This window comes from Clostridium sp. 1001275B_160808_H3, from assembly GCF_015550425.1.
GTDB lineage: Bacteria > Bacillota > Clostridia > Clostridiales > Clostridiaceae > Clostridium.
Genome location: NZ_JADNAT010000004.1, coordinates 115343 through 173013, shown reverse-complemented (window position 1 = coordinate 173013; position 57671 = coordinate 115343). Strand labels below are relative to the sequence as shown.

56 protein-coding genes, 1 riboswitch and 1 other annotated feature (2 of these 58 running past the window's edge) are annotated in these 57671 nt (G+C 27.8%); of the genes, 21 read left to right on the top strand and 35 right to left on the bottom strand.

From position 1 onward, the window contains the following. The 8 genes in view from fabZ to I2A75_RS04870 are tightly spaced (at most 22 nt apart) and all read right to left on the bottom strand, a layout consistent with a single transcriptional unit that may run on beyond the window. Positions 1–298, bottom strand: partial view of a 3-hydroxyacyl-ACP dehydratase FabZ gene (gene fabZ / locus I2A75_RS04905; RefSeq protein WP_195263353.1) — the 5' portion only. 119 nt of this gene lie to the left of the window's left edge; the window shows 298 of its 417 coding nt (coding positions 1–298); it begins with the start codon at positions 296–298; the stop codon falls past the left edge of the window. Between the two features lie 9 nt (positions 299–307). Beyond that, a complete protein-coding gene (gene accB / locus I2A75_RS04900; RefSeq protein WP_195263388.1) occupies positions 308–793 on the bottom strand; it encodes an acetyl-CoA carboxylase biotin carboxyl carrier protein in 486 nt (161 codons plus the stop codon). 2 nt (positions 794–795) lie between these two features. Next, a complete protein-coding gene (gene fabF / locus I2A75_RS04895) occupies positions 796–2037 on the bottom strand; it encodes a beta-ketoacyl-ACP synthase II (RefSeq protein WP_195263352.1) in 1242 nt (413 codons plus the stop codon). Between the two features lie 14 nt (positions 2038–2051). After that, positions 2052–2795, bottom strand: coding sequence for a 3-oxoacyl-[acyl-carrier-protein] reductase (gene fabG / locus I2A75_RS04890; protein WP_142691250.1), 744 nt, complete (start codon positions 2793–2795; stop codon positions 2052–2054). Next, positions 2788–3741, bottom strand: coding sequence for an ACP S-malonyltransferase (gene fabD / locus I2A75_RS04885; protein ID WP_195263351.1), 954 nt, complete (start codon positions 3739–3741; stop codon positions 2788–2790). Before fabD ends, fabG begins: the two co-directional genes overlap by 8 nt. A gap of 12 nt (positions 3742–3753) precedes the next feature. Beyond that, the gene (fabK, locus tag I2A75_RS04880; protein WP_195263350.1) at positions 3754–4680 is read right to left on the bottom strand and encodes an enoyl-[acyl-carrier-protein] reductase FabK; all 927 of its coding nucleotides are present in this window, start codon (positions 4678–4680) and stop codon (positions 3754–3756) included. A gap of 22 nt (positions 4681–4702) precedes the next feature. Further along, positions 4703–4930: an acyl carrier protein gene (gene acpP, locus I2A75_RS04875; protein WP_195263349.1), complete on the bottom strand. Its 228-nt coding sequence runs from the start codon at positions 4928–4930 to the stop codon at positions 4703–4705. A gap of 12 nt (positions 4931–4942) precedes the next feature. After that, the gene (locus tag I2A75_RS04870) at positions 4943–5920 is read right to left on the bottom strand and encodes a beta-ketoacyl-ACP synthase III (protein WP_195263348.1); all 978 of its coding nucleotides are present in this window, start codon (positions 5918–5920) and stop codon (positions 4943–4945) included. A gap of 563 nt (positions 5921–6483) precedes the next feature. On the opposite strand from I2A75_RS04870, the gene I2A75_RS04865 reads away from it, so the two are divergent. Both I2A75_RS04865 and I2A75_RS04860 read left to right on the top strand, forming a co-directional pair. After that, on the top strand, positions 6484–7542 hold the full coding sequence (locus tag I2A75_RS04865) for a nitronate monooxygenase family protein (protein ID WP_195263347.1): 1059 nt from the start codon (positions 6484–6486) through the stop codon (positions 7540–7542). A gap of 369 nt (positions 7543–7911) precedes the next feature. Further along, on the top strand, positions 7912–8748 hold the full coding sequence (locus I2A75_RS04860; protein ID WP_195263346.1) for a VanW family protein: 837 nt from the start codon (positions 7912–7914) through the stop codon (positions 8746–8748). Positions 8749–8947: 199 nt separating this feature from the next. Here I2A75_RS04860 and I2A75_RS04855 read toward each other — a convergent pair whose 3' ends face one another. From I2A75_RS04855 to I2A75_RS04835, 5 genes are all read right to left on the bottom strand, one after another. Beyond that, complete coding sequence (locus I2A75_RS04855) at positions 8948–10684, bottom strand: oleate hydratase (protein WP_195263345.1); 1737 nt, start codon at positions 10682–10684, stop codon at positions 8948–8950. A 236-nt stretch (positions 10685–10920) separates the two neighbouring features. Next, a complete protein-coding gene (locus tag I2A75_RS04850) occupies positions 10921–11787 on the bottom strand; it encodes an NAD(P)/FAD-dependent oxidoreductase (RefSeq protein ID WP_195263344.1) in 867 nt (288 codons plus the stop codon). A 17-nt stretch (positions 11788–11804) separates the two neighbouring features. After that, entirely contained in the window at positions 11805–12119 is a 315-nt protein-coding gene (gene trxA, locus I2A75_RS04845) for a thioredoxin (protein WP_195263343.1), read from the bottom strand. A gap of 131 nt (positions 12120–12250) precedes the next feature. Continuing rightward, positions 12251–13963 (bottom strand): ABC transporter ATP-binding protein, encoded by a 1713-nt coding sequence (locus tag I2A75_RS04840; protein ID WP_195263342.1) that lies wholly within the window; start codon positions 13961–13963, stop codon positions 12251–12253. Between the two features lie 162 nt (positions 13964–14125). Continuing rightward, entirely contained in the window at positions 14126–14548 is a 423-nt protein-coding gene (locus tag I2A75_RS04835; RefSeq protein WP_195263341.1) for a YaaR family protein, read from the bottom strand. 246 nt (positions 14549–14794) lie between these two features. Between I2A75_RS04835 and I2A75_RS04830 the strand changes: the two genes are divergently transcribed. Continuing rightward, positions 14795–17419, top strand: coding sequence for a calcium-translocating P-type ATPase, PMCA-type (locus I2A75_RS04830; RefSeq protein ID WP_195263340.1), 2625 nt, complete (start codon positions 14795–14797; stop codon positions 17417–17419). A gap of 197 nt (positions 17420–17616) precedes the next feature. Here I2A75_RS04830 and I2A75_RS04825 read toward each other — a convergent pair whose 3' ends face one another. From I2A75_RS04825 to I2A75_RS04800, 6 genes are all read right to left on the bottom strand, one after another. Further along, the gene (locus I2A75_RS04825) at positions 17617–18294 is read right to left on the bottom strand and encodes an amino acid ABC transporter ATP-binding protein (protein ID WP_195263339.1); all 678 of its coding nucleotides are present in this window, start codon (positions 18292–18294) and stop codon (positions 17617–17619) included. Between the two features lie 12 nt (positions 18295–18306). Continuing rightward, positions 18307–18948, bottom strand: coding sequence for an amino acid ABC transporter permease (locus tag I2A75_RS04820; protein WP_195263387.1), 642 nt, complete (start codon positions 18946–18948; stop codon positions 18307–18309). Between the two features lie 50 nt (positions 18949–18998). Next, the gene (locus tag I2A75_RS04815; protein ID WP_195263338.1) at positions 18999–19802 is read right to left on the bottom strand and encodes an amino acid ABC transporter substrate-binding protein; all 804 of its coding nucleotides are present in this window, start codon (positions 19800–19802) and stop codon (positions 18999–19001) included. Positions 19803–19917: 115 nt separating this feature from the next. Further along, the gene (locus I2A75_RS04810) at positions 19918–20256 is read right to left on the bottom strand and encodes a hypothetical protein (protein WP_195263337.1); all 339 of its coding nucleotides are present in this window, start codon (positions 20254–20256) and stop codon (positions 19918–19920) included. Positions 20257–20534: 278 nt separating this feature from the next. Then, positions 20535–21377 (bottom strand): S1-like domain-containing RNA-binding protein, encoded by an 843-nt coding sequence (locus tag I2A75_RS04805; protein ID WP_195263336.1) that lies wholly within the window; start codon positions 21375–21377, stop codon positions 20535–20537. Between the two features lie 14 nt (positions 21378–21391). Further along, positions 21392–21892 (bottom strand): gamma carbonic anhydrase family protein, encoded by a 501-nt coding sequence (locus I2A75_RS04800; protein WP_195263335.1) that lies wholly within the window; start codon positions 21890–21892, stop codon positions 21392–21394. Positions 21893–22017: 125 nt separating this feature from the next. Between I2A75_RS04800 and I2A75_RS04795 the strand changes: the two genes are divergently transcribed. Beyond that, positions 22018–23043 (top strand): PHP domain-containing protein, encoded by a 1026-nt coding sequence (locus I2A75_RS04795; protein WP_195263334.1) that lies wholly within the window; start codon positions 22018–22020, stop codon positions 23041–23043. Positions 23044–23126: 83 nt separating this feature from the next. On the opposite strand, the gene I2A75_RS04790 is transcribed toward I2A75_RS04795, so the two are convergent. After that, positions 23127–23462 (bottom strand): hypothetical protein, encoded by a 336-nt coding sequence (locus I2A75_RS04790; RefSeq protein ID WP_195263333.1) that lies wholly within the window; start codon positions 23460–23462, stop codon positions 23127–23129. 285 nt (positions 23463–23747) lie between these two features. Between I2A75_RS04790 and I2A75_RS04785 the strand changes: the two genes are divergently transcribed. After that, on the top strand, positions 23748–24215 hold the full coding sequence (locus I2A75_RS04785; RefSeq protein ID WP_195263332.1) for an Lrp/AsnC ligand binding domain-containing protein: 468 nt from the start codon (positions 23748–23750) through the stop codon (positions 24213–24215). A gap of 68 nt (positions 24216–24283) precedes the next feature. Continuing rightward, a complete protein-coding gene (locus tag I2A75_RS04780) occupies positions 24284–24490 on the top strand; it encodes a DUF378 domain-containing protein (protein WP_195263331.1) in 207 nt (68 codons plus the stop codon). 150 nt (positions 24491–24640) lie between these two features. Here the strand turns inward: I2A75_RS04780 and I2A75_RS04775 are convergent, their stop codons facing one another. Then, positions 24641–26389, bottom strand: a complete 1749-nt coding sequence (locus I2A75_RS04775) for a phosphoenolpyruvate carboxykinase (RefSeq protein ID WP_195263330.1) — start codon at positions 26387–26389, stop codon at positions 24641–24643. A 363-nt stretch (positions 26390–26752) separates the two neighbouring features. Next, a complete protein-coding gene (locus tag I2A75_RS04770) occupies positions 26753–27463 on the bottom strand; it encodes a lysophospholipid acyltransferase family protein (protein ID WP_195263329.1) in 711 nt (236 codons plus the stop codon). A 226-nt stretch (positions 27464–27689) separates the two neighbouring features. Between I2A75_RS04770 and I2A75_RS04765 the strand changes: the two genes are divergently transcribed. Further along, positions 27690–28532 carry an MBL fold metallo-hydrolase gene (locus tag I2A75_RS04765; protein WP_243242015.1) on the top strand — a complete coding sequence of 281 codons (843 nt, stop codon included), beginning with the start codon at positions 27690–27692 and terminating at the stop codon, positions 28530–28532. 95 nt (positions 28533–28627) lie between these two features. On the opposite strand, the gene I2A75_RS04760 is transcribed toward I2A75_RS04765, so the two are convergent. Continuing rightward, entirely contained in the window at positions 28628–29428 is an 801-nt protein-coding gene (locus I2A75_RS04760) for a ribonuclease H-like domain-containing protein (protein ID WP_195263328.1), read from the bottom strand. Between the two features lie 290 nt (positions 29429–29718). Between I2A75_RS04760 and I2A75_RS04755 the strand changes: the two genes are divergently transcribed. From I2A75_RS04755 to I2A75_RS04745, 3 genes are read left to right on the top strand one after another with little or no spacing between them, the layout of a single operon-like run. Further along, positions 29719–29940: a ferrous iron transport protein A gene (locus tag I2A75_RS04755; RefSeq protein ID WP_195263327.1), complete on the top strand. Its 222-nt coding sequence runs from the start codon at positions 29719–29721 to the stop codon at positions 29938–29940. A 12-nt stretch (positions 29941–29952) separates the two neighbouring features. Then, a complete protein-coding gene (gene feoB, locus I2A75_RS04750) occupies positions 29953–31713 on the top strand; it encodes a ferrous iron transport protein B (protein ID WP_195263326.1) in 1761 nt (586 codons plus the stop codon). A gap of 14 nt (positions 31714–31727) precedes the next feature. Further along, complete coding sequence (locus I2A75_RS04745; protein WP_195263325.1) at positions 31728–31892, top strand: FeoB-associated Cys-rich membrane protein; 165 nt, start codon at positions 31728–31730, stop codon at positions 31890–31892. Between the two features lie 56 nt (positions 31893–31948). Here the strand turns inward: I2A75_RS04745 and I2A75_RS04740 are convergent, their stop codons facing one another. Then, entirely contained in the window at positions 31949–33037 is a 1089-nt protein-coding gene (locus I2A75_RS04740; protein ID WP_195263324.1) for an AI-2E family transporter, read from the bottom strand. Positions 33038–33199: 162 nt separating this feature from the next. Next, positions 33200–34891 carry an arginine--tRNA ligase gene (gene argS / locus I2A75_RS04735; protein WP_195263323.1) on the bottom strand — a complete coding sequence of 564 codons (1692 nt, stop codon included), beginning with the start codon at positions 34889–34891 and terminating at the stop codon, positions 33200–33202. A gap of 61 nt (positions 34892–34952) precedes the next feature. Further along, positions 34953–35160: a binding site (T-box leader), on the bottom strand. A gap of 168 nt (positions 35161–35328) precedes the next feature. On the opposite strand from argS, the gene I2A75_RS04730 reads away from it, so the two are divergent. Continuing rightward, positions 35329–36837 carry a Ppx/GppA phosphatase family protein gene (locus tag I2A75_RS04730; RefSeq protein WP_195263322.1) on the top strand — a complete coding sequence of 503 codons (1509 nt, stop codon included), beginning with the start codon at positions 35329–35331 and terminating at the stop codon, positions 36835–36837. Positions 36838–36985: 148 nt separating this feature from the next. On the opposite strand, the gene I2A75_RS04725 is transcribed toward I2A75_RS04730, so the two are convergent. After that, entirely contained in the window at positions 36986–37636 is a 651-nt protein-coding gene (locus tag I2A75_RS04725; protein ID WP_195263321.1) for a site-2 protease family protein, read from the bottom strand. 113 nt (positions 37637–37749) lie between these two features. Next, positions 37750–39234, bottom strand: a complete 1485-nt coding sequence (locus I2A75_RS04720) for an LCP family protein (RefSeq protein ID WP_195263320.1) — start codon at positions 39232–39234, stop codon at positions 37750–37752. 343 nt (positions 39235–39577) lie between these two features. Here I2A75_RS04720 and I2A75_RS04715 point away from each other — a divergent pair, with 343 nt between their 5' ends. The 3 genes from I2A75_RS04715 to I2A75_RS04705 all read left to right on the top strand — a co-directional run bounded on the left by I2A75_RS04715 (position 39578) and on the right by I2A75_RS04705 (position 42457). Then, positions 39578–40222: a hypothetical protein gene (locus tag I2A75_RS04715; protein WP_195263319.1), complete on the top strand. Its 645-nt coding sequence runs from the start codon at positions 39578–39580 to the stop codon at positions 40220–40222. A 561-nt stretch (positions 40223–40783) separates the two neighbouring features. Next, a complete protein-coding gene (gene rocF, locus I2A75_RS04710) occupies positions 40784–41689 on the top strand; it encodes an arginase (protein WP_195263318.1) in 906 nt (301 codons plus the stop codon). 138 nt (positions 41690–41827) lie between these two features. After that, a complete protein-coding gene (locus I2A75_RS04705) occupies positions 41828–42457 on the top strand; it encodes a 3'-5' exonuclease (RefSeq protein WP_195263317.1) in 630 nt (209 codons plus the stop codon). 60 nt (positions 42458–42517) lie between these two features. Here the strand turns inward: I2A75_RS04705 and pflA are convergent, their stop codons facing one another. After that, complete coding sequence (gene pflA / locus I2A75_RS04700; protein ID WP_195263316.1) at positions 42518–43231, bottom strand: pyruvate formate-lyase-activating protein; 714 nt, start codon at positions 43229–43231, stop codon at positions 42518–42520. 268 nt (positions 43232–43499) lie between these two features. Beyond that, a complete protein-coding gene (locus tag I2A75_RS04695; protein WP_195263315.1) occupies positions 43500–44570 on the bottom strand; it encodes a GNAT family N-acetyltransferase in 1071 nt (356 codons plus the stop codon). Between the two features lie 467 nt (positions 44571–45037). Here I2A75_RS04695 and I2A75_RS04690 point away from each other — a divergent pair, with 467 nt between their 5' ends. The 5 genes from I2A75_RS04690 to I2A75_RS04670 are packed head-to-tail and all read left to right on the top strand — an operon-like array spanning position 45038 to position 49357. Beyond that, a complete protein-coding gene (locus I2A75_RS04690) occupies positions 45038–45577 on the top strand; it encodes an XRE family transcriptional regulator (RefSeq protein ID WP_195263314.1) in 540 nt (179 codons plus the stop codon). Positions 45578–45597: 20 nt separating this feature from the next. Beyond that, positions 45598–46650, top strand: a complete 1053-nt coding sequence (gene potA / locus I2A75_RS04685; RefSeq protein WP_347707754.1) for a spermidine/putrescine ABC transporter ATP-binding protein — start codon at positions 45598–45600, stop codon at positions 46648–46650. Then, positions 46643–47497, top strand: coding sequence for an ABC transporter permease (locus I2A75_RS04680; protein ID WP_195263312.1), 855 nt, complete (start codon positions 46643–46645; stop codon positions 47495–47497). The genes potA and I2A75_RS04680 overlap by 8 nt, the downstream gene beginning before the upstream one ends. Next, complete coding sequence (locus tag I2A75_RS04675) at positions 47491–48303, top strand: ABC transporter permease (RefSeq protein WP_195263311.1); 813 nt, start codon at positions 47491–47493, stop codon at positions 48301–48303. The genes I2A75_RS04680 and I2A75_RS04675 overlap by 7 nt, the downstream gene beginning before the upstream one ends. Next, a complete protein-coding gene (locus tag I2A75_RS04670; RefSeq protein ID WP_195263310.1) occupies positions 48290–49357 on the top strand; it encodes a spermidine/putrescine ABC transporter substrate-binding protein in 1068 nt (355 codons plus the stop codon). Before I2A75_RS04675 ends, I2A75_RS04670 begins: the two co-directional genes overlap by 14 nt. Before the next feature lie 122 nt (positions 49358–49479). On the opposite strand, the gene ndk is transcribed toward I2A75_RS04670, so the two are convergent. Continuing rightward, on the bottom strand, positions 49480–49890 hold the full coding sequence (gene ndk / locus I2A75_RS04665) for a nucleoside-diphosphate kinase (protein WP_195263309.1): 411 nt from the start codon (positions 49888–49890) through the stop codon (positions 49480–49482). Positions 49891–50022: 132 nt separating this feature from the next. On the opposite strand from ndk, the gene I2A75_RS04660 reads away from it, so the two are divergent. Continuing rightward, a complete protein-coding gene (locus I2A75_RS04660) occupies positions 50023–50292 on the top strand; it encodes an acylphosphatase (RefSeq protein WP_195263308.1) in 270 nt (89 codons plus the stop codon). 20 nt (positions 50293–50312) lie between these two features. Here the strand turns inward: I2A75_RS04660 and I2A75_RS04655 are convergent, their stop codons facing one another. Both I2A75_RS04655 and I2A75_RS04650 read right to left on the bottom strand, forming a co-directional pair. Then, positions 50313–51284: a glucosaminidase domain-containing protein gene (locus I2A75_RS04655; protein WP_195263307.1), complete on the bottom strand. Its 972-nt coding sequence runs from the start codon at positions 51282–51284 to the stop codon at positions 50313–50315. Positions 51285–51577: 293 nt separating this feature from the next. Beyond that, positions 51578–52972: a sodium:alanine symporter family protein gene (locus I2A75_RS04650; protein WP_195263306.1), complete on the bottom strand. Its 1395-nt coding sequence runs from the start codon at positions 52970–52972 to the stop codon at positions 51578–51580. Positions 52973–53056: 84 nt separating this feature from the next. Beyond that, positions 53057–53157, bottom strand: a riboswitch (glycine riboswitch). Between the two features lie 366 nt (positions 53158–53523). Here I2A75_RS04650 and aspD point away from each other — a divergent pair. Beyond that, entirely contained in the window at positions 53524–55176 is a 1653-nt protein-coding gene (gene aspD, locus I2A75_RS04645) for an aspartate 4-decarboxylase (RefSeq protein WP_195263305.1), read from the top strand. 103 nt (positions 55177–55279) lie between these two features. On the opposite strand, the gene I2A75_RS04640 is transcribed toward aspD, so the two are convergent. The 3 genes from I2A75_RS04640 to leuA all read right to left on the bottom strand — a co-directional run. Next, on the bottom strand, positions 55280–55948 hold the full coding sequence (locus I2A75_RS04640; RefSeq protein WP_195263304.1) for a VanZ family protein: 669 nt from the start codon (positions 55946–55948) through the stop codon (positions 55280–55282). Between the two features lie 15 nt (positions 55949–55963). Next, entirely contained in the window at positions 55964–56281 is a 318-nt protein-coding gene (locus I2A75_RS04635) for a PadR family transcriptional regulator (RefSeq protein ID WP_195263303.1), read from the bottom strand. A gap of 364 nt (positions 56282–56645) precedes the next feature. Then, positions 56646–57671, bottom strand: partial view of a 2-isopropylmalate synthase gene (leuA, locus tag I2A75_RS04630; protein ID WP_195263302.1) — the 3' portion only. It continues 645 nt past the right edge of the window; 1026 of the gene's 1671 nt are visible here — the last part of the coding sequence; the start codon falls outside the window, past its right edge; it ends in the stop codon at positions 56646–56648.

The following is a 57671-nucleotide window of genomic DNA, read 5'->3' as shown; positions in this document are numbered from 1 at the left end:
TATCTCCAGGAACAACCTTTTTTCTAAACTTTGCGTTATTTATCCCCCCGAAGTATGCTATTTTCCCTTTAAATTCATCTCTTTTTAAAAGTGCAACTGCTCCAGCTTGTGCAAGTGCTTCAACTATTAACACTCCTGGCATAACTGGCTCTACTGGAAAATGTCCTTGAAAAAAATACTCATTCATTGTTACATTTTTTATTGCAACTATTTTATTATCCTCTAAACTTTCAACTCTATCTAATAATAAAAATGGGTATCTATGAGGGATTATCTCCATAATTTCTTTTATATCCAAATATTTCACCTACTTTATCTTAAATAATTCCATTCCAAACTCTACAATATCTTCATCAGTTCTTAAAACTTCTACTATTTCGCAATCCTCTTCTGCTGTTATTTCATTCATTATTTTCATTGCTTCAACAATACAAAGAACTTCACCTTTTTTTACCTTAGAGCCTACTTCTACATATGGTTTTCCTCCAGGTGTTCCAGAAGAATAAAATGTTCCAACTAAAGGTGACTTAATTGCCTTAAACTCATCTTTATTTAAATCGTCTCTCTCAATAGATTCTTCTTTTATTTCTGCTTTATTATTTATAACTATTGCATTATTTTCAGCTGAACTTATTGCCACACCATTTCTATTACCATCTTTTGATACTTCTTTAAAACTTTCTTCATTTTTACTAAGCTTTAATTTAATACCTTCACTTTCTAATTCAAATACTCTAAGAGAAGATGAATCTATTGACTTTATTAATTCTTTTATTTGTTCATAAGTTAACACTTCTATCTTCCCCTCCATTTTTTGAATATAACTGTTCCATTATGTCCGCCAAATCCTAATGAATTAGATAATGCATAATCTATTTCTTTATTTTTTCCAACATTAGCAACTAAATTTAAATCACATTCTTCATCTGAATTTAAGTAATTAATATTGGCAGGTATAAACCCATCCTCTAAAGCCTTTATAGATATTATTGCTTCAGCAGCTCCAGCAGCTCCAAGTAAATGTCCTGTCATAGATTTAGTTGAACTTACACAAACATCTTTTACTGAATCTTTAAAAGCCTTTTTTATTGCTAAAGTTTCTACTTTATCATTTATTTCAGTAGATGTACCATGAGCATTTATATATCCAATTTCATTTGGCATTACACCTGCATCATTCATAGCATCTCTCATTGCTCTATAAGCTCCATCTCCATCAAGTGTTGGTGAAGTTATGTGATAAGCATCACAAGTTGTTCCATATCCAACAACTTCTCCATAAATCTTTGCTCCTCTTTGAATTGCACTTTCTAATTCTTCTAGAATTAATGCTCCTGCTCCTTCTCCCATGACAAATCCATTTCTATCTTTATCAAATGGTATAGATGCCCTGTTTGGATCCTCACTTTTACTAAGTGCTGTTAAAGCTTGAAATCCTGCAATACCAAACTCATTAATTGATGCTTCTGCACCACCAACTATTGCTCTATCTAAATATCCATCTTTTATACTTCTATAAGCTTCACCAATACAATGAGTTGAAGTTGCACATGCTGTAGTAACACTTAAACATGATCCTAAAAGTCCAAACTCTATTGCTATACTTCCAGCTGCAATATTAGATATTGATGTTGGAATAGTTAATGGTGAAACTCTATTTGGCCCCTTTTCTACTAAAGTTCTTATTTGATTTTCTATAGTGATAAGTCCACCAATTCCTGAACCAAATATTACACCAAATCTTTCTCTATCTACATTATCTAAATCTATGTTACTATCTTTCATACACTCTTTTGCCGCAACTAACGCTAATTGTGTATATCTATCTAATCTTTTAGCATCTTTCTTTCCTAAATAGTCCTCTGCCTTAAAGTCCTTTACTTCTGCTGCTACCTTAACTTTAAAATCTGTTGTATCAAAGAATGTTATTTTATCTATACCATTTTTTCCTTCTTTAACAGCATTCCAAAAACTATCTATTGAATTTCCAATTGGTGTTATAGCTCCTAATCCTGTAACTACTACTCTTCTCTTCATAAACTACTCTCCTTTTAAAGCATAACCATTCCACCATCTACATTTATTACTTGACCAGTAATATAATCTGATGAATTAGATGATAAGAATAAAACTAAATTAGCTATTTCCTTAGGCTCTCCTATTTTTCTCATAGGAATTGTCTTTATTACTTCTTCTTTTACTCTATCTGGTAAAACACTTGTCATATCTGTATTTATATATCCAGGAGCAATAACATTAACATTTATATTTCTAGCTGCAAGCTCTCTTGCTACTGATTTTGAAAATCCTATTACACCAGCTTTAGATGCAGCATAATTGCATTGACCTGCATTCCCAGCTACTCCAACAACAGAAGATATATTTATTATCTTTCCGTATCTTTGCTTAACCATAATAGATGAAACTGCTTTAGTTGTATTGAAAGTCCCTTTCAAATTTACATCTATAACATCATCAAAATCTTTTTCACTCATTCTTATAATTAATCCATCTTTAGTTATTCCTGCGTTGTTAACTAAGATATCTATACTTTCAAATTTATCTTTTACTTCCTTTATAAAGTTAATCACTTCTTCTTCATTACTTACATCACATTTGCATGCTACTACTTTAACGCCAAAGCTCTTTAATTCTTCTATTAAACTTTCTACTTCTTCATTATATTTTCTATAATTTATAGCAATATTAGCTCCATTTTGCGCTAATGTCCTTGCTATTTCTCTACCTATACCTCTAGTTCCACCTGTAACTATTGCATTTTTATCCTTAACCATTTAAAATTCCTATCCCTTCTAATGTTTTATTTAAAGATTTCATATCTTCAACATTATAAATATTTACTTTTAAGCCTTTTTCTCTACTTATTTCCTTGATAAAGCTACTTAATACTCTGCCAGGTCCAAATTCAATAAATGTATCAACACCCATATTAAGCATTTTTTCTATGCTTTCACTCCATTTAACAGATGATTTTATTTGACTACAAAGTAATTCTTCTATATCTGCTTTATTATCTATAAATTCAGCCGTAACATTAGATATAATTTTTGTGCTAGGATCATTAAATTCTATATTTTTAAGTTCTTCTTTAAGTTTTACTGATGCTTCTTCTAGTAAGGATGTATGAAAAGGTCCAGATACTTTTAATTCAATAGCTCTTTTTGCTCCAGCTTCTAAACATAATTCTTTAGCTTTTTCTACTGCCTCTTTTTCTCCACCAATTACAATTTGATTATTGGTATTATAATTAGCAATTTCTACTATGCCTTTATCTTTTGAATTTTCTATCGCTAACTTTATCTTCTCTAAAGGTAATCCAATTATAGCAGCCATAGATCCAATTCCAATAGGAACTGCTTCTTGCATATATCTTCCTCTCTTTTTCACTAAAACAACTGCTTCTTCAAAGCTTAAAGCATTTGCACATACTAAAGCTGAATATTCGCCAAGACTTAGTCCTGCAACAACATCTGCTTTAATTCCACTTTCTTCAAATGCTTTTTTTGCTGCAATTGAGGTTATCAAAATAGCTGGTTGCGTATTTTCTGTAATATCTAAATCTTCTTTATTCCCATTAAATATTAGTTCTTTTATATCAAAACTTAATATATCATTTGCTTTATCAAAAATCTCTTTACATCTTGGAACATTTTCATATAAATCTTTTCCCATTCCTATATATTGAGATCCCTGACCTGCAAAAACAAAAGCTGTTTTCATACTACCTCCTCTTTAAAGGCTCTTTCTTATATTTTCATATTCATTAAACATTTCTTCTATAATTTCCTTAGCACTTTGCTTTTTTGTAATCATCCCTGAAATTTGACCTGCCATAAGAGATCCATTTTCTATATCTCCATCTTTTACAGCTTTTCTCAGTGCCCCTCTGCCTAATTCCTCTAACTCTTCTATTGAAGTATTTTTACCTTCAAGATTTAAATACTCTCTTGCAAGTTTATTCTTTATAACTTGAACTGGATGGCCTGTAACTCTACCAGTTACAACAGTATCTATATCTTTTGCTTTTACTACAGCATCCTTATAGTTTTCATGAATACTACATTCATTGGCAACTAGAAACCTCGTTCCAACTTGAACTCCACTTGCACCTAATATGAAAGCTGCACCTACACCTCTTCCATCACCTATTCCACCTGCTGCTATGACTGGAATATTTACTGCATCTACAACTTGAGGAAGCAAAACCATAGTAGTTAATTTACCAATATGTCCCCCAGCTTCACATCCTTCTGCTATAACAGCATCTGCTCCAGCTCTTTCCATTCTTTTTGCTAATGCAACTGATGCAACCACCGGAATAACCTTTACTCCAGCTTCCTTCCATTTTGCAATGTACTTTCCTGGATTTCCAGCTCCAGTTGTAACAACTTTTACCCCTTCTTCAATTACAATTTGTGCTATCTCATCTGCATTTTCAGAAAGTAACATTATATTAATACCAAAAGGTTTATCAGTTAGTTCTTTTGTCTTTCTAATTTCTTCCCTTATAAAACTTGCAGGAGCATTTGCTCCTGCTATTATTCCAAGTCCACCTGCATTAGAAACTGCAGCTGCTAAAGAACTATCTGAAACCCATGCCATCCCCCCTTGAAAAATAGGGTATTTAATATTTAACAATTTGCAAATATTATTGTTCATGAGATTTCCTCCACTCTCTACTCTATTTTTCTATAACACTTTCTATATACTTCACTGCATCTCCTACAGTCTTAATACTTTCAACGTTATCAACCTTTACGTTAAATGCATCTTCAAGGTCCATTACAACTTGGAATAAATCAAGTGAATCTGCACCTAAATCTTCTATAAAATTAGTTTCTAATTTTACTTCATCTCCATTAACACCTAATTGTTCTACTACTATGTCCTTAATCTTTTCAAATACCATTTTAAAATCCTCCTAAAATTTAATTAATGCTCCTGCCCAGGTTAATCCTCCACCAAAGGCAGCTAAAATTATTTTATCTCCTCTTTTTATAAGGCCTTTTTCAAACATTTCACTTAAAGCTACTGGTACACTTGCTGATGAAGTGTTTCCATACTTATCTAAATTAGTATAAAATTTATCTTTATCTACTTTTAATCTTCTAGCAGCATCATCTATTATTCTTGAATTAGCTTGATGAGGAACTATATATTTTATGTTTTCTAAATCCTCATTTGCTTTTTCTAACAATTCATTAACTATTTGAGGTACTATTGATACTGCAAATTTATAAACTTCTGCACCTTTCATTTCTATATATCTTTTTTCTAATTTTTTTTCTTTTGCAAAAGGTGTATTTAACTCTAATTCACCAGCAACTAAGCTTTTTTCTCCACGATTTCCATCAGATGAAAAACAAGTACTTATAATTCCTTCTTCATCATTTGATATCTCAATTACTGCAGCTCCAGCTCCATCTCCAAATAATACACAAGTACTTCTATCACTCCAGTCTATTATTCTAGATAAGACTTCTGATCCAATTACTAATGCTCTTTTTTTATCAGTTCCTCTAATTAAACTAGATGCTACTATCAAAGAATAAACAAAACCAGAGCATGCTGCTGATATATCAAATGCAGCTGCATTATTACATCCTAAAAGTCCTTGAACACTGCAAGCTGTAGATGGCATAATTTTATCTGGTGAAGTGGTAGCTACAACAATTAAATCTATATCATCCTTATCACAATTACTATTTTTCAAAGCAGACAATGCTGCTTTATATGCTAGTTCAACTGTGCCTTCTCCACTAGATATTCTTCTTTCTTTTATTCCGGTTCTTTTTACTATCCATTCGTCTGTAGTCTCAACTATATTTTCTAAATCCTTATTGCTTACTATATTATCTGGACAGTAATGACCAAATCCAACTACCTTTACTCCTTTCATTTAACGCCTCTTTCTAAAAATTCAACTTTTAAGTTACATTTAACTCAAATATCAAATATTTTTATTATCAAAATATTATTTTATATTAAGTTGTTATTTTGAATTTTTTAGTAGATGTACCTTTGACTTCTACATACTCAATCAATTACTTCGATGTCATACTATTTTATCAATAGATACTATTAAATAAATAAAAATACAGAAATATTAATTAAATTCCTCTTTTCAAATATTTTGACTATCAAAGCAATGTCATTATGATAATACCATTTTTTTAATTTGTCAACATTCGTAATATTTTTTTAATTATAAATTCAATCTATAATGTTCTTTTCATATATTTAATTTTATATTTTCCTTATGTACTACATAGCAAAACATCCTCAATTCATTTATTTTACAGCTTTCCCGTTCTCTTATTTTATTTTCCACAGCACAATTAATATCTATTAATATAAATTATTAATTAAACTATCTATTGTTTTTTTCAAAATTCTGAACTATACTATTAATAATATTTTGATTATCAAAGTATTATTCTTAAAATTTAAAGGAGTAAAATTATGAATATTAAACCATTAAAAATTGGTGATATAATAGCTAAAGTCCCTATAATTCAAGGGGGAATGGGTGTTGGAGTATCTCTATCAAATCTTGCAGGTAATGTTGCAAAGAATGGTGCTATTGGTGTTATTTCTGCTGCTCATGCAGGTTATATGGAGGAAGATTTTGAAAGTAATACATTAAAAGCTAATCTAAGAGGATTAGCTAATCATATAAAGAAAGCTAAGGAAATAAGTTCAAATGGAATAATAGGTGTTAACGTGATGGTTGCAATGAACAATTATGTTGAGCATGTAAAAGCAGCCATTGAAGCTGGAGCTGATTTAATTATATCTGGCGCTGGACTTCCATTAAACTTACCTGAAATTGTAAAGGAAAGTTCAATAAAGATAGCTCCTATAGTATCATCTTCAAAAGCTGTAAAAGTGATTCTAGGCTATTGGAAAAAACATTTTAATAGAACTGCTGATGCCATAATTGTTGAAGGTCCAATGGCTGGTGGACATCTTGGATTTAAAGCTAATAACCTAACTGATGAAATTAAGAATTTCGATAATAATGTTATAAACATAATTAAAGAAGTTAAAAACTTTGAAAATGAATTCAATACCGAAATCCCTGTTGTCGTTGCTGGTGGTGTATTTACTCATGATGATATGATTAAATACCTAAATCTTGGAGCTAATGGCGTACAAGTTGCAACAAGATTTGTAGCAACTCATGAATGTGATGCACATATTAATTTTAAAAATGCTTATGTTAATTGCAAAAAAGAAGATATTGAATTAACTATAAGCCCAGTAGGAATGCCAGGTAGAGCTATAAAAAATAAATTAACAGAAACATTAAAAAATCAAAAAGTAAAAATAACTAAATGTTATAATTGCTTGATTCCTTGTACCCCAGCAACAACACCATATTGTATAAGCTCAGCTTTAATCAACGCTGTAAAAGGCGATGTTGAAAATGGATTGGTTTTCTGTGGTGCAAATGCTCATCGAATAAATAAGATAATTTCCGTAAAGGAACTTATAGATGAATTAATAGGAAAGCTTTAATTTAAAATTTATAATTTATAATTTATAATTAATGCAAAAACTCAGATAGTTTTATATTTAATTAAATAGTAAAAAAATTAAAAAGTGAAAGAATTATGGAATTAGGCTCCTTAGGAGTTTAGATAAATTGTTTTTTAATTTAGCTATGCTAAATTACTTCCTTAATTCTTTCATTTTACATTTAATGCTTTAGTATTGAATTAAATTTTAACTCTTTAATTTTTTCATTTCATAACCTTCATTTCTTTATTCTTCACTAAATATTACCTTAACCCCCAAAATAAAAATAAATTTAAATAATCTACCTACTTGTATATACTTCACTAATATTTTACAATTAAACCATATAATTTTTTAGGAGCTGAATTTATGCCTTATATTGAAAAAAAGCCTATTAAGCGCAGTCAATTAAGATTATTTTTAGGACAAACCTACTATAAGATGAGAAAATATTTTTACTGGTGGTTTTCTAAAAATATATATAGTAAAAATATTCTTAAAGAAGATTTAGAGCATGTAATTTTTACTCACAGTACACCTCTTTATAGAAAGTTAAAAGATGTTGATATGTATTTGCAACGTAATAAAGTTGATAATTTAAGGTTAGCAATAAAAAAGCTAGATGGTGTTACTATTATGCCTGGTGAATACTTTTCTTATTGGAAACTAATTGGTAAACCTACCTATAGAAAAGGTTATAAAGATGGGTTGGTTCTTTGCCCTAATGGTGATTTTAAACCTGGAGTTGGTGGGGGCTTATGCCAATTATCTAATTTAATTTATTGGATTACTTTACATACTCCTCTAATTGTTACTGAACGATATAGACATAGTCATGATGTTTTTCCTGATGTAAATAGGACTCAACCTTTCGGTTCTGGTGCTACATGTTTTTTTAACTATTTAGATTTAGAAATTAAAAATACTACAAATAAACCTTATCAACTTAAATTGTATCTTACAAATGAAAACCTTGTAGGTGAATGGCGTTCAATAGAACCATGTAATTATAGATATGAAGTTTATGAAAAAGAACACTCAATGACTCCTGGATTTTATGGTCATTATATTAGAAATAATATTATACATAGAAAGGTTTTTAATCTTGTTGGTGATAAAATTAATGATGAATATGTCGCTGAAAATCATGCATTTATGATGTATCAACCATACTTAGACAATGGAAAAGTGACAATTGATAATTGATAATTGATAATTGATGGTAATTGATAATTATCAATTGAAAAACATTAAAGAGTTAAAGAATGAAATAGTGAAAGAGTTAAGGAAAAAATCCTTAAAAGATTTTTTAATGATTCCTGCTTTACAAAAATCTAATATAAGTTTTGCAAAGCAAAACAGCCTTAACTCTTTCAGCATTAACTATTCACTTTTCATTTTCAATTTAGCTATATGATTTTTTTAATGCTTTTAATAATACTTTTGGATCTTTCTTATAAGGTGTTACTGGTATTATCTTTTTATTTTTTACATTTAATAATGTGTAAACTGCTATTCTTGCTGCACGTACTGAGTATTCTTCTGTAAATACCATGTCTTCTGGAATTTCAACAAATTGACTTATCATTGCAAAGTTAGTTGAACCTTCTGGTACTACATTAGGTCTATCACTCATTTTACGTGGTTGGAATTGTGCATCAATGTATGGCATCATACATGGAATTACATTTACTACAGTTTCCATAATTTCATCTATTTTATCTTCAAAATGTAAGTGATGTAAAAGTTCAATTAATAACTCTTCACCAGTACATTCTCTCATAGGTTTCTTCACATAGTCTCCAATTTTATCTGTGTAAAGTCCATATCCCCAGAATATTGTCGTATCCATTGGTTGATTCTTAAAATGTGGTTGAGCTGCAACAACTATGCTCATTAACCAATTAGAGTCTTTAAATGTCATTAATGCTCCACTACCAGCTACATTACCTGAGAACTGTTCAATCAATTTTAATAATTTATTCCCTTTACATGTTACTGTAAAGCTTTCCCAGTTAGTTTCATCTGGATGGTTAAAAAATGGTTCTGGATTTCCAAGCCCAAATTTCTTTTTAGCAATCTTTGCCCAAAGTTCTCCTGAAATTGGTTTATTAGGATTATACTCAGGAGCTGTTTTAAAATCTCCTAATGTTGCACTATCAGTCATGCAAGCATTAGTAATTATACAAATATCTCCATCATTTAATTCTATTATTTTTTCACCCTCTTCATCTTCTATGTGCATTGCTGTTACTGTTATACCTTCACCTGGTTTAAAATCTAAATCTGTAACTGTTGCATTTATGCTAAAATCAACACCAAAACCATCTAAATAAGATTTTAATGGAAGTATAACTGATTCATATTGATTATATGGGGTACGTGTTACACCTTCTAATGTTTCAATACGTGAAAATTCAAATATCATACGTTCCATATAACGCTTAAATTCAAATAAACTTGACCATTTTTGGAATGCAAAAGTTGTTTGCCACATGTACCAGAAGTTTGTTGTAAAGAAGTGTGGAGTATCTTTAAACCAATCTTCAATTGTTAAATCATCAAGCTTTTCTTCTGGAGTAATCATTAATTTTCCAAGAGCTGTACGGTCAGCATTATTAAATCCCATACTCTCTACATCTTGTATCACACCATATTTATCTACCAAACGTGCTTGTGCATGTGTTGGATGTAAGTGGTCAAAATTCAATATTTCTTCTGTAACACTCATACCTGGCATTTCTAATGATGGTACACTCCTTAAAAGCTCCCAAAAGTTTTCATATGTTTCTTCATTCAACATTCTTCCACCACGGCATACAAATCCATTTATAGCATCTCCAGCTCCATCATTACTTCCACCTAATATATGCATTCCTTCTATAATATGAATATTTTCACCTTTAAAATTACAATCCCTTACTAGGTATGCAGCGCCCGCTAAAGATGCTAAACCACCACCAACAAAATATACTTGTCGTTCATTATTTTCATTAAAATTTTGAGTGAATGTTTCGAATGATGATTCTTTTTCTTCATTCTTCTTCATCTTCTTCGCTGCCAAAGCAGCAACTGCTGCTGCTCCCGCAATTGCACCAACTGCTAATAATGGATTTATATTACTTTTTGATTTCTTACCCATAAATATCCCTCAACTTTCCTTATATTTGATTCATCTATATACTTAATATTATAGTTTACCCAAATAATAAAGTATTTAGACAATATTTAGTATGTGTCTAATTTTATTCAATCTTTATAATTTATACATCTTTCCTTAACATTTTGTTCATATTTTCAAATAATATTAGCCTTTTTCTTAAGATATTTTTACAAAAAAATATACAGTACTTAAAACTAAGTACTGTATACTTTAATTTATTTTTTTGAAATTGTATCTAAATATTGAACTGCGCTAAGGGCAGCTACATTACCTTCGCCTGCAGATTTTATATATTGATATGGCTTACCTACACAATCACCAGCTGCAAAACATCCTGGTATATTAGTTTTCATAAGTCTATCAACAAAGATATGATTTTCTTCTATTTTTAAACCTGGAACTAGTTGACCTGGTGAAATTGAATCTTTTAATATAAAGACAGCATCAGTTGATATTTCTGTATTCTTTAAAATTAATTTATTTACCTTTAATTCACCAACTATCTCCTGTGGTTTATCTTCAACTACTTTTATATTATCTCTTAAATTATATTTATCTTTATACATAGGAACATAATATACTTCTCCAGCTAGTTCTGAAACATAATTTGTTTCTTCCTCAGCTTCCTTATTATGACCTATTATAGTTACTACTTTGCCTTTATATAAAGGTGCATCACATGTTGCACAGTATCCTACACCCTTACCTAGGTACTCTTCTTCACCTTTTATAGGTCTTGTATATTCTATACCTGTTGCTAAAATAACAGATTTTGCTTCAAAGGTTTTATCATTTGCCATTAAAGCAAAGTACTCACCCATTGCATAAATACTATTAATTCTTTCCTCTGTTATTTCTATATCCATAGCCTGTAGATGTTCTTGAAATCTTTCCTTAACGCCTTCTCCCGTTATTCCATAAAAGCCTAAATAGTTATTGATCTTCGGCGCTTTAACAAGCTTATTAGTTAAGTTCTTATTTCCAAAGATAATAAATTTCTTATTTCTTATCTTTGCATTTAGAGCTGCTGATAAACCAGCTGGACCACTACCTACTATTGCAATATCATATCTTTCGCTCACTTTTCTACCTCTTTATTTTATAGATGCTTAACTACAGCTTCTTTTAAAGAATCTTTAGGCATAAAACCAACTAAAGTTTCTACTGGAGCACCATTCTTAAATATCATTAAAGTTGGAATACTTGCTATTTGATATTTATTAGCTAAATTTGGATTTGCATCTACATCAATTTTTACAAATCTTGCATTATTTATTTCATTAGATACTTCCTCTAATACAGGCGCTATCATTTTACAAGGACCACACCAAGTTGCCCAAAAGTCTACTAATACAACTCCTTCATGTTTTAGTACTACTTCATTAAAATCTGTTTCTGATACATGCTGAACCATATAAATTTACCTCCTAATATACCCCTAAGGGGTATCCTTTGTATTTATTTTACACAATTATTTGTTTATAGTCAATAGATTATAGGGTTATTTTCCCTATTTATTCTCCCCAATAAAAACTATTTTATTTGCTATTTTTTTAAATGTAAAAACTGAGATTCATATAATTCTTTATATAATCCCTCTTCTTTTAGTAAGACTTCATGACTTCCTTTTTCTTCAATTCCCTTATCTGTTAATACTATGATTTCATCTGCATTTTTTATTGTTGATAATCTATGTGCTACAACTATTGTAGTTCTTCCTGCACATAATTCTTCTAAAGACTTCTGTATCATGTATTCTGTTGTATTATCTAATGCTGATGTTGCTTCATCTAAAATTAATATAGGTGGATTTTTCAAGAAGACTCTTGCAATTGAAATTCTTTGCTTTTGTCCACCAGAAAGTTTAACGCCTCTTTCTCCTACATAAGTATCATAACCCTCTGGTAATGACATAATAAATTGATGTATATTAGCTCTTTTAGCTGCTATTACTACTTCTTCATCAGTAGCATCATGCCTTCCATATAATATATTATCTTTTATTGTTCCAGTGAATAGGAAGACATCTTGTTGAACTATTCCTATATTTCTTCTTAAAGATTCTAATTTAGCATCATATATACTTATATTATCAATAGTTATATTCCCTTCAGTTACATCGTAAAATCTAGGAATCAAATTACAGAAAGTTGTTTTACCACCACCTGATGGTCCTACTAATGCAAGCATTTTTCCTTGTTCTATATCTAAATCTATTCCCTCTAAAATGCTTTTTTCATCATAGCTGAAGTGAACATTTTCAAATTTAATATGACCCTCAACATTCTTTAGTTCTATACTTCCATCTTTCTCAATCTTTTCGTCTACTATAGATATAAATCTCTTAAATCCAGTCATTCCATTTTGATATTGTTCCATAAAGTTAACTAACTTTTTAATTGGTTGCGTAAATAGTTTTATATATAAAAGATATGCAAAGAAATCTCCTATATTTATTATATCAAAATATGTGAATATTCCACCTGCTATTAGTACAACATAATCTAAAATATCTATTCCAAAGCCAACACCTGCAAAATATTCTGCCATTACCTTATATGCTCTTGATCTAGCATTCTTAAATTTATTATTTCCATTTTCAAATTTATCTATTTCATGATCATGTGATACAAAGGCCTTTGTTATTCTTATGCCAGAAAGCGAGTTTTCCAAATTTGAATTTACAGCTGATGTTTCTACTCTAGTTTCCATAAAAGCATTCATCATTTTATTTTTTTGTTTCCAAGTAAATAACACAATGAAAGGTATAAATGCAAATATAATAAGAGTTAATGGTATATTAATTGTACATAATACAGTAAATGAACCAATTAACATAACAAGAGAAATAAATAAATCTTCCGGACCATGGTGAGCAAGCTCTGATACTTCCATAAGGTCATTTATCATTCTACTCATTAAATCACCAGTTTTATTATTATCAAAATATGAATTCGGTAGTTTTTGTAGATGTAAAAACATGTCCTTTCTCATATCTCCTTGCATATGTACACCCATAACATGTCCATAATATTGCATGAAATAGCCACAAGCTGCTTTTATTAAATATATAATTAATAAAGTAACTCCAAATACTACTAGCATTCTTAGATTTTTATTTGGAATGCTGTCATTTACTAATGTTCTTGTCATCATAGGATATACAAGATCACATGCTGCTGCTATAAATGCCGCAAACATATCTAAGAAAAATAATTTTTTGTATGGTTTATAGTAACTAATAAATCTTTTTACCATAACTAACCTCCTTTTATTAGTACATTTTATTTTGTTATTATTTAATAATAGACTTATTGATAATAATTTTCAAGGAATCTTTATTATTTCGAGATAATTTATCTATTTATTAAACAAATTAAATGCATATTAATTTATAAGTATAGTTATTTTTAATTATTTCTATCTATATATATCAACTATTAATCCTTGAATTTCATCAATTGAAGCAGCTATATTTAAATTATCTTCTTCCCCCACTAAAAGTGATTTAGTAAGCTCTTCAAGCTTTTGATCTATGGTATCTACTGTTATAAAATATTGTGTTTGCCAAAAGCTTATATCCTTTTTGGTATCATACATAAACTTTAAAATAGACTCTAAATATTCTTTTATTATTTTCTTATAAGCTATAACATCACCATATGTTTTAGTAATTACTAATCTATTACCTTTTTTATGTATTTCTTCAATCATTTGATTCAATTGCTCTTCAGACTTTCTTTCTCTAGCCTGATTAAAACTTTGTGAAAAATCTTTTTTTTCAGAGACAACTCTCTTATCTTGCTTAATTGGACTCTTCCTATTTATTCTACTAATTTCCATAATACCCACCTTTTTTTTATAATATATAGTTTAAGTTTTCTATTTAGATTAAATATATATATATTAGCCCTTTACTTCAAATTTAATATAATTACATAAATTATTAATTAAAACATATATATTATATCATTAAAAAATATCTTTTCTCACTTTTTTTTCCATGTATTAATATTAATAAAAGTAAATATGCTATACTTATATAAAAAGTTTAATTTTACAAATATTAGAAAGTTTGGAGGTATTTTAATGTGGTTTAATAAAAGTCCTGAGGAAATAGTTAAAGAGTTATCATCAAATGTAATTAATGGACTTTCCTCAAGTGAAGCAAAAGCAAGGTTAGAAAAAAATGGTCTAAATAAACTTCAAGGGAAAAAGAAAAAATCAACTTTTCAGCTTTTTTTATCTCAAATTAATGATGCTATGATTTATATTTTAATAGTTGCGGCAATAATATCAGCAATTGTAGGTGAAGTAAGCGATGCAATCATTATTTTAATAGTAATATTTGTTAATGCAATCATTGGAGTCATCCAAGAGTCTAAAGCTGAAAAAGCTCTAGAAGCACTGAAAAATATGTCAACTCCCAAAGCTCTTGTTAAAAGGGATGGATCAATTATTGAAATTCCATCCGAAGAAGTCGTTGTTGGTGATATAGTAATAATAGATGCAGGAAGATATATTCCAGCTGATTTAAGACTAATTGAATCTGCTAACTTAAAAATTGAAGAATCTGCTTTTACAGGTGAATCTGTTCCTGCTGAAAAAAACTCAAATATCATAGAAGAAGAAAAAGATGTTCCTATTGGAGATCAGCATAACATGGCATTCATGTCTACCCTAGCAACCTATGGTAGAGGAACAGGTATAGTAATAGCTACAGCAATGGATACTCAAATAGGTAAGATTGCTAAAATGCTAGATGAAGAAGACGAAAACACTACCCCTCTTCAAAAGAAATTAGCTCAATTAGGTAAGATTCTTGGATTTGCTGCTGTTGGAATTTCCATAATTATGTTTATAGTCTCCATGTTCCAAGGAAGAGATTTTTTAGAAATGTTTATGACTTCTATTAGTTTAGCTGTTGCAGCTATTCCTGAAGGCTTACCAGCTATAGTAGCAATAGTTCTAGCTCTTGGAGTTCAAAGAATGATAAAGGAAAATGCTATTATTAGAAAGCTTCCTTCAGTAGAAACCTTAGGCTCTGTTAATATAATTTGTTCAGATAAAACTGGTACTTTAACTATTAATAGAATGACAGTAAAAAAGTTCTATGTTAATGGAAATACTAAACCACTTGAAGAAATAGATATAAAAAATAATGAAAGTAAATTACTAATTGATGGTATGATTTTATGTAATGATGCCACCTCAAAAGATGGAGTTCAAACTGGTGATCCTACAGAAGTTGCATTAATTGATGTAGGTAATAAGATTAACATATTTAAGGAAGAACTTAATAATATCCATAGAAGAGTAAATGAAATTCCATTTGATTCTGACAGAAAACTTATGACCACTGTAAATGCTTATGATAAAAAATTTAATGTTTTTACTAAAGGTGCTATAGATAGTATTTTAAAAATATCAAATAAAATATTAATCAATGGAGAAATTAAAGAGTTTACCAAAGAAGAAAAGGAAAAAGTTCTAGATGCTTCAAATTTAATGTCTGATGATGCATTGAGAGTTTTAGCATTAGGATATAAAGTTATAGATAATGAACATGTTTCTATCGATGAACTTGAACAAGACTTAATTTTTGTTGGCCTTATGGGCATGATAGACCCTCCAAGAGAAGAAGTCAAAGGTTCAATTCAAAAGAGTAAAAATGCAGGAATTAGAACGATAATGATAACTGGTGACCATAAAAATACTGCTGTAGCTATTGCTAAAGAGCTTGGAATTGCAAGCGATATTTCAGAAGCTATGTCTGGTAGTGAAATAGATACTTATTCAGATGAAGAGTTTACTAAAATAGTTAATAATTATAGAGTTTTTGCCCGTGTATCACCTGAGCATAAAGTTAAAATTGTTAAAGCCTTTAAAGCTCATGGTAACATTGTGTCTATGACTGGTGATGGCGTTAATGATGCCCCATCATTAAAAGCAGCTGATATAGGAGTTGCTATGGGTATTACAGGAACAGATGTAGCAAAAGGAGCTGCAGATATGGTATTAACTGATGATAATTTTACAACTATAGTTAGTGCTGTAGAAGAAGGTAGGAATATCTTTAATAATATAAAGAAATCCATCTTATTCTTATTAAGTTGTAACTTAGGTGAAATTGTTGCCTTATTTGTAGCTATATTATTAAATTGGGCTGCACCACTACTACCAATACACATTCTTTGGGTGAATTTAATTACTGATAGCTTTCCTGCTCTTTCTCTTGGTGTTGATCCTGGAGATAAGGGAGTTATGGATCTTCCACCAAGAAATCCAAAAGAAAGCTTATTTGCAGGAAAAATGGGTAAATTATTAATATTAAATGGTATTTTAATAGGTGCAACTACACTATTTGCCTTTGTACTTGGAGAATATTTATATCCAGATTCACTAAGACATGCTCAAACTATGGCATTTGTTGTACTTAGTGTTTCACAATTATTCTATTCCTTAGCAATGAGAAATGAAACCAAATCCCTATTCCAAGTTGGAGTGTTTAAAAACAAATGGTTAATTGGATCAATAGTATTTGGTATCTTATTACAATTTGCTATAATAACTATACCATTTACTGCATCAGTCTTTAAGGTTTATAGATTAGCCTTTAAGGATTGGGGAATAGTAATATTAATATCTTTAATTCCATTTGTTATAAATGAAATAATAAAAATATTCTTTAGAATGAATGAAAGAAAAAAATAATTTAGAATTAAAAACTTAATATTTAATTTGATACTTTAGTATTAAATATAAAATGAAAGAATTAAGGAAATAATTTAGCATGCTAAATTAAGAAAATAAATTTTTCTAAACTTCTGAGAAGTTTATTCCACAATTCTTTCATTTTTTAATTCTTTCATTCTTTCATTAATTATCAATTATCCCTTGTCCATTATCCATTAAAATATGTTTCCTTCTTTAAGCTTTCCATTATCCATTGAATAAATTTTATCTGCTACTTTTTCTGCAAAAGCCATGTCATGTGTTATTATAAGCATACTCATCCCTTCTTTTGCAAGGCTTCTTATTAAGCTTGCTACTTCAACAGTTAGCCCTGGATCTAATGCAGAAGTAGGTTCATCAAAACACATTAACTTTGGATTGAGTGCCAATGCTCTTCCTATTGCAACTCTTTGCTTTTGTCCGCCTGATAATTCATATGGATAGCTGTCTAATTTGTCTTTTAGTCCTAAAAACCCTAAAACTTCTGCTGCATTTTTCCTTGCTAATTCATCTGATTCTCCTAAAACTCTTTTTGGTGCTTCAATTAAATTTTCTAATACACTCATATGTGGAAATAGATTAAAGTTTTGAAATACTAAACCAATTTCTCTTCGTGCTTCATTAAATTCTTGCTTTTCTTTATAGTCCCCTTCTTTACATAAAAATTTATTATCTATTTCTATAGTCCCTTCATCACAAAACTCTAATCCATTTACACACCTTAACAAAGTTGTTTTACCACCACCTGAAGGTCCAACTATAACTGCTATTTCTCCATTTTTTACTTCTAAATCTATTCCTTTTAAAACTTCTGATTTACCAAAGTTCTTCCTTAATCCTTGAATTTTTAGCATTAGCAATCCCTCCTACTGATAGTAACTAAATCTTTTTTCAATACTCTCTAACACTTTTGTTATTATCCCATTAAATACTAGATACACAACTGCTATTACTACAAATGGCATTATAGATGAAAGTCTATTTGAAGCTATCTTTGCTATTTTTAATAATTCATCTAACCCTACAACATAAACTAAAGCTGTATCTTTAACTAGAGTAACAATTTCATTTGCAACTGGTGGAAATATTCTTTTTAATGCTTGTGGCATTATAATTCTAAAGAAAGTATCTTTTTTGCTTAATCCTAATACCTCTGCCCCCTCAAATTGTCCTTTATCTATAGATATAATTCCTGCCCTAAATATCTCTCCAAAATATGCTCCATAATTTAATACCATTGCTAATATTGCTGCTGGAAATCTTGGAATGCTTATATTTATTAATGGTAATCCAAAAAATATAAATAGAATTTGTAATAAAAGAGGTGTTCCTCTTAAAATTAATACATATATTCCTGTTATTGATTTTAATATCTTTATTTTAGATATTCTTCCAAGTGCAATTATGGCACCTAATGGTATAGATAAAATCAAAGTAATTATAAATATTTCTATTGTAACTTTTAATCCTTCTAAAACTTGTGGAATAAAAGCTATTATTTCGTTCATTAATTCCAAAGAAAACACCTCGTCTTAAATTAATTTAGTTATTTATAAGTTTATTTAGCTATTATATCTTCTCCAAACCATTTTTCTGATATATCTCCAGCTTTACCTTCATTTACTAGTTCATCAAAAGCATTATTAAAGGCTTCAACTAATTCATTATCATCTTTTCTCATTCCTACTGCATATGATTCTTTACCAAAGTCTTCTTTTAAAACCTTATACTTTTCAGCACCTCTTTGATTTATATAATACTTAGCTAATATTTCATCGGCAACAACTGCATCTACTCTACCTGCCTCTAAGTCCATCAAAGCTTCATTATTAGTTTCAAATGTAACTATTTTTCCATCTTTAAAGCTATTAACTATATCCTCCCCATCAGATTCTATTGCATCTACTGCACTTGATTGATTTTGTGCAGCAACTACTGCATTTTTTAAGTCTTTCTTTGAATTAATTTTTGAATTAGCTAATGTTATAATAACTTGTCTATTATTTAAATATTCTTTTGAAAATGCAACCTTTTCTTTTCTTTCTTCAGTTACACTATATCCATTCCAAATAAAATCTATATTGCCATTGTTAAGTTCTGTTTCTTTCATACTCCAATCTATAGGTTGAAATATAATTTTTTTATTTAATTTTTTACTAATTTCTTTTGCAAGTTCTATATCAAATCCTGTATATTCACCATTATCGTCCTTAAATCCCATTGGAACAAAAGTATCATCAAACCCCAATACTAATTCTTCTTTATCCATAGAATTTTCAACTTTCTTTTCTCCGCAAGATACTAATGCTAATGCCATTACTCCTAATAATGAACTAATTAATAATCTTTTTAATATTTTCATGATTAAATCCCCCTTTATTTTGCTTATCTCTTTATTTATTTATTACTTTATCACAGTAAAGTAATAAAGTCAATAAAAAATACAATAATTTATTTCTATTACTGCATTTTTATTGCTAACTTTTAATTATTTTTCTTAAATTATATATAATAATAGTTGTAATTGGAATTATTAATATCCAATAAAAGGTACCTAATTGTAATTCTTCTAATTTTACTAAATGTCTGTATAAAATTATGCTTGAATAAATAAAATCTATGAAGATAATAAATATAATTGAACTTTCTATAGTTATAAAATAAGTTATTAAAGAAGTTAAATATATAACTCCAAGCATAATAAAATTTTCATATTTAAAATTAGTACTAATAATATTTGAAAAAATAGCTAAAAAGCAATTATATATTATAAATACCGAAATTATTATATCTATATTTTTATTTTTCTTAGTCATTAAAATCTAGCTCCTTTTTATATACATTACTAGTATTAACACTTTAAAAACTACCTATTCTTATTATTTTTAACTTTAGCATATATTTTATTTAGTTCTTATTTCTTTATTTTTATACTACTCACTATTATAGACGTTATAATAAACATAAGATAAATAATTATTCGTAGAAGGCGCAGTCTCAGAAATCCATTTAATATCTTTTTCATTTTGTATATATTTTTTCCTGATAAATCAGCCTATAAAAAAAAGACAGTACAAACTGTCTCTTTTAAAAATTATTTTAATCTTGTTCCTTCTTTTTCTTGAACTATTTTTCCACTCTTCATCAGACCACCTAAAGCCATCTTAAAGTAATTTTTACTTGTATTAAAAGTAGCCTTGATATCTTCTGGATTTGATTTATCATTAAATGGCATAAAACCACCATTTTTATTTAAATATTTAAGTATATCTTCTTGAATTTGTTCTCTTTCATTTAATCTTGTTTTTCTTGGAGTTAAACCTATAATTCCATCTTCATATATTCTTTTTATCCTTAACTTCATTTCAGTTCCCGGATAAATTTCAGTATAATATTCATTTGGTAATACTATACCTTTATACTTTGAATCTATAGCCACATGGACAGTTCCACCTTCACTCTTAGAGTATACTTGAGCTATAACCTCGTCTCCAACTTTAAATTCTTTTTCTTCTTCTTGTGCATTTAATAAGTAATTTTCTACATCTGTAGTTGCTGCAAGTCTTCCTGTTTTATCTACATATATGTAAAATAAATATTTGCTTCCTGTATGTAATTTGAATCTTTGTTCTTTTATTGGAACAAAAATATCTCTATCTAGCCCAAAATCAACAAATGCCCCAAATTCTGTTTGGAATACTACTTTTAAATAAGCAACTTCTCCAACAGTAACCAAAGGTTTTTTAAAAGTTGCTATTGGTCTATCTTTTGAATCTCTATATACAAATACCTCTATTTTATCTCCTACTTGTATTTGTTTATCCTCTGTCATAGATTTAGGAAGTAAAACATCTATCTTCCCTTCATCTCCTAAATAAAATCCAAATTCTTTTTCTCTCTTAACTTCTAAAACATTATATTTTCCTATATTAATCATTTTTCCTCCTGATTTTATAAGTATTTTTTACTTAACTCAACATAATTATTAGCAGATTTTTTTATATTTTCAATTTCATCTTCTGTAAGTTTTCTTATAACCTTTGCTGGACTTCCAAGAATAAGAACTCCATCTTCATATTCTTTACCTTGAGGTACTAAAGAGCCAGCTCCTATTATAGTATTCTTCCCTATTTTAGCTCCATTTAATATTATTGAACCCATTCCAACTAAAACATTTTCAGAAATTGTACATCCATGAATTATAGCACCATGACCTACAGTTACATTTTTACCTATAATAGTTTCATAATCAAAATCAACATGAACAACTGAATTTTCTTGAATATTGGTATTTTCACCTATATATATTTTGTTCATATCACCTCTTAATCGTGTTCCAAACCAAATATTAACATTCTTCTCAATAACGACTTCTCCTATTATATCAACACTCTCAGATATATAGCAAGTCTTATCTATTACAGGTTTTATTCCATTAAATTCTTTTATCATTTTTACTTCCTCCAATCTAGTAAGTAATCCTTAAAGTTATTTTATCATTACTGAATATTGTTGTCATTATTTATAGTTATTCAATACTATATATAGATAAGTAATAATTTATTGAGGAGCTTATTTTGGGAAGAAAAAAACATAAACAATCAAAAGAATTTGATCAAAGTAACATAAAATTTTATTATGGTATTCCGCATTGTCATACTGAATTTTCAACTGGTAAAGGTTCTCCCATCGAAGCTTATGAGTACGGTTATAGATCTGGTCTAGATTTCATGTTTATAACAGATCATAACTCTTATTTATCTAATGAAATAACTATTAAAGATGATAAATACTCTAAGTTCCAAGGAACTAAGGTTTATGCCTCTAAAATAAAAAAGAAATATGATAGTTTTTTACCCCTAGTTGGTTTTGAATGTAAGACCTATCTCTATGGAGATTTGAATATAATGAATTCTTCAAACTTTTTTACTGGAGCCGTAAGAGATTTAAAAGTCTTGGCATTATGGATGCTAAATAATCCTGATTCATTTATTTCTATAAATCATCCACATAAAAATATAAAAGCTCTACCTTATAATTCAGTATTAAATAAATTAATAACATCTATAGAAGTTGGAAATGGAAATCCTGCTAGTAAATATACAAGGCATGATCGCTACTACTTTAGCCTCCTAGATGATGGGTGGAAACTTGGTGCTATTAATGGTCAAGATAACCATAAAATTAATTTTGGTGATTCTGAAAACTTGACAGTTTGCATATGTAATAGTCTTTCCACTAATGATATTATATCTTCTTTTAGGGAAAGAAGGACATATTCTACTGAATCACGATATTTAAAATTATATTTTACTATAAATGATAGTTTTATGGGTGAAGAAATTACTATTTCTGATGATAAGCTTAGATTTATGATATTTACAGAAGATATCAAATATAAAATAAAAGAAATTCAAATAATAACTAATAAAGGTACTATAATAAGAACAATCGAAAATATTAATTTAAGTAGCATTAAGTATCTTTATGAGCATAAAAGAGAACCCCATGAAAATTGGTATATAATAAAAGTTATTGAGGAAAATAATAAAATTGCTTTTAGCTCTCCTATTTTCATAAATAATAATGATGATATAGTTTAATAAGTTTTAAAATAAATATAAAAATAAATATGGCATACATTATGTTTACTTCATAATTGTATGCCATATTTATATCCAAAATTTTAATTATCTTTTTGATTTTGCATATGTTTAACTCTATTAGGCTTAGCTTTAGGTCTTATTTCAATTTTCTTTTCTTTCTTCTTTGGTCCACCTGTACTTTGAATATCAAAGAACCATAAGAAGAACCAAACTATTACTAAAGTAAGCCCCATATTTATCCACATATTATTTGGTTTTATAAAAAATTGGGCTAAAAATAGAACTAGTGCTATGGCTAATGGAATCCATTTATTTATTCTTACCTTTGAAAATACATATTTTTTACCTAAAGTAAATAGCAGGATCATTAACCCGATAGTTACTGCAAAATATGCTATAGTAATTAATATCTGCATGGTATTATTCCTCCTTTAAAAAGCTTCTATATACTATATTAAAAGAAATAGTAGATATTTTCAAGATATATGCCTTTAAATATTTACAACATTATATATTTTTATACCATATTACAGCTAATAAAATCTTTGATACATTTTAAACACCTATGTTTTACTAATTATTACTAATATATTAATATTTTTAGTTAAATTTATTAAATTTATTATAATTCCCTTCTATTTTAATAAATTTTTTGATAGAATAAAGAAAGAAATTATAAAATGTTAATATGAGGTGATTCTATGAGTTTAAATTTGCCCTATCAATTAGATGAATTAGATCTACAAATACTAGATTTATTGATAAAAGATTGTAGAACTCCTTACTTAGAAATAGCAAGAATTTGCCATGTAAGTGGGGGAACGATACATGTTAGAATGAAAAAAATGGAGGAACTTGGAATAATAAAAGGAACTAGAATTCTTTTAAATTTACCTAAGTTAGGTTATGATGTATGTTGTTTCGTTGGAATATACGTTGATAAAACTTCTTCTTTTGATTCAGTTTTTGATGAATTATCTAGAATTAAAGAAGTTGTCGAGTTACACTTAACAACTGGAAATTATTCCATTTTTGCTAAGGTAGTTTGTAGAAATATTACTGACCTACAAGATATATTATTAAATAAAATTAATACTATCAATGGAATACAAAGAACAGATACAATAATTTCTTTAGACCAACCTATTGATAGAAATATATCTATATAAAAATACATAAAATAATTCCTTTTGGTTACACTATTTATTGTAAACCTATTTTAAAAGGAGTGTTTTTTATGAAAGTTTTAGATTCAATAGCACTTATTTTAGTTATAATTGGAGCTGTTAACTGGGGATTAATTGGATTCTTTCAATTTAACTTAGTTGATACACTATTTGGAACAATGACTGCATTTAGCAGAATAATTTATGCTTTAGTCGGAATAGCAGGTCTATATTCTCTATCATTCTTTGCTAAAGATAGATTTATGGGTTCTAACTAAGCAATTTAATTAAAGTTTATTTAATTAAATTAAGAGAGTGTGGTTTTTCACACTCTCTTAATTTTAACAGACATTTATATTCTTACAAATCTAATTTATATAATATATTATTATATATTTTTAATATCTTTTATTGAAAATTTGAATTCTTTATTTCAATTTTTTTATAATATTAAATAATTCTATTGCTGCTTTCCTTGGTCCTTCTTTTTCTTGGCCTTCTAAAGCTAAACAGGTTTTTATTTGCCCAACTTTTACAGTTCCGTTAAACATATCTTCAAAGTATTTTTCTATTAATATGTCCGTTTCTTGTTGCTTTTGGGCTGGTCCAAATGGATTTGCAAAATAGCTTTCAACTAACCCCTTTTCTGATGTTGTTCCTTTAGCCATTCTTGCGCCTGACTTAAATACCTTTATAGCCTCCTCTGGAGTTTTAAAGTATTCGATTGAATTTTCTCCTTCTTTAACTTCTGTATAATTATTTGCGTAAAGGAATAAATCAACTTCATATCCCTTTACTATTTCTTTATATGGTGCCACTGGCATTACCAGTCTAGCATTTATCTTATCTGGATTCATGAAAATACTTCTATCAATTTCTTTAAAAGCATATCCTTGATCCAAATCGTCTAATCTAACAAATGCTCCTATTTCTGTTCCATATCCAATTATTTTGCCATCTACTTCTTTAAATGTTCCCATATCATCAAATATAATAGTCATGTTGCTAATATAATCTTCACTTAAAGTTCTAAATGCCTCTAAACTTTCTGATTTTCCTGCTCCACTATCTCCCATTATAACAACATTTGCTGTATTCCCATCTTTAAGTTCGATATTAACCATTGCCCCATGTATAGGTAAATATCCTCTCTTTATCATTACTAGATTGTGTAATGTAAGTGTCATTTTCTTCATATATCCAAAGTAATCAATATCTACAGAATGGTTAACGTAACCAACCATAATATCATTTTCTTTATCATCATAGAATACTGTTTTCTTTTCATTTTCATCGTCTGTTGCTCCAAATACATAGACTAAATCTGGTTTTTTCCCTCTATATTCTTCGCACCTAGCCATTTCAAATAAATTACATAAAGTTATCCCGTGCTGCATGAAATCCCTATGGAAATATATAAATGCCATAAGCTCACCTACTTTAGCTGGATAACAGAACCAATGATCTTTATTTAAAGATGCATATTTTAATGGGTTACTATCAGTTTCGGTGAACATTCCACTTCTAGTATTTTTCTTTGGGTATGTTATAAATGGAGTCTCTAATAAAATACTATCAATAAATTCTATATCTTCTAAAGCTTCATATCCTTTTGGTAGTGGCCATAGAATTTTATTAATTATGATTGATGCATTTCCCCCAACAGGTATTTGTCTAAATACATTTGGCCTATATCCTAATACATTTTTTTCAACTTTTCTATATAATTTTAATATTAAATTAGATAATGCTGAATTAGCTTGCGTAAAGTTTACTACGGATAATCCTGCTTGACGTCTATTACTATGAATGATTGTATATCTTTCTAATCTTCTCCAAAATAAATATAAATCCTCCACAAAAGCTATGAATTTATCTTTATCTGAAAATAAATCGCAATAATTAGGATTAGCTTCTACAATTTCATTTACATTTAAAACTGTACAATATTTAAATATTTTAGATAAATCTTCTGATATTTGTGAAACATCTTCTGTTTTTAAGCCAGACTTTAAATATCTCCAACTTAATGTAACTTTCTTTTTAGCCTTTTTTAAATAAGTTTCAATTACCCTTCTAAATCCTTCACTTTCAACTAATTCCTCAAATGTACTACAATATTTAGCTGTAAAATTAATTAATACCTTATCATTACTTATTGAAAACTCTTTACGCATACAATTGCCCCCTTTTTGAAATATATATAAATTGAAAATTTCATTTTTGCACTATTTTTTTATATTATAACATATATTTTGCAAGTTTAGGAAGAAGTCTTTTTCAATTTTCAAAAATTATTACGACTTTTTTATATTTTTTAACAAGGAAAACGTAATCATATTAAGTTTCCTTAGATATTTTTATAAATTTATCAAATTCGCGAATACTTTTCTAATAATAATCATATATATTCATAACATATCCGAATTATTTTAGAGATATTTTTTTTATAATATGATTATTTCTTGAAAATAAAAAAATAAACTATACCTTTAATTTTCTTTTAACGGTATAGTTTATATATTATTCTTACTATGATTTTATTGTCCTAAATTTTTTGCAATTACTTCTCTGACCTTTTCCATTAACCCTTTTTCTTCTTCTCTAGTTAAATTTTCAGTATATATAGGCTTATCAAATGTAACAGTTATATCTATTGATTTAAATTTTCCATCTATTTCATAAGCTCTATATGCCCCATCAATAGAAACTGGCACTACAGGAGCCTTAGCCATTGTAGCTAATTTTAAGCTTCCCTTTTTAAATTCTTTTAACTTTCCATCCTTGCTTCTTGTTCCCTCAGGAAATATAGCCATACTGTAGCCTTTTTTTATATTCTCTGCACCTTCTCTTATAACTTTAATTGCTTCTCTTGCATTTTCTCTATCTAAAGGAACACAATTATACTTTTTCATCCAATATCCTAAGACAGGAGCCTTTATCATTTCCTTCTTAGCAACAAATCCCATACATTTTCCTACTGAGTTTATTAAAAGAGGAATATCTAGAATACTAGTATGATTTCCTATATAACAGCATGGAACATCTGGAATATTCTCTTTACCTTTTATAGTAACATTCATATTAAGAGTATTATGTATTGTATATCTTGCCCAATCTTCTCCAACCTTCCCACTATAATCTACTGCAGCTTTTTCTCCCTTTGTAATTTCTAAAAACCAACGTTTTATAGCTTTAAATTGCATGAATATCATATATATACCATAATTAATAATTTTAAAAATACTCATTATTCTTCACCACCATATTTTATTTCTTACTTTATTATAAATGCTTATATTTTTTTCTTCAATTATATTTTTATTACTATATGTCTATAATATATATATATTATTAAGAACTTGAACTTAAAATTAAACTAGAATATATCATTAAAAAATTTATTACATCTCTTATATATAATACTCTACTTAAATATCTAATAATTAAATTTTATATTATTCAAGGAGACAGGAATTGATTAAGAAACTATTCTATATGTTTGTAAACTTTATTCTCATAATTTTGCTTTTCCAATGCAGCATTAATATCAAAGAAAATAATTTAGAAACTAATAAAAATACTATGCTAGTACATTTTATTGATGTTGGTCAAGGTGATTCTATATTAATCCAAGTAAATAAAAAGAACTTACTTATTGATTCTGGACCTAATGAATCTGAAGATAAGTTAAAAAAGTATCTTAAGAAATTAAATATATCTAAGTTTGATTATGTAATTGCAACTCACCCCCATGAAGATCATATAGGAAATATGAGCTATATAATTAATAATTTTGAAGTTATAAATTTCTATTCACCTAAGGTTGAAAATTCTACAAAGGCTTTTGAAACAATGGCAGAATCTCTTATTCGAAAAGATTTAAAAATCAAAATACTAAAGGCAAATATGAAATCAATAGATCTTGGTAATAATGTGATAATAGATGTTTTTTCTCCTCTCTCTAACAGATATGAGGATTTAAACAATTATTCTCCTATTATAAAAATATCTTATAAAAATACTTCGTTTTTATTTACTGGTGATGCTGAAGAGCTTGCTGAAAATGAAGTTTTAAATGCTGGCTTTGATTTGAAATGCGATGTGTTAAAAATAGGTCATCATGGATCTTCTAGTTCGACTTCTGAAAAATTCTTAAATGCAAGTAATCCTTCTATCGCAGTAATTTCCGTAGGAGAAGATAATACTTATGGACATCCAACCGATGTTGTTCTATCAAGATTAAAGGAAGCTGAAATTTATAGAACAGATATAAATGGAAACATCGTAATAACATCAGATGGTTTATCCTTAAAATGATAGATGCTCCTAAAATTATTAGGAGCATCTATCATTTAAGATTTTAATCTTAAATTAATATTTTAACTTTCTTTTCTTTCCTTTAATGCATCCTATTATTTATCTATGCAAGTTTTTTCTTTCGTTTTGTTTATATCTTTTAAATTTTTATTTTGTATATTAAAAAAGTTATTTTCTAATTCTTTATTTTCATCTATTTTTTCTATATCTTCTATATATTCATCTTCTTCAATTTCCTCTTCTTCGATTTCCTCTTCTTTCTTTAGATATGCTGTCCATCTCATATAAATGTTATATAAATTGGTGACATCCTGTTCATTATATAGAAGTATAGTTTCTATTTTCTCTTTTGGCATTCTTAGTATATACTCTCTATCTTTTAATACTTTATTAAAAGTTTTTGCCAAATTAGATCCACTAATTAAATCTCCCTCTCTATGAATATCAAACTCTTTTTCAAGATTCTTCAAACCTATAGAGTGCCCATTTTCTTTTTCATATTCTCTTTGAATATCTATATCCTCAAATTCCTTAGAAAAATTAAATTCTATTCCATATTTTTTAAACAAATAATTTATAACTGTATAGTCATTATTTCCTGAGAAAGTAACAATTGCTTTCTTCCCTTTTCTCTTCATATTAACAAAATATTTTTTAGCTAAATCAAGAATTTGGATTACTTCACCTTTATTTTCAATCATATATTGAGTTACATACAATTTATTTTTTTCAAAAATACAAGCTCCAAAGACTCCTATACATTTTGGCTTCTTATATACATAATGCTCTAAATCAAAAAATATTAGTTCTTCCGGAGGCCTATTGATTGTATCCGTTTTTAGCATAAAATCTCTTGCTAAATAATCCACCTCTATTATATTCTCTCTTATAATCACATTACCACTCTTTCTTCCTTATCATTTATCACCTTTTAAGTCCTTAGTTTATCTTATAATATTATATCATCTTTTATAACAATATAAAAATAAATATAATTAAATCTTCCTACCTTAATATAATATTATGTAATTTATTATATGTTCAACAAAAATATAACTAAGTTTAAATATAAAAAACATTTTATAATTGATAATATTTATCAGTTATACACTTAAAAATATTGACTACATTTTAACATTTTGGTATTATAATAATATGATAATGATTTTCAATACGAGGTGATGATATGAGTCTATGTGAATTAAATTTAGGGGAAAAAGCTATAATAAAATACATCAATGGTGATGATAAACTTACAAAAAGATTATTAGCTCTTGGTTGCATTGAAGGAACTGAAATTGAACTTAAAAGGGTAGCTCCTTTAGGTGATCCAATAATAGTTAATCTTAGGGGATTTGATTTAGCAATTAGAAAAAAGGATGCTAAAAATATATTTTTAGCTGTATAGGGGGAATAACAAATGAAAACAGTAGCATTGCTTGGAAATCCAAATGTAGGTAAAACTACACTTTTTAATTACCTAACTGGTTCAAACCAAAGAATTGGGAACTGGGCTGGAGTTACAGTAGATAAGAAGGAAGGATTTTTCGGAAATACTAGAATAGTCGATTTACCTGGTATATATGCAATGGATACTTATTCTAATGAAGAAAAAATATCTAAAGCATTTTTAGAAAATGACGATGTTGATGTTATATTAAATATAATAGACGCCTCAAATATTGATAGAAATCTTTATTTGACTACTCAATTAAAACAATTTAAAAAACCTATTATTTTAGCTGTAAACATGATTGATATTGCTGAGAAAAAAGGAATTAATTTAGATTATACTAAATTATCAGAACTTATGAATGTTACAGTAATTCCAATTGTTGCTTCTAAAGGACAAGGCATTGATAAAATTAAAGATGTTATTGAGAAAGATAATTATTTATCTAAAATAGATAAATATAATTATGAATTTAATAGCGAAAAAGAAACTTATGAATTTATAGAATCAATTCTTAATAAATGTAATAAAACAATAGATAAGTCTAAAACTACATTAAAAGATAAATTAGATAACTTTTTATTAAACCCATGGCTTGCATATCCAATATTTATAATAATAATGGCATTAATGTTTCAAATTACATTTGCATGGATTGGACAACCATTATCTGATTTGTTAGATGGACTTTTAAATGATTCATTTTTACCTTATTTATCAGATTTACTTTCTAATACCGCTCCATGGTTTCAATCTTTGATAGTTGATGGTATTGTAGCTGGTGTTGGAGGAATTATTGTTTTATTACCTATAATACTTGCACTATTTGCATGTATATCAATACTTGAAGATAGTGGATATATGGCTAGAGTTGCATTTATCATGGACAAGTTAATGAGAAAGATGGGACTTTCAGGTAAAGCTTTTATACCTATGATTGTCGGATTTGGTTGTACAGTTCCTGCAATAATGTCTGCCAGAACATTAGAAAGCGAAAAAGATAGAAAACTTACTGCTTTATTAGTTCCACTAATGAGTTGTAACGCTAGATTACCTGTTTATGCTGTATTTGCAGCAGTATTTTTCCCAAACTATACAGGATTAGTAGTTGCACTTTTATATTTATTAGGTGTAATATTAGCATTTATTTTAGGAATAATATTTAAGAATACTTTATTTAAAAAAGATGAAGAACCATTTATTATAGAACTACCAGAATATAAGGCTCCTTCTATAAAAAATGTTGGTAAACAAGTTTATGAAAAAGCTAAAAGCTTCTTAGTAAAAGCTGGAACTATAATATTTGCTATGAGTGTTGTTATTTGGTTCTTATCGAACTTCAGTTTCTCAGGTATGGTAGATGTTAATGATAGTATTTTAGCATCAATCGGAAACTTAATAGCTCCAATATTTAGTCCTTTAGGATTTGGTAACTGGCAAAGTTCAGTTTCTTTATTAACTGGATTACTAGCTAAAGAAACTGTTGTCGCATCAATGGGAATCATATTTGCAGGTGACTTATCAGTAGTGTTACCAATTTATTTTACTACAGCATCAGCAATATCTTTCTTAGTTTTTGTACTTTTGTATACTCCTTGTATATCAGTTTTAGGTGCAATGAAGAAAGAATATGGTACTAAGTTCACTTTATTTGCAAGTTCATATCAACTTATATTGGCTTGGATAGTTTCATTTATAATTTTTAACATAACTAAATTATTTATATAAAAGAAGGTGTTTCTATGGAAATATTAATTACATTAGTTATTGTTGCTTTTGCTGGCTTTACAATATATAAGAACATAAGAAAATCTTCTAAAGGTGAATGTAATTGTGGAAGCTGTTCAAATCATTGTTCAGCCTATAAAGAAGAAGAAAATGGAATTAAACTTGAGAAGAAAAACTAAAAGTAAAATGGCTTAATAAAATCAATGATATTTTATTAAGCCATTTTTTATTACTACTAACTGTTTTCTGCAGTTTTTACTAAAGCTTCATTCTTTTTCATTATTCTTTCATAATATACTTTTAAAGTTGCAGCTGTTGGTGATGCTAAAAGCATCCCTAAAGCTCCATAAAATCCTCCGCCTATTAATACTGCTACTATTATAAATAAAGGTCTTACTCCTACTTTATTTCCTATTAATTTAGGATCTAGATACCAGCCATCAAATAATTGAAGCGCCAATAATACTAAAAATACAATTAATCCTTTAGTTGGTGATACAAAAACATTAAATAAAAATCCCACTATTTCTCCTATAAATGGTCCAAAGTATGGAATCATATTAGTTATTCCAACTATAACAGCTAATAAAAAAGCATATTCTGACTTAACTATGGTTAGTAAAACTAATGCCATAGCTGCAATAATTGAAGAATCCACTGCTTTTATTCCTATATAAGCACCTATCATATTATGATATATTCTAACAGCTTCTATTAATTTTTTCCCTCTCTTTTCTTTAAGTATTAAGAATGTTACTTTTTTACTTTCTTTTATTAACCTATCCTTATCTACCAGAACATATATAGATATTAATAATCCTAAAAATAGTTTAAGTAACTGACTAGAAATAGTAAATATATATGATATTGAACCTTCTAATAAAGTTACTGCCATTGTTCCAAATTGAGCTATGATATGATTAATATTATCCGTAGTTCCTGTAGTATTTATAAATTCTTTTACAGATTGATTATTTAAAATTTTATCTAACCATTCTTGAGTTTCTTGGATATAGGAAGGCATTTTTGTTGTTATGTCAACAGCACTATCTATTATACTAGGTATTAAGTATAAAGATGCTAATATTATTATTGCTAATACCAATAAATAAGTACTTAATATTGCAACACCTTCTTTTACATTAAACCTTCTTTTTATAAGCTTAACTAAAGGATTTAAAATATATCCAAATACTAACCCATATAAAACTGGCAACATTAAGGACCAAAACTTCTTCAATATACTAAAAAAATACGGATAATTTTCTATAATCTTAAATCCAACTATCCCAACTAATATTGCTATAACAATAGTAATTAACAAATCCTTATTTTTTATATTATTAAAAATAATTATCTACTCCTCTCTTAGATTTCTATAGATTATATCATAATAGTATTATTTAGTCTTTCATATTATTGTTAATTTTTTATAAAAATTAGATGCAAATAGGGATGCGAATTCTCGCATCCCTAAACAATTATGTTACATCTTATCTACAACTTCAATTCCTAATAAAGCTAAAGAGTTTTTGATAACTTGACATGTTGCTTTTACTAAACTCAATCTAGCTTCTTTTAATTCTTCATCTTCTAAGTTTAATACTGAATGTGCATTATAGAATTTATTAAATGATTTTGCAACTTCTATTGCATATCTTGTAATAATTGATGGCTCTAACTTTTCTGTTGCTAAATGTATTTGTTTTGCAAATCCTTCTAATGTCTTTACTAATTCAAACTCTTCCTTTGAAGAAAGCTTAGAATAATTAGCATTTCCTTTAAGCTCTCCTGCTCTTGTTAATATACTGTTTGCTCTTGCATATGAATATTGAACATAAGGACCTGTTTCGCCATCAAATGAAAGCATTTCCTTCCAATCAAATACTATATCCTTTTCTCTAGAATTTTTTAGATAAGTAAATACTACTGCACCAACACCTATCTTTTTAGCCACTTCCTCTTTATTTTCTAAGTTTGGATTTTTTTCATTTATTACTTCTAATGTTTTATCTATAGATTCTTTTATTAAGTCATCTAATAAAATAACTTCACCTTTTCTAGTTGAAAGTTTTCTATCTGCAAATTTTACAAGTCCGAAGCCTACATGAACACAATCTTTTGCCCATTCATGGCCTGCAAGCTCTAATACCTTAAATACTTGTTTAAAGTGTAGTGCTTGTGGTGTTCCTACTACATATATGCTCTTATAGAAATCATATTTCTTCTTTCTATACATTGCAGCAGCTAAGTCTCTTGTTGCATATATTGATGCTCCATCACCTTTAAGTACTATACATGGAGGCATATTGTATTCATCAAGCATAACTACTTGTGCACCATTACTTTCAACTAACAAATTCTTTTCCTTTAATTCATTTACTACAACATCCATTTTATCATTATAGAATGCTTCACCTGCATATGAATCAAATTTAACATCAAAAATTTCATATATTCTTTCAAATTCTTTTAAGCTTAAATCTCTAAATCTCTTCCATAAAGCTTCTACTTCTTTATCTCCATCTTCTAATGCTTTAAAGTAAGCTCTTCCTTCATCTTCAAGTGCAGGATCCTTTTCTGCTTCATCATGGAACTTAACATATATTCTTAATAATTCATCTATAGCATTCTTTTCTAATGCCTCTTCATTTCCCCATCTTTTATATGCAGATATAAGCTTTCCAAATTGAGTTCCCCAGTCACCTAAATGATTTATTCCCTCAACATTATATCCTTCTTTCTTAAATATCTTATATAATGAATTTCCTATTGCTGTTGTAAATAAATGTCCAACATGGAATGGCTTTGCTATATTAGGTGATGAATATTCAACACAAATAGTTTTTCCTTCTCCTACATTAGATGAACCATATTCATCGCCTTCTGTTAATACTTTTTCTATTGTATTTTTAGTAAAGATACTTTTATCTGCAAAGAAATTAACATATGGCCCAACATTAATTATCTTTTCGAATCCATCATTGTCTATTTTACCAGCTAACTCCTCTGATATCATATTAGGAGCTTTTCTAAAAGTTTTTGCTAATTGAAAGCATGGAAATGCATAATCTCCCATATCACTCTTTGGTGGAATTTCTATTAATTTTTCTATGTTTTCAATATCCATATCAACATATTTACTTATTGCTTCTGCAACTTTTTTCTTGTAATCCATTATGTATCCTCCTTAATTTTTACTAATAATTTGAAAAATAAAAAATCCGTCTCTTAAATAAATAAGAGACGGAAAAAATCCCGCGGTACCACTCTGATTGCATAAAATGCCACTCAATGCTTTAACGCAGCAATACGAACTATCCTACTAATAAAATTTCAGTAGCTATCTCCAAGGCTCTCTTCCTAATATTCTATCTTATAAGGCTTACACCACCCCTTACTCGCTTAAAGAATCAAATATAGTACTCTCCTCTTCATAGATATTAATACTTATTCTAATTTAATATAAACATTATACATAAACAAAACTTTTATTGTCAATAAAAAAGGTATACTTATATAAATATATTTAACTCTTACCTATACTTTATTAATTAAAGTGATATAATATCTATAACAAAAATAATTTTCATAATATTTACTTAAGGAGTCAATATGGATAGAGTTGGTATTATCGATATAGGTCCAAGTTCTCTTAGACTTATGTTAACGGAAGTTAATGAAAATGGATATTTTAAAATAATAGATGAATTAAAAACATCTATCAGATTATGTCATGATTTAGTTACTGATTACGGAATATGTAACGAAAACTCTAAAACTATACTTTCTACACTTAGAGCATATAAATCACTTTGTACTGTTTCAGGTGCAAATAAAATATTTGCTGTTGCTACTGAATCTTTAAGGGAAGCTAAAAATAAAGATATTCTTCTTCCTCTTATTAAAAAAGAATTAGATATTGATATTAGAGTTTTAAGTTGCGACGAAGAAATTTATTATAACTTTTTTGGAATAAGAAGAAGCATTTATATAGGCAATTCTTTAATGATTGAAGTTGCTGGTACAGATACTCATTTAGCTTGGGTTCAAGGGGATAAAATAATAAAAAGTGTTACCTTACCTATAGGAAGTGTAAATCTAACATATAAATTTAATTTAAAAGATAGAATATTACCTAAAGATTTAACTGATGCACTTAATTTCATATCTGAAAAGTTAAATGATATAAGCTGGCTTATGGAAACTAAATTTGACTCAATAATAGGTATTGCATCTATAGTTAGAAATATTGGTAAAATAGATAGAGTTAGAAAAAGATATCCTTTTGATATTCCTCATAACTACGAGCTTTCTGATATTGATGTTCAAGAAATATTTAATTTATTAAAATGTAAGGACTTTAAGCAAAGACAAAAATTAGATGGAATCGACCCAGAGCTTGCAGATATAATAGTTGGAGGAACCGCTATCTTTAAGAAAATAGCTAATATGGTTCAATGTAATAAGATAATAATTTCAGGAAGAGGCCTTAGAGAAGGCTTAATGTATGAATATCTTAATAATAAATATACAATACCAGAAGACATGCTAGATTATAGTATAAATGGAATATTAGAAACGTTAAATAGTGACAAGAGCCATGCACTAAATGTATTTAAAATAGCTTATAATTTATTTAATTCTTTAAAACCACTACATCATTTAGGAGATGAATATTTAAATATTATAAAAACATCTTCTATGCTACATGATTGTGGTATTAGTATTAACTATTATGGACATCATAAACATTCATTTTATATAATATTAAATTCTTATATAAATGGGTTAACACATAAGGAACTTCTTATGAGTGCTGCTATTGCAGCTTCACATAGGTTTAATAACTATCAAACACCTTTAGCTCCATTTTCATCAGTTATTAGTCAATTAGATTTACGCTCTGCAAAACTTATTGGAGTACTTGTTAAAATAGCTGAAGGTTTAGATAGAAGCCTTGTTGGTGCAGTTAAAGAACTTAACGTATCATTTGATAGTAATACAGTAACAATTAAAGTTTCTTCAGATATAGATGTTGACTTTGAAATTCGCCAAGCCTTAAGAGCAGGTGAAAAATTTAAAGAAATATATGGGAAAGAGCTTATTATAACAGCTATTTAAATTATTAACTTAATAGAATTTGATTATAATTTACCCATATTCAAGAAAATTGCTAAAATAATAAAAAAGTAGATTCATTTAAGTGTAGTTAAGAACTTAGTAAATCTGGCTTTTAATTACACTTCTTTCTATTGAATCTACTTTTATATTAAAATATTATTCCTAAAACTCCAAAAGCTATTTTACTAAATAGATTAATGATTAAATTTGATGGAATTGTCAAGATAAATTGACCTACTACAACAATTGCTAAAAGAATAACCATTTGATATTGATAAAGCTTATCTGCAACTTTATAAAAGCTTCTAGGGTTTAACTCCCTAAACAATTCAAATCCTGCAAGTCCTGGAAGTGGAATTAAATTAAATACAAATAAGTTTATATTTATAGCTGATATAAGATATAGGGCAATACCAACTATACTATAAGTTGATGATGGTAAAATGCTATATGCTATATAAGACCATAATGCATATATGAACATTCCTACAAATCCAACTAATAAATTTGCAAGAGGAGCTGCCATAGTTACCTTTATTGCATCCTTCTGACCTCTCTTATATGCACTTGGATTAGTATCCACTGGTTTAGTCCACCCAAATCCTACTAATAAAATCATAATAAATCCAATAATATCTATATGAGCTGTCGGATTTAATGTTAATCTTCCCTGAAATCTTGGCGTTTTATCTCCTAACTTATCTGCCACTTTAGCTTTTGCATATCCTTGAGCAACAAAAGCTATCAAAATTGCAGGCACTGTTAATATCTTAGTTAATAAATAGTTTGATCCTAACATCCTAGTCCTCCTTATTCTTTTTTATGATTATACCATATTTATTAAACTTAATACTCTTGTTTATATTTTTTTAATAAAAAGGGACTCTACTAATAGTAAAGCCCTTTAAAATTTTATTGATTTGGTTTTTCGCCTTGAGGTTTTTCATGATTATTTTCTCCATTTGCTGGTGGCGTTGTTTCATTTCCTCCGCTTGCTGGTGGATTAGTTGTTTCGTTTCCTCCATTTACTGGCGGTTTTGTTGTTTCATTTCCCCCATTTGCTGGTGGATTAGTTGTACCGTTTCCTCCACCTGCTGGTGAATTAACTGTTCCATTTCCTCCACTTGCTGGTGGATTACTTGTTCCTCCTGTCGGTGGATTAGTTGTTCCTCCACTTGCTGGTGGTTTTACAACATCCCTATCTGGAGTTGGCTCTGGAATAGCATCTGTATTTTTATCATTATATTCTTCTGGTTTGATGTTGTATAAAGAATTATATCTAGCTTCTTCTGCATTATAAGCTGCAGCAACATTTTCAACTGATAATAAATCAAATTCTTCTGGATTAGGTAGTTTATTATTAAAAATAAAGTCATGCAGAACCTTAGAATTTTGTTCTAAATCTATTAATAAACACCATCCTCTATCCTTATATAGATTGTCCCTTGCAATAAGCTCTGTTTGTGGTATTTGTAATTGCTCAAAGTCTAAGCTTGGTAACTTATAAATTGTATAAGCTAAATTTAAAGCTTCTGGTATATCTATGTTAGTTTTAACATGCTCTGATAAAGTATTAGCTATGCTTACATATTTTAAAGGATTTACTTCCTTTAAATTTTTAGCAACTTCATGTAATACTTTACTTTGCCTTTGTCCTCTTTCAAAATCTCCATTTCCAACATATCTTATTCTTGCATAAGATAGAGCTTGTTGTCCATTTACTTTTTGAAGTCCTGTTTCAGTAATTGGAGGAGAATTCACTCCTGTTGATTCACCTATATATTTATTAACTTCATCTATTTCATAATCTTTTATATCTACTTCAATTCCGCCAATTTCATCTATTATAGCTTCAAACCCCCAAAAGTTTACTATAATATATTTATCTAAATGTAAATTGAAGTTTTCTTCTATAGTCTCCATTACTAAGGCTGCTCCACCTTCAGCTCCTTTAAGTTTTCCATTTTCATCTTCTTCAGAACTTCCAAATGCAAATGCAGCATTAATTTTATTTTCTCCATATTCAGGTATGTTAACTACTGTATCTCTCATTATTGATGTTAACTTAACTTTTTTATTGTTATTATCTAATGTAGCTACAATAATTGAGTCCGATCTTGCTGGCTCATCTAAGGTTCTTCCATCAGTTCCTATTAATAAAACATTTGTAATTCCATCTACCTCATTGTAGCTAGTTTCATTCTTATTTTCCGGCTTATATTCTACATAAATTTTATTTCTAATATGATTATAATACCCCCAACCTGTCGCTATAAGTATTGCTACTACTGCTAATATGCTTATGATAGATATTAATATAATTTTCTTTTTATTTCTTTTTTTAATTTTCTTTTTACTATTAGAACTTTTTCTTTTCACTGAATCATTTTCGCTCATCCTAATTCCTCCCTCTACTCTATTATTATATAACCAAGACCTCTATTTTTACAACAATATCCATTACATTATACTAAATTTATTTGTCATCTTTGTTACAAATATATAACAAACTATATTATTCTTCATATTTATATTATTTATATCATTTATTTACATCATTCATACGAAAATGTATCTTTTTTTAAAGATTAATTCCTCTTCTAACCTCTATATTAGCATTTGCTATATTACGAAATTTAATCTTAATCATAAATATCTATATAAAATAATATACTTTTTTTATTTTATGCAGTTTAAATTTATACTTATTTGTCAATAATAGGAACAAGGGGTGATAAATATGGATAATTTAAATAATAAATCAAACTTCAAATCCACTAAAAAGAATATTAGTAAAAAACAAAAAGCTGCTATGTTGGTTTCATTTGTTTCATTATTAGCAATTTGCTTTTGCTTAAGTTACTTTATAACCGATTATGTAACTAATCCAAATAGAGATATAAATAATGCAGAAGCTCAAAATGAAACTGTATATAGTGAAAATAATAAATATTTAGATGATAATATTTATATAATGCTAAAAACAAATGATAATATAGATATGGCTGAAAATCTAATTAATTTAAAAAGCAAATTAAATTTAAATGAAAATCTTACAAAAGAAGATTTGAGCGAAGAACTATCAGTTCAGGGATATGTTCTTTCCGAATGGGATAGTAATAAATTAGTTTATACAAGAGATACCGCTATAAATACAAGTAAATTTGAATCTAATAAATACTATTTAGGCGAAGAAAATGGATTTATAAGCTTATTCAAAACAGATTCTAATGGTAATATAATTGAATCTGAAAAAAAGGTTTACTCTGATTCTAAGCCATTATCAAATTTACCAGAAATAGATCAAAACTATATTAAAGATAATAAATTTTCTTTTGATACAAGAGAAGAAGCACTACAAAAGTTAAGTGAAATGATATCATAATAAATACCTTCATTAACATAAAAAGGGGCATATGCTCCTTTTTTATTTGCTTATAGATAAAGAATAACAAATCTCAATAAGGGAATAAATAAATTATAAACTAATTTATTTAAGAAACACTCTTATTAATTTATAAGCATACATTCTAAATTTTATTCATAATCCTAAATAATAGTGGAAATGCTGGGGCTTTACAAATCAAATACTATCTAAATTATATGTAAAGATATATTATGAATAATAATTATATAGTATATTGATAAAATAATTATATATCTTTCCCCTAATTTTTAGATATATTAAATACTATATGAATAAATAGAATTTTTATATAAGTCAAAATAGAATTTATAATTTTTTTCTTTCTATTTTGATTTTTTTTCACATTTTAAGACAAAAAAGTATAATTATAATATGTATTTAGTTAATATTTTCATAATATATTTAAAAATTGTGTAATTGTAATATTTTTTTCACATTTTTTTATTTACATATCGATTTGAAGCTATTAATATATATTTATTGCCCTAAAAAAATTATTCCAAATCGGAGGTTTGTTTTATGAATATTAGTATTATTGATATGCCTATATTCTATGGATGTGATAATCCTGGAGTTGAAAATGGGCCAAAAATTTTAAGAGAGAACAACCTTCTAGATATCTTTAATAAAAGCCACCAAGTCTGTGATATGGGCGAAGTTCATGTAAAAAATGTTTCTTCAAATGATAAATACGCAGCTAACGCAAAAATGAAGTATTTAGATGAAGTTGTGAGATCAAATGTTGGACTAGCTGATAAAGTTTATGAGTCATTAAGTAAGTCATATCTTCCTTTAGTTATAGGTGGAGATCATTCACTTGCTATAGGTAGTGTTGCTGGCTCAAGTAAATTTTTTGATGAAGATCTTGCAGTAGTTTGGGTGGATGCTCATGGTGATATAAATACACACGAGACTTCCCCATCTGGAAACATTCACGGAATGCCTTTAGCTAGTTCCATGGGAATAGGCCATGAAATTTTGACTAACCTTTATTCTTCTAGCAAAAAGGTTAAACCTGAAAATGTATTTTTATTAGGTTGCAGAGACTTAGATTTAGGTGAACTTGAATTAATCAAGGAATATAATCTTAACGTATGGACCATGAAAGATATTAAAACTAAGGGCATAGACATTGTATTAAAAGAACTTTTAGAAGCTTTAAAAATGAGAAATGTAAAAAATATTCATTTTAGCTTTGATATTGATAGCCTAGATCCTTCTTATGTTCCAGGAACAGGAACTCCAGTAGAAGATGGATTAACCTTCTCAGAAGGAAAACAAGTAATTGAAACTATAATAAACACTTCATTAGTTAGAGCTATGGATTTTGTAGAATTTAATCCAGCCTTAGATGATAATAAAAAGACATTAGAAACTTGTCTTGAATTATTAAAGGTAATTTCTAAAGCTTTTGAAGGAAAATAAATAAGAAAAATAGCTAATAGATTTCTATTAGTTATTTTTTTATTATTAAATATATCTCTTAGTTCCATAATTATGTTTTAGGACTTTCTTTAAATTTATGTTATTATATAATAAGAAACTTAATCTTAGGAGGATAAAATGAAACTACTATTTTTTGATACAGAAACAACTAGCATAAAGCCAGGTAATATATGTCAGTTAAGTTATATAGTTATAGATGCTTCAGTTAAACCACAAAAAACTACAGGAAAAAACTTTTTCTTCACAGTTGATAGTATGGATGAAGGTGCTGAAGCTATTCATGGATTTTCACTTGAAAAACTATATGACCTTTCAGAAGGTAAAGAATTTTTAGATTGTGTCCATGAGTTTATGCCAGATTTCTTTGATGCAGATTTTATAATAGGACATAATGTTCAATTCGATATAAAATTTTTAAAACATGAATTACAACAACTTTGGGAAGCAGGTCTTATAGATACAACTTGGGAGCCTAAAAATACATTTTGTACTATGGCATATTATAAGTCTCTTTGCAATTTACCAAGTCCATCTGGAAATATAAAAAATCCTAAACTTGCAGAAGTTATAGATTTTCTTCAAATTTCTGAGGATCAAATAGCAAATAAGGCAAATGAACTATTTGAGGGTAGTGGAAACTATCATGATGCTAGATTTGATACAGCAGCTACTTATTTGACAGTTATACAAGGTATGAAAAAAGGATTGATTCCTGCAGGATATTTTTCAAATCTATTAAAAAAATAATTTTTTAATAATAAATCCCTAGAAAAATTTCTAGGGATTTATTATTACTTAAAATAAGCTTTAAAATTCACTAAAAAACTTTTCTTTAAGTAATTTACACTTTTCTTTATCCATAGCTGGCGTTCCATCCAATCTATATTTTAATCCTAATGTTTCGTATTTATTTACACCTAATAAATGATATGGCAATAATTCTACCTTTTCAACATTTTTTAATGAATTAACAAACTCTTTAAGTTCTTGCATGTACTCTTCACTATCTGTCTTTCCTGGTACAACTACTTGTCTTATCCAAAGCTTAGTACCAGCATTTTTGCATGCTTCTAAAAATTTATTTGTTTCATCTATTTTAAAACCTGTCATGTCTTTATATCCAACTTCTGATAAATGCTTGACATCATATAATACTAAATCAGTATATTTTAAAATTTCATCATATTCTCCGAATCCTACACCTGATGTATCTAAACACGTATGTATTCCTTCTCCCTTACATTCCTTAAGAACATCTAATAAAAACTCTGATTGTCTTAATGGGTCTCCACCTGAAAAAGTAACTCCTCCTCCTGAAGTCGTAAAATAACTTTTAAATCTTTTTATTTTTTTAACTAATTCTTCTGAAGTATACTCATCACCTTCATTTTCACTCCATGTATCTGGGTTATGACAATAAAGACATCTTAATTTACACCCTTGAAAAAATACTACTACTCTAATCCCTGGTCCATCAACTAGCCCCATACTTTCAATTGAATGAATTCTACCTTTTAGCATATTTATCTTCTCCTCTTTTGGACAACTAACAACAAAATCATATTGTCTTATTTATTATAATTTTTATACAACAAATTGTCTATTATTTAAAGCGGATGTCTAAGACTCTCCTGTTTCATTAAAAATTATCTGAATTCATTTGCTTTTTTTAGTTACTATATTTTTAATAGAAAAGATATATCTACATCTAATAAATATATCTCATATGATTCCATATATTCTATTAAATTTCATAAATAACTTTCTATATTATATAGCTCCAAGATCCTTATATAGCTCCTAATTCTTTATATAGTTCCTTGCTTATATCTTCACCAGCAAACTTTTTAACAATTTCTACACAAAGTTCTATAATTCCAACCATATTTGAAGCAAACATTAATTTACCGTTATCAACAAATGATTTCTTAATTTCTATTGCACCTTCTATTTTCCATTTAGATTCAGGAATTGCAACTCCATTTATATCATTAAACTTATCGAGAAAATAGATTCCGTTAGAAAAAGTAGTTATATAATCACACTCATTATATCTTTCTCTTATATAATTCATCAATACACTATCATTAGTAGCACTAGCTACCCCTACGCCCCCAGGAATTATAACTATATTAGGATTATACATATCTTTACTTACTATTTTATCAACTGCTATATCTATATTATTTGATTTAATTTTTGCTTTACTTGATACGGAATGTATTTCAAAGTAATCATCTTCCAAAAGTTCATTTATCTTATTGAATATACTAAATGCAATTGAATATTCCATTATCTCTATATCATCGTAAACTAAAAGAGCAATCTTTTTCTTATTATTTATTTTACAATTTAAAAAATTATTCTTAGTTAATTTATATGTGTATTGCTTTCTAAAATTATTTATTTCTTCAAATCCAACTTTTTTCAATAAAGATTTAGCTTCACTTGTTTTTACTGTATCTATTATTGCTTCTCCACCGAACTCTAAAAAATAATACTCTAAAAGTAATCTTAATGCTTCTTCTCCATATCCCATTCTTCTATATTCATAATGTATTTTTATATTTATTCTTGCCACCTTAGTTGCAGAATTATATCCATGAAAACTTACTTCCCCAATGGCCTTATCATCAGTAGTATACACCAAACAATAAAAGTTTTTTCCATCGGTAGGTTGCACCATTTTCTTGTAAAACATTTCCCATTTTTCTCTTGGAAATGAATATGCTTCACCAACCTCCCCCATATTCTCTTTGTTTCCCCATAATTCCTTAACAAAAGATAGCTCTTCAAAGCTAGGTTTCCTTATATACGCTATCTTTCCATTTCTTCTATATAAACTTAACTTTTCATTCATTATCTCACCTATAAATATTTACTTTATTCTTCCAGTTAATATATAGTCTACTATCTCATAAAATCAACGTTTTATCAAGATATATAGACTTAATATAAGAACTAAGTAATTTAAATTTAATATTTTTTTAATAATACTAATTAATCTTATTAGAGGTAATAATTTGAAAATATTGATTTCTTCTGCATTTTAAAGATATAATAATTTTCAGTAATTTCAAACACCTTATTTTTTATTTAGTATTTCTAAACTTTTAGTGTTGTTTTATTAAACTAAATTTTTAAGCAATCTAATATACTTTAATAGAATCAACACTTCTAGAAAAATTTTAGAGGAAATTTTTTATATGTTTTTTTATAAAAAATATTGATTTATATCAAATTAAAATATATAATATCTATTGTTTGTTTAGTAATTTTAAACCTAAGGTTTAGTATTATAAAATTTATTAAAGTAGAGGTGTAGTTGTGGAAATCGGAGAAAAAATACGTAGATTACGTATTGAAAAGCAATTAACTCAAGAAGAACTTGCTAATAGATGTGAATTATCTAAAGGATTTATATCACAAGTAGAAAATGATTTAACTTCTCCATCAATAGCAACATTAATAGATATATTAGAAATACTAGGAACTAATCTTACAGAGTTCTTTAGTGATGCTAGCGAGGAAAAGGTTACATATACATATGAAGATATGTTTGAAACTGAAAATGAAGATTTAAGATATAAGCTAATGTGGCTTATACCAAATGCTCAAAAAAATGAAATGGAACCAATTATGATAACTTTAGAACCAGGTGGGCAATATATAGAAGAAGAGCCTCATGAGGGTGAAGAATTTGGTTTTGTTTTATCTGGAACTATAATATTACATTTAGGCAAAAAGAAGTTCAAAGTTAAAAAGGGCGAAAGCTTCTATTTTAAGCCTAGGTCTAATCACTATATTTCAAATGGGGGAAAAACACAAGCCAAAGTTATTTGGGTAAGTACTCCACCATCATTTTAAATCTATAGAAAGAGGTGTTTATTTTGAAACAAAATATAATTGAAATGAAAGGTGTTTCTAAAACTTTTGAAAATAATTGTGTTTTAGACAACCTTTCATTAAACATTAAAAAGAATGAATTTTTAACATTACTTGGCCCTAGTGGATGTGGAAAAACAACAACATTAAAAATAATTGCTGGATTTGAAGATGCAGATAAAGGTGAAGTTTTATTTAATGGAACTGATATTTCAACTTTACCTCCATATAAAAGGCAAGTAAACACCGTATTCCAAAAATATGCTTTATTTCCTCATATGAATGTATATGAAAATGTAGCTTTTGGATTAAAAATTAAAAAGACTCCTAAAAATGAAATAGATTCAAAAGTTAAAGAAATGCTTAAATTAGTTTCTTTAGAAGGATTTGAAAAAAGAAGCGTTGATTCTTTAAGTGGTGGACAACAACAAAGAGTTGCCATTGCAAGAGCTCTAATTAATGAACCTGAAATTCTTCTTTTAGATGAACCTCTTGGTGCACTTGATTTAAAACTTAGAAAAGAAATGCAAATTGAGCTTAAAAGAATACAACAAAGACTTGGAATTACTTTCATATTTGTAACACATGATCAAGAAGAAGCATTAACTATGTCTGATACTATCATTGTTATGAATAAAGGTAAAATTCAACAAATGGGTTCTCCTGAAGATATTTATAATGAGCCTGCTAATGCTTTTGTTGCTGACTTTATAGGTGAAAGTAACATTTTAGATGGTACTATGTTAGAAGATTTTAAAGTAGAATTTTGTAATACAACTTTCGAATGTGTTGATAAAGGATTTGACCAAAACGAATTAATTGATGTAGTTATAAGACCAGAGGATATAAAAATCGTATCTCCTGATAAAGGAATGCTAAAAGGAATTGTTAAATCTATAATTTTTAAAGGTGTTCATTATGAAATAGAAGTTGAAGAAGGAAACAATACATGGATAATCCATAATACTAAATTTGCAGAAGTAAATTCTGTTATAGGATTAGATATTTATCCAGAAGATATTCATATTATGAGAAAGGTTGCAAATAATGAGTAAAGCAAAAAAAGCTAATAGAAACTTTGCTGCATCTCCTTTCATAATCTGGAGTGCATTATTTATTGTAATTCCTTTATTAATAGTTTTATTCTTCGGCTTTACTGTAACAACACCTGAAGGAGATTATGCATTCTCCCTAGAAAACTTTACAAGACTACTTCAACCTCAATACATAAAAGTTTTCGGAAGAAGCTTATGGCTTGCTTTATTATCTACTATCTGGTGCCTAGTTTTAGGATATCCTGTTGCATATATTATATCTAAAATGAAGCCTTCTAAAGGTAACATTTTAATAATGCTTTTTATAGTACCTATGTGGATGAATTTCTTACTTAGAACTTATGCTTGGTTACCTATCTTAGGTAAAAACGGATTTATAAATAATATTCTTGGCTATTTCGGAGTTGGTCCTTTTACCTTCTTATATAATGATGGCGCTGTAATTCTTGGTATGATTTATAATTTCTTACCATTCATGGTACTTCCAATATATACTGTTTTATCAAAAATGGATAAGGACTTATTAAATGCAGCTGCTGATTTAGGTGCAAATAGAAGTGAAGTATTTAGAAAGATAGTACTTCCATTGAGCATGCCTGGAGTAGTTTCAGGAATAACTATGGTATTTATGCCTGCTGTTTCTACATTTGTAATTTCAAGATTACTTGGTGGTGGACAATATATGCTTTTAGGTAACTTAATAGAGCAACAATTTACTATGATGGGTGATTGGAACTTTGGTTCATCTATTTCAATATTTATGATGATAATAATATTAATTTCTATGGCTATAATGAGTAAATTTGATAATTCTGATTCTAAAGAAGGAGGCGGTCAATTATGGTAAAAAAGTTTGAAAATTTTATTAAGAAATTTTATTTATTACTTGTATTCATATTTTTATATACGCCTATAGTTGCCTTAATAGTCTTCTCCTTCAATGATTCTAAGACTATGGGAAAATGGTCTGGATTTACATTGAAATGGTATGGCGAGCTTTTTAAGAACGAAAGAATTATGCAAGCTTTATTCTTTACAGTTGTTATAGCTATAATTTCTTCTGTAGTGGCCACAGTAATTGGTACATTAGCAGCTATTGGTATAAATAAAATGAAAGGACCTAAGAAGGCTCTTTTATTAAATATAAATTATTTACCTGTATTAAATCCTGATATAGTAACCGGTATTGCCTTAATGAGCTTATTTATATTCATAAGACCACTTACAAAATTAGATTTTGGATTTACTACTATGCTGCTAGCTCATATTACATTTAATATTCCATATGTAATCTTAGCTGTTTTACCAAAGCTTAGACAATTACCTGAGAATGTTGAAGAAGCTGCATTAGACTTAGGTGCTACACCATCTTATACATTAAGAAAAATAATATTACCTCAAATTAAGCCTGGTATCTTTGCTGGTATGCTAATGGCATTTACAATGTCTATTGATGATTTTGTTATTAGTTTCTTTACAGCTGGTCCAGGAGTTACAAACCTTTCTATAGAAATATTTGCTATGGCAAGAAGAGGTATTAAACCTGAAATTAATGCTCTTTCTACTTTAATGTTTGTGACTGTTCTAACTCTTCTATTAATTGCTAATAGAAAAGAATTTACATCAAGAGGTGATAAAATTGAAGAAGCTTAAAAAGTCTATTGCTATTTTATCTTCATTATTTTTAATATCTTCATCTTTTGTAGGATGTTCTAAAAATGAAGATAGTTCTAAAAGCACAAGAACTCTTAATGTATTTAATTATGGAGATTACATAAATGAAGATTTAATTGCAAAATTTGAAGAAGAAACTGGTATAGATGTAATTTATGATACTTATGAGTCTAATGAAATTATGTATCAAAAGGTGAAAAATAGCCCTGGAACATATGATTTAATTTTCCCTTCTGATTATATGGTTGAAAAAATGATAAATGAAGATATGTTAGAAAAAATTGATTTTAATAACATACCTAACTATGTGAATATTGGTGAAGACTTTAAAAACCTTCCTTATGATCCTAACAATGAATACTCTGTTCCTTATATGTGGGGAACAATAGGAATAATATATGATGCTGATAAAGTTGATGATCCTGTAGATAGCTGGGATATTTTATGGAATCCTAAATATAAAGGTGAAATATTTATGTTTGATTCAATAAGAGATACGCTTGCTATTTCCTTAGTTAAACTTGGTTATTCTTTAAATTCAGTTGATAAAGATGAATTAGATGAAGCTGCAAATGAATTAATTAAACAAAAGCCTTTAGTTCAATCGTATGTCATGGATGAAGTTAAGGATAAAATGATTAATGGAGAAGCTACTTTTGCTACTGTTTATTCTGGCGATGCTATTTTTATTCAAGAAGAAGCTCCTGATTTAAACCTTCAATATATAGTTCCAAAAGAAGGTTCTAATAAATGGTTTGATGTTATGGTTATACCAAAAGGCGCTAAGCATAAATCAGAAGCTGAAGAATTTATAAACTTCTTATCAGATCCTGAAAATGCAAAAGAAAATGTTGAATATATAGGTTATGCAACACCTAATACAGCTGCCTATAAATTGTTAGATGAAGAAACTCAAGAAGATGAAACTGTTTATCCAGCTGAAGAAGTTCTTGATAAATGTGAAATATTTAAAGATTTAGGAAATAAAATAAAACTATATGATGATGCATGGTTAAAAGTAAAGATAGACTAAAAACTTTTAACAGTAGTTTTTTAAATAACAAAAACATGGTAGCCTTTCATTAAGAAATGCTACCATATTTTTTAAAATTTTATATACTAAATTAAGTATTCTCTACAATATATTTTTTAAGTTTATAAATTTGAATTTCCAAACCATAATTTAATCTCTCTTTTAGCACTTTCTATGCTATCAGAAGCATGAACACAATTTTCTCTATTGTTTGCTGCATATAATTGTCTTATAGTTCCTTCTTTAGCTTCTTCCGGGTTGGTACTTCCATTAATTTTTCTTATTTTTTCAATTGCATTGTCTCCCTCTAATATTAATGCACATAGTGGTCCTTTAGTAATAAAAACTATCAATGGTTCAAAAAAACTTTTTCCAATATGTTCTTCATAATGTCTACACGCAAATTCCTTAGATATCGTTTCCATTTTCAGCGCAGTTACTTTGAGATCATTTTCCTCATATTTACTAATAATCTTTCCTATTAGGTTTTTCTCTACAGCATCTGGCTTTATAAGTACTAATGACTTTTCCATAAAACTCCCCCTCTTTTTTTAAATTCTCATCTAAATTATACCATTTTTTATATAAAATAATAATCCTCTCTTCATAATAATATTGTAGATATGTTATAATTTTTATAACTATTCTAATAAAGGAGTGAGATTATGGTCAGATATTATATTATTGTTAAAGGTAGGGTTCAAGGCGTTGGATTTAGATATTTTTGTCAAATGAATGCAACTAACCTTAACTTAACAGGATGGGTTCGTAATATGGATAATGGTATGGTAGAAATGGAAGTTCAAGGTGATGATAAGATATTAGTGAAATTTATTAGTATAATAAGTAAAGGAAATTATTTTATAAGAATAGATACAATATCTAAGAAAGAAATTGATTTAGTTCCATCAGAAACTAAATTTAAAATAAAATAGAGCATTAGTTTTCCAATGCTCTATTTTTGCTTTCTTTGTACCTCAGTATCATATAACATTAAATTATTTTCTTGAATAACTCTTATTAATTTATCTCCATAAATTAAATTCCCTTCTTCATCTTTTGCAGTACTATAGCCGGCATTTTCTAAAGCTTGTGCTTGTTCTTTATAACTTTTAGCTTCAAATAATCCATTTGCAGAATATCTTTCATTTTCCCATAAAAATTTACCATGATCTTTTATAGATGATTTTATATCTTTATATGATCTAAATGCTCCAACAATAACATCATCATAATTTTCTTTAGTTTCAAGATCAACACTATCTCCGCTCCATCTTTCGTCAGCTTTTATACCAAAAAGATTATTATACTGCGATGATAATTTAGACTCTCCCCATCCTGATTCTAAAATAGCTTGAGCAATCGTAACTGAAGGTAGTATCCCATAGCTTTCATAATTATCAAAAGCAATCTCTGATATATTATCTATGAATTCAAGTTTAGAATTATCTTTTACTAACTCTCTATTAATATAATTATTTTTTAGTCCTTCAAGATATTTATTCGCTTTTTCTTCTTCCTCATTATTTAATTTTAAGGATTTAACTACTGATTTAAAGCTATTTAAGTCAGCAACATTCCCGTTATTATCCTTTTTATAAAATGAATTTACTATTTTACTTATAACATCATTATCTATCTCAAAATTCCCATTATTTATGGCTCCACTTATTGAAGCTATTTCTTGCCAATTTAATTGAAATCCTCCACTACTTGCGTCATCACATATATTTATATATTTAATTATATCATCATTTGAAAGTAACGTTTCTTCACTACCATTATTAATAAATTTAGATGTTATAAATACTAATGTGCTTATAAATGTAACAATAAAAATTATCATTAATAATATTTTCTTTATACCACCTTTAATATAATTCTCCTTATAATCACCTATACCTTTATATGTACCTTTATACTCCAAAAACTCACCTCCAAAATAGTTTTCTTTATAAATATATACATCCATTATAAACAATATTTTATTTATATAAAGTTTATTATAAAAATTTAATTAATATTTAATAAACTAATATTATATTTACTTAAATTTATGCTAATTTACTAAAATATGTTTATTAACTCTTGAAAATTCTACTAATTCTATTTATATAGATTATTAATCAAACCATATAAAATTCAATATCTATAAATTACTACTTAGCTTTCTAAGTTAATCACTCTTTTATTTATATAAAAAAGGTGGATTTCTCCACCTTAAACTGTCATTTTCTCTTCAACTGCTGAATTATCTTTTTCTTTTAAATCATGAAAAAATCTTTCTGTCTCTGAAATTATCACATGTCTTAATCCTATCAATCCAATTAGATTGGGAAATGCCATAAGTCCATTAACTATATCTGCTATAATAAAAATCATCTCTAATGGTAAAAAAGGTCCTACTGCTACAAAGGCTATAAAAATAACTTTATAAGGTTTTATTCCCTTTACACCAAATAGATATTCTATACATCTTTCACCATAATAATTCCATCCTAATATAGTTGTAAATGCAAAGAACATCAGTCCTATATTAACTATATACTTTCCTAATAAAGCTATTGGTAATCCATTTTCAAAAGCTGCTGTAGTTAAAGCGGCACCTTCCAAATTTCCACTAAAGCTTCCTGTAACAACTATAACTAGCCCTGTCATTGTACAAATTATTATCGTATCAATAAATGTTCCTGTCATTGAAATTAATCCTTGTTTAACAGGGGACTTTGTTTTTGCTGCCGCAGCTGCTATAGGAGCACTACCAAGCCCTGCTTCATTTGAAAATACTCCTCTTCCAATTCCTCTTTGCATAGCAATTGAAATTGTTATTCCTACAGCTCCACCTAAGGCTGCTTCAGGATTGAATGCACTCCTTATTATTAAACTAATAGCTGATGGTATTTTTGTAAAATTGAAACCTAAAACCAATATAACTCCTACTATATATAGTATAGCCATGAAAGGCACAACTTTTTCTGATACACTTGAAATTCTTTTTATTCCTCCTAGAGTAACTAAAGCAACTAACATAGTAACTACTATTGCTGTTACTGCTAATGGAATATTAAATCCTATTTGTGCAGCATCAGCAATTGACTTTACTTGTCCAAATGTCCCTATTCCAAGTAGAGCAACTCCTACCCCAAATATTGCAAATAATTTAGCTAACCAATTTAATCCTAAACCATTTTTTATATAATACATTGGTCCACCAGACATTTGTCCATTCTCATCTACTTCTCTATATTTTATAGCAAGTAATCCTTCTGCATATTTAGTTGCCATACCAAAAAATGCTGCTATCCACATCCAAAATAATGCCCCTGGTCCTCCAGCTTTAATTGCAGTAGCGACTCCAACTATATTCCCTGTTCCTATAGTTGCTGATAAAGCGGTGCATAATGCTCCATAACTAGATACATCACCTTTTGCATCTTGATCATTATCTTCCTCTTTTGAAAATATATATCTTAGTGCTAAAGGTAATTTAAATATTTGCAGAAGCTTTAATCTCCATGTCAAATATATTCCTGTCCCTACTAGCAGTATTAATAAAGGTGGTCCCCATATTATACTATCAATAGTACTTAAAATTGATTGAATTTGATTTAACATAAAAAAATCCCCCTTAAATTGAAATTTACGGAGGAGAATAGATAGGTAAATAAGCCCTAAAAAATAATAAAACTTTATAGACCTATCTTATCCCCTGTCCTTTTACCTGAGAGTTTCAATAATTTAAAATTTAAATTATCTTGCTCCTTCGGTGCTCATCTCTGAGTCTCTCCAGAGGTTCGTCCAATAGCGGTCCTAATACCTGAAAGATTTACTTCTTCGGTGGATTTATCTAAAAATCTCTCTCCCACTACCTTCAACCGAACATTATTAAATTGTATTATAATTATATACGCTTATACTAAAAATTTCAACTATTCTTTGTATTAATTATAAAATATCCACTTAATAATTTTTAATTTTATAATTATTAACATTTAACATATTAATAATTTTATATCTTTTATGACTTATATATTTTAATAAATTAGCATTTTTTGCATCTTTTATTTCAGTAATTATATTTTTTGCAAGAATTCCTTGATTTTTTAGAATATGGCTATATACTATTTAGTAGGAATTAATAGTATATTTGAAAAGGAGTACCCATAATGGATATAACATTAACAAAGGATTACTTATCAAACCTTTATGGTAAAATAAGCCCTTTCGAATTTAAAGATAAATTAATAAAATTAGCTAACCTTAATAAAGAAAAATTTAATGGAAATATTTTAGATGCTGGTAGAGGTAATCCTAACTGGACTTCTTCAACACCTAGACAAGCCTTCTTCACTCTTGGGCAATTCGCAGTATTAGAATGCCAAAGAAACTTATGTATGGATGATTTAGCAGGTATGGTTAGCAAATCTGGTATTTATGAAAGATTTTTAGATTATTATAATAAGAATACTAATTTACCAGGAATTCATTTATTAAAAGAAATAATAAACTATTGTATTGATGAACTTAATTTTATTCCAGATGATTTTCTATTTGAAATTACTGATGGAATTATTGGTGATAACTATCCAGTTCCAGATAGAATGCTTATGCATATGGAAAAGATAGTTAATAAATACTTACTAAAGGAATTATGTGGTGATACTAAATTTAATAATAAATTTGATGTTTTTGCTGTAGAAGGTGGAACTGCTGCAATGTGTTATATTTTTGATTCTCTAACAGCAAACAAGCTGTTAAATAAAGGTGATAAAATTGCTTTAATGACACCTATATTTACACCATACTTAGAAATTCCTCACTTACCTAATTATAATTTTGAAGTTGTAAGAATTCATGCAAATGAATTAGATGAAAATAATAATCCAACTTGGCAGTATCCAATTGAAGAATTAGAAAAACTTAAAGATACTGGCATAAAAGCATTATTTATTGTTAATCCAAATAATCCTGCTTCAATAGCATTAAGTGATGAATGTAAAAACAACTTAGTTAATGTAGTTAAAAACTACAATCCAAATTTAATGATAATAACTGATGATGTTTATTGTACATTTATAGATAATTTCAAATCTATAATTGCACATTTACCATACAATACATTAGGAGTGTACTCTTTATCAAAATACTTTGGTGTTACAGGTTGGAGACTTGGTACAATATTATTAAGTGAAAATAATGTATTTAATAATCTTTTATTAAATCTTTCTTCTGATGATAAAATTGAAATAAATAAAAGATATAAACATATGTCATCTAATCCTAATGATATAAAATTCATTGACAGATTAGTTGCAGATAGTAGACAAGTTGCCTTAAATCATACTGCTGGTTTATCAACTCCACAGCAAGTTCAAATGGCATTATTTTGTGCATTTGCTCTTGTTGATTCTAATAATAGGTATAAAAATCTCACTATTGAGATATGCAAAAAACGTAAAGCTTTATTATTTGAAGGTATGGAATTAGACCTAGTAGAAAATCCTAATGATGCTTCTTATTATACTGAATTAAACATAATTGATTGGGCAAGAAGTAAATTTAATGAAGATTTTGCTAACTATATATTATCAAATTATACGCCATTTGATATATTATATGATTTAGCTAAAAATTACTCTGTGATTCTATTAAATGGAGATGGATTTGCTTCTTCTGAATGGTCTCTAAGAGTTTCACTAGCTAATCTAAATGATAATTGCTACTATATCATAGGTAAAGTTTTAAGAAAAATTCTTGATGATTTACTTAAAGAATGGCAAGAAAATCAATGGTCAGAAGAAAAAGCTGAAAATTTATAAAACTATTTAATACTTTAATATATAATAAAAATCACAAAAATAAAGGTCGGGTTTATGCTCGACCTTTTCTAGTTCATAATAAATTTGTTCAATAACAAATTTATTATATTAATTTAGCAGTATTTACGTTCAATATAGTCTTATGTATCATCTTTAATAATCCATACCCAATTAAGCATCCTACTATTCCTATAATTATATAATCTATACATACAATTCCATGTCCAAGTGGAATCTTAATAAGTTGTAACGTTATTGATATAAATAAATATATTTTAAAGTTGTCAGCAAAGGAGTTATACTTAGAAATTATAATTGGGATGAAAGTTCCAAGTGGAATAAAAGCTATAAAAAACAATAGTTGTGCTTTTAAAAACTCAATACTCATATTATTATTTTGAAAAGATTCTGTTAAGTGAAATAATGTGCGTTTAAATGGAATTAGCCAGTTTATATTAATCCTTGTATGAAAGAAATCAAATCTAAAGGATGCATAGAAATATATTAAAGCAAATCCAACACAATATAATCCAAAAATAAAATATAAAAGCTTATTTATTTTTTTACTATTATCAATTACTTTAAAATTATCTTTCTTAAAAGTGTTTATTGACTTTATAGTAGCGTCTTCTTCAGAATAACCTTCATCTTTATAATTATTATAAATTTCAGTCATGTGATCAATAAATTCAAGTTCTAATTCTCTTCTTTCTTTTAATGTCATATCCAATTTTCTTACTGATTTTTTAGCATATTTACATATTTTATTCATGTTAACTTCCCCTATCTACACAATATTTTCTATTAATGACTTAATTTTGTCATATTCATTCTTTTTATACGTAAGATAGTCTACCCCTTTTGTTGTCAGCCTATAGTATTTTCTTTTAACTGAGTTATTATCTCTTTGAATCCAGTAAAATTCCAAGTACCCATTATCACAAAATCTTTTTAATGCAGGATATAGTGTACCTTCTCCTATAATTATTGAGCTATTTGAATACTCCATAATAACCTTAGATATTTCATAAGCGTACATATCCTTTTTACTTAATAAAGATAATATTAATATATCTAAAAATCCTTTAAGTAACTCTTTATCCAAATATTTACTCACCCCCATTAAAATTGTACTGAACTTTACCTCGTAATGCAAGGTATTTTTCTAATTTAGTCTGTAAATAAAAAAGAGGTCGTAACAACCTCTTAATACTTAATCTATTAACAACTAACTCGCATAATAATACTATTACTAAATATTTATTTGATACTACAACAACACTATTTTTTAGTATATTCCATTTACATTTAATAACATAATTAAGAAATGAAAGAATGAAAAGTTCAGATAAAAAATCCTTAAGGATTTTCGAATAAACAGTGCTTTGCATAATTAAATTTAAGATTTATAAAACAAAACTCCCTTCATTCTTTCATTTTTTCATTTAAATAATACTTCTATCCTAATTTTAATTTCTATACAGTCTATTTATTGCACTAAATACTGCTTTTATCGATGCTATAGTTATATTACTATCTACTCCTACTCCAAAAGTAACCTTAGAATTATCTAACCTTTTCATCTCAACATAAGCTGCTGCTTTAGCTTCTGAACCTTCTCCTAAAGAATGTTCTGCATAATCTAGTATTGTAGTTTTAATTAAATTACTTTTAATTAATGCTTTCTTTAATGAATCTATTGGTCCATTTCCTTCTGCTATAAAACTCTTTTCTTCTCCATTGAATAAGAATGTAACATCTATTTTAGTATTTTGTGATTCAATATTTAAACTATCACTATCTTCTATCTTAAATTTTAATAATTTAAATGGTCCTTCAACATCTAAATACTCTTCTTTAAATTTCTCTATAATTACCTTTGGTGATATTTCTCCACGTTTTTCTGTTATCTTTTGTATTATATCTCCAAACTCCTTATGCATGCTCTTTGGCATCTTATATCCAAAATGACTTTCTAATACAAAGGCTACTCCACCTTTTCCAGATTGACTATTTATCCTCACTAAAGCTTCATATTCTCTTCCTAAATCACTAGGATCTATCGGTAAATATGGAACTTCCCAAATATCACTATTTCTCTCTATATATTTCTTCATACCTTTATTTATTGCATCTTGATGAGAACCTGAAAATGCAGTAAATACAAGTTCGCCAGCATAAGGATGTCTTATATGAACAGGTATTTTGCAACACTTTTCATATATATCTATTATTTTGTTTATATTGTCTAATTTTAGCTCAGGATCTATGCCATGAGAAAACATATTGTATGCTAAATTTAATATATCAACATTTCCTGTTCGTTCTCCATTTCCAAATAAAGTTCCTTCAACTCTATCTGCACCTGCCAACATTGCAAGCTCTGCAGTTGCAACTCCTGTTCCTCTGTCATTATGTGGATGTACACTTAATATTAATCTATTTCTATTACTAAAATTTCTAGACATCCATTCTATTTGATCTGCAAATACATT

Excerpts from the sequence above, each read along its gene's own strand:
- fabF (WP_195263352.1), bottom strand. The coding sequence starts at position 2,037 with ATGAAGAGAAGAGTAGTAGTTACAGGATTAGGAGCTATAACACCAATT.
- fabG (WP_142691250.1), bottom strand. The coding sequence starts at position 2,795 with ATGGTTAAGGATAAAAATGCAATAGTTACAGGTGGAACTAGAGGTATA.
- fabD (WP_195263351.1), bottom strand. The coding sequence starts at position 3,741 with ATGAAAACAGCTTTTGTTTTTGCAGGTCAGGGATCTCAATATATAGGA.
- fabK (WP_195263350.1), bottom strand. The coding sequence starts at position 4,680 with ATGAACAATAATATTTGCAAATTGTTAAATATTAAATACCCTATTTTT.
- acpP (WP_195263349.1), bottom strand. The coding sequence starts at position 4,930 with ATGGTATTTGAAAAGATTAAGGACATAGTAGTAGAACAATTAGGTGTT.
- I2A75_RS04870 (WP_195263348.1), bottom strand. The coding sequence starts at position 5,920 with ATGAAAGGAGTAAAGGTAGTTGGATTTGGTCATTACTGTCCAGATAAT.
- I2A75_RS04865 (WP_195263347.1), top strand. The coding sequence starts at position 6,484 with ATGAATATTAAACCATTAAAAATTGGTGATATAATAGCTAAAGTCCCT.
- I2A75_RS04860 (WP_195263346.1), top strand. The coding sequence starts at position 7,912 with ATGCCTTATATTGAAAAAAAGCCTATTAAGCGCAGTCAATTAAGATTA.
- I2A75_RS04855 (WP_195263345.1), bottom strand. The coding sequence starts at position 10,684 with ATGGGTAAGAAATCAAAAAGTAATATAAATCCATTATTAGCAGTTGGT.
- trxA (WP_195263343.1), bottom strand. The coding sequence starts at position 12,119 with ATGGTTCAGCATGTATCAGAAACAGATTTTAATGAAGTAGTACTAAAA.
- I2A75_RS04840 (WP_195263342.1), bottom strand. The coding sequence starts at position 13,963 with ATGGTAAAAAGATTTATTAGTTACTATAAACCATACAAAAAATTATTT.
- I2A75_RS04835 (WP_195263341.1), bottom strand. The coding sequence starts at position 14,548 with ATGGAAATTAGTAGAATAAATAGGAAGAGTCCAATTAAGCAAGATAAG.
- I2A75_RS04830 (WP_195263340.1), top strand. The coding sequence starts at position 14,795 with ATGTGGTTTAATAAAAGTCCTGAGGAAATAGTTAAAGAGTTATCATCA.
- I2A75_RS04825 (WP_195263339.1), bottom strand. The coding sequence starts at position 18,294 with ATGCTAAAAATTCAAGGATTAAGGAAGAACTTTGGTAAATCAGAAGTT.
- I2A75_RS04820 (WP_195263387.1), bottom strand. The coding sequence starts at position 18,948 with ATGAACGAAATAATAGCTTTTATTCCACAAGTTTTAGAAGGATTAAAA.
- I2A75_RS04815 (WP_195263338.1), bottom strand. The coding sequence starts at position 19,802 with ATGAAAATATTAAAAAGATTATTAATTAGTTCATTATTAGGAGTAATG.
- I2A75_RS04810 (WP_195263337.1), bottom strand. The coding sequence starts at position 20,256 with ATGACTAAGAAAAATAAAAATATAGATATAATAATTTCGGTATTTATA.
- I2A75_RS04805 (WP_195263336.1), bottom strand. The coding sequence starts at position 21,377 with ATGATTAATATAGGAAAATATAATGTTTTAGAAGTTAAGAGAGAAAAA.
- I2A75_RS04800 (WP_195263335.1), bottom strand. The coding sequence starts at position 21,892 with ATGATAAAAGAATTTAATGGAATAAAACCTGTAATAGATAAGACTTGC.
- I2A75_RS04790 (WP_195263333.1), bottom strand. The coding sequence starts at position 23,462 with ATGCAGATATTAATTACTATAGCATATTTTGCAGTAACTATCGGGTTA.
- I2A75_RS04785 (WP_195263332.1), top strand. The coding sequence starts at position 23,748 with ATGAGTTTAAATTTGCCCTATCAATTAGATGAATTAGATCTACAAATA.
- I2A75_RS04780 (WP_195263331.1), top strand. The coding sequence starts at position 24,284 with ATGAAAGTTTTAGATTCAATAGCACTTATTTTAGTTATAATTGGAGCT.
- I2A75_RS04775 (WP_195263330.1), bottom strand. The coding sequence starts at position 26,389 with ATGCGTAAAGAGTTTTCAATAAGTAATGATAAGGTATTAATTAATTTT.
- I2A75_RS04770 (WP_195263329.1), bottom strand. The coding sequence starts at position 27,463 with ATGAGTATTTTTAAAATTATTAATTATGGTATATATATGATATTCATG.
- I2A75_RS04755 (WP_195263327.1), top strand. The coding sequence starts at position 29,719 with ATGAGTCTATGTGAATTAAATTTAGGGGAAAAAGCTATAATAAAATAC.
- feoB (WP_195263326.1), top strand. The coding sequence starts at position 29,953 with ATGAAAACAGTAGCATTGCTTGGAAATCCAAATGTAGGTAAAACTACA.
- I2A75_RS04745 (WP_195263325.1), top strand. The coding sequence starts at position 31,728 with ATGGAAATATTAATTACATTAGTTATTGTTGCTTTTGCTGGCTTTACA.
- argS (WP_195263323.1), bottom strand. The coding sequence starts at position 34,891 with ATGGATTACAAGAAAAAAGTTGCAGAAGCAATAAGTAAATATGTTGAT.
- I2A75_RS04730 (WP_195263322.1), top strand. The coding sequence starts at position 35,329 with ATGGATAGAGTTGGTATTATCGATATAGGTCCAAGTTCTCTTAGACTT.
- I2A75_RS04725 (WP_195263321.1), bottom strand. The coding sequence starts at position 37,636 with ATGTTAGGATCAAACTATTTATTAACTAAGATATTAACAGTGCCTGCA.
- I2A75_RS04720 (WP_195263320.1), bottom strand. The coding sequence starts at position 39,234 with ATGAGCGAAAATGATTCAGTGAAAAGAAAAAGTTCTAATAGTAAAAAG.
- I2A75_RS04715 (WP_195263319.1), top strand. The coding sequence starts at position 39,578 with ATGGATAATTTAAATAATAAATCAAACTTCAAATCCACTAAAAAGAAT.
- rocF (WP_195263318.1), top strand. The coding sequence starts at position 40,784 with ATGAATATTAGTATTATTGATATGCCTATATTCTATGGATGTGATAAT.
- I2A75_RS04705 (WP_195263317.1), top strand. The coding sequence starts at position 41,828 with ATGAAACTACTATTTTTTGATACAGAAACAACTAGCATAAAGCCAGGT.
- pflA (WP_195263316.1), bottom strand. The coding sequence starts at position 43,231 with ATGCTAAAAGGTAGAATTCATTCAATTGAAAGTATGGGGCTAGTTGAT.
- I2A75_RS04695 (WP_195263315.1), bottom strand. The coding sequence starts at position 44,570 with ATGAATGAAAAGTTAAGTTTATATAGAAGAAATGGAAAGATAGCGTAT.
- I2A75_RS04680 (WP_195263312.1), top strand. The coding sequence starts at position 46,643 with ATGAGTAAAGCAAAAAAAGCTAATAGAAACTTTGCTGCATCTCCTTTC.
- I2A75_RS04675 (WP_195263311.1), top strand. The coding sequence starts at position 47,491 with ATGGTAAAAAAGTTTGAAAATTTTATTAAGAAATTTTATTTATTACTT.
- ndk (WP_195263309.1), bottom strand. The coding sequence starts at position 49,890 with ATGGAAAAGTCATTAGTACTTATAAAGCCAGATGCTGTAGAGAAAAAC.
- I2A75_RS04660 (WP_195263308.1), top strand. The coding sequence starts at position 50,023 with ATGGTCAGATATTATATTATTGTTAAAGGTAGGGTTCAAGGCGTTGGA.
- I2A75_RS04650 (WP_195263306.1), bottom strand. The coding sequence starts at position 52,972 with ATGTTAAATCAAATTCAATCAATTTTAAGTACTATTGATAGTATAATA.
- aspD (WP_195263305.1), top strand. The coding sequence starts at position 53,524 with ATGGATATAACATTAACAAAGGATTACTTATCAAACCTTTATGGTAAA.
- I2A75_RS04640 (WP_195263304.1), bottom strand. The coding sequence starts at position 55,948 with ATGAATAAAATATGTAAATATGCTAAAAAATCAGTAAGAAAATTGGAT.